Source organism: Sphingomonas sp. Ag1, from assembly GCF_000980895.1.
Taxonomy (GTDB): Bacteria; Pseudomonadota; Alphaproteobacteria; order Sphingomonadales; family Sphingomonadaceae; genus Sphingomonas; species Sphingomonas panaciterrae.
In genome coordinates this window covers 1-56,642 of sequence record NZ_LAZX01000094.1, presented here as the reverse complement: position 1 = coordinate 56,642, position 56,642 = coordinate 1, and the positions used below count along the sequence as shown (strand labels likewise).

Below are 56,642 nucleotides of genomic sequence, written 5' to 3'. Positions count from 1 at the left end.
GAAGCAGGGGCCGTGGGAATATGCCGCGCGGTCAGGCGACATGCAGGCCGCGGTCATCCTGGCGATCACCGACGCAGACGAGATCGTTCTGGTCGAGCAGTACCGCGTCCCCCTCGGCCGCCGCTGTCTTGAGCTTCCCGCCGGCCTGGTGGGTGACACCGATGCGGGCGAGGATGTGGCGGATGCCGCCGTGCGCGAGCTGGAGGAAGAAACCGGCTACCGCGCCGGTGCGATCGACATCATCGGTGAGTTCAACTCATCGCCCGGCATGGTCAGCGAGGGCTTCACGCTGGTGCGCGCGGGCAACCTTAGCAAGGTGGGTGATGGCGGCGGCGACGAGCATGAGCAGATCACCGTCCATCTCGTGCCGCTGGCCGAGGTGAAATTCTTCGTCGACGCCAAGCGCGCAGAAGGCGTCGCGATGGACGTGAAATTGCTCCTGCTGCTGGGCGATCAGCTTCTGCGCTGACGCAGCGGTCGCTGGCGGGGCGAAGCATCTCCCCCCTTCCCCGCCCTGCGGCGTCAGTCTATCTCACCGCGCATGCGCAAACACATCCTGATCGTGCTTGGCCTGATCGTCCTGGTGGCGGTGGGCATTTTCGCCTGGCTGAGCTGGCCCGACAAGGCGCGGCTCGATGTGCAGGAGGTGACCGGGCAGCGTCCAAACATCACCGCGCCGCGCAGTCAGATCATCCCGACCGTCAAGGTTGCCGATGCGATCGGCTGGCCGGCGGGTGCGAAGCCGACGCCGGCGGCGGGCCTTAAGGTCGAGCGTTTCGCCGACAATCTCGATCACCCCCGCTGGATGTATCGCCTGCCCAATGGCGACATCCTGGTGGCAGAGACCAACTCTCCGCCGCGCGGGCGCAGCTTCGTCGATCGTGTCATGCGGTACCTGATGGGGCGTGCGGGCGCGGGCGTACCGTCGGCCAACCGCATCACGTTGCTGCGGGATGAGAATGGCGACGGCCGCGTTGATTTCCGGTCGGAATTCATGACCGGCCTGAAATCGCCCTTCGGCATGACGCTGTTCGACGGGCATCTGTACATCGCCAACACCGATGCGCTGGTGCGCGTGCCCTATGAGGAAGGCGCCACCAAGATCACCGCCACACCGGAGGTCGTGGTGAAGCTGCCGGGCGGGGAAAACCATTGGGCGCGCAACGTCATCCCGGCGGAGGACGGCCGCACGTTGTACGTGTCGGTGGGGTCGGCCTCCAACGTCGCCGAAAAGGGCCTCGATCTGGAGCGTCGTCGCGCGGTGATCCTGCAGGTGTGGCCGAAGGAAAAGACCTCGCGCATCTATGCCGCAGGCTTGCGCAACGCCAATGGCATGGCGATCAATCCGCAGTCGAACCAGCTGTGGACCGTGGTCAACGAGCGCGACATGCTCGGCTCCGACATCGTCCCCGATTACCTGACCGCCGTCGAACTCGGCGACCATTTCGGGTGGCCGTGGTATTATTGGGGCGGCTATCCGGACAAGCGCGTGGAGCCGGGCAACCCGCAGCTTCAGCAATATTCGAAGCGCCCCGACTATGCGCTGGGGCCGCACGTCGCGGCGCTGGGCCTCACCTTCGCAGGTGACGTGAAGCTGGGTCAGCGGTTCAACTATGGCGCGTTCATTGGCGAACATGGTTCGTGGAACCGCGTGCCGCCGTCTGGCTACAAGGTCGTCTTCGTGCCCTTTACCGACAAGGGCTGGCCGGTGCCCGGCTCCAAGCCCGTCGACGTGCTGACGGGCTTCCTCGACGCGGACGGCAAGGCGATGGGCCGCCCGGTGGGGGTCATCGGCGATCGCACCGGCGCCATGCTGGTCGCGGACGATGTCGGCAACGTCATCTGGCGGGTTACGCCGGCGGACGCACCGGCGGCGCGCTGAGGCTTCGGTGACGCGATGGAGGGCCGCTGATCGCGGCCTCCATCCGGCGAGCAAATCGCCTGTTGTAACAATGCTGCGCAAGACAGGAGCGGTGACGCGAGCTAACGGGGCGCCATGATCCGTCGACTCGTTCCTGCCTTCGCTGCTTTCACCGCCCTCGCCGGTTGCGCCTATCCCGAGACCCCGCCGGCCCTCCCCTCCGCAACCGCGCCGGCTGGCGTGACAAGCGCGGCCATCGAAATGCAGCGGGCACCCGTCACGATCCTCATCTCGATCGACGGTTTTCATCCCGATTATCTGAAGCGTGGTCTGACGCCGAACCTGTCGCGTCTCGCGGCGGGGGGCGTGACAGGGCCGATGCGCCCCTCTTTTCCCTCCAAGACCTTTCCCAATCACTGGACCATCGTCACCGGCGTACGTCCCGACCGGCATGGCATCGCCGCCAACATGATGGAGGATCCCAGTCGCCCGGGTGAGGTCTTCACCATGGCGAGCGACGATCCCTTCTGGTGGAACGCCGTGCCGCCGATCTGGGTGACCGCGGAAGAGGCCGGCATTCCGACCGCCTCGATGTTCTGGCCCGGCTCGAACGTCGCTTGGGGCGGCGCGCGCGCGACAGCCTGGCCGAACGATATTACCGGCGGCACCCGGCCCTATGACTGGCAAGCCTTCAGCCAGCAGCTTCCCGGCGACAATCGCGTGCGCCAGGTGATCGACTGGATGCGGCGTCCGGCCGCCAGCCGCCCGCGCTTCGTCACCACCTACTTCGACGTGGTCGATACGGAAGGACATCGCGACGGGCCGAACTCACCAGGCGTGAACACCGCGCTTGCCGAGGTGGATCGCCAGATCGGCGCCTTGGTGGAGGGCCTTGCCGAGCTGGGGCAGCCGGCCAACCTCATCATCGTATCCGACCACGGCATGTCGCAGACGTCGAGCGAGCGGGTCGTGGCGCTCGACCGCATCGTTCCCGCCACCGACGCGCGCGTTGTCGAAAGCGGCCCCTATGCGACCTTCGCGCCGCTGCCCGGCCGCGATGCCGCCGTCGCGGCGGCGTTGCTCAAGCCGCACGCCCATATGGAATGCTGGCGCAAGGAGGCGATTCCGGCCCGGTTCCATTATGGCCAGAACGTCCGCGTTCCTGCGTTCCTGTGCCTCGCCGAGGACGGCTGGGAGCTTCAGAAGACGGCACCGACCATGACGTACACGCGCGGCAACCACGGCTTTGACCCTTATGCGCCCAGCATGCAGGCGCTGTTCATCGCCAACGGCCCCGCGTTCGCCCCGGGGAAGAAGGTCGGCGCCTTTGACAATGTCGCCGTTGCCCCCCTGCTTCGTACATTGCTCGGCCTGCCCGCCGACCCTACGCTGGACAGCACGGATGCGGTGTTCCGCCCGGTGCTACGGCGCAGATAGGAGAGGCAATGCAATATTTCGAAGACATCGAGGTCGGTGCGCGGGCAAGTTTCGGCAATTACAAGGTAACGCGCGAGGAGGTCGTCGACTTCGCATCGCGCTACGACCCGCAGCCCTTTCACCTGTCCGACGACGCCGCCGCCCAGACGCATTTCGGGCGGCTGTCCGCCAGCGGGTGGCACACCTGCGCGATGGTGATGTCGATGATCGTGGAGAACGGGAAGCGCCACCCGTCTGCCGGGCTGGGTTCGCCGGGGATCGACGAGCTTCGCTGGGTCAAGCCGGTCTATCCCGGGGATACGCTTCGCTGCGAGACCGAGGTGATCGAAAAGCGCCAGTCGCAGTCGCGGCCCGAGATGGGCATTTTCAAAAGCCGGATGAGCGTATTCAACCAGGACGACGTCGTGGTCATGACCATGGTGTCGAACGGCCTGATTGCCACGCGACCGGCGACCTAGCTGACCATCACCAATGCCTGCCGCGCGCGCCGTTCAGCGCGCGGGCGGGATCACTGTGGGCGGGTGACGGGCCGGTCGGCGCCGCGCCCTGGCCCACCCCGGTTGCCGAAGCCACCCGGCCGGGGGCCTTGCGGACGACCGGCACCGGGCTGGCGACCGGGGTTCTGCGGACGATTATATCCCGGAGTGTTCCAGGGATTTGGCCGCTGACCCGGGGCGGCGCCGGGCGGGCGCGGCCGCCCCGGACGCACGGCATCGGGATTGCCCGGGCGACCCGCACCCCAGTTCGGCCGCCCGGGGCGGTCGGGACGATTGAAGCCACCCCAATCGGGTCGACGATTGGGCTGGTTCCAGCCAGGCCTGCTCTGCCAATAGCGTCGCTGCGCATTGTTCCAGCGCCGCGGGCGACGGTACTGATCGTACACATAGACGCCGGTGCCGGGATAATAGAAATTGTCGTACCAGCCGAAGGTGCCGCCCAGCCCGACGCCATAGGGTGCACCGCCGTAATAATAGGGGTCCCCGTAATAGGGATCGCCATAATAGCCCGAGCCGTAGCCGAGGCCGACGCCACTATAGCCATAGCCGTCGGTACAGGCACTCGAGGCGAAACCAAGGGCCGAGATGATGGCGATCAGCCCTGCACGCTGCCACTTCATGGCATCCTCCTACAACGGCGGAGAAGCGGCTGATACGCGCCGCCAATTCATCGACAACGACAAGCGGTCGGCGAAGTTCCTAATGGCCCTCGAAGGCGACCAGGGCATGCACATCAACCCCGTCCTTCCGTAGCGCGTCGGCGCCGCCCAGCTCGGGCAGGTCAACGAGGAATTGTGCCTGGACGACCCGGGCCCCCGCCTTGCGCAACAAGCGAACGGCCGCGCGTGCCGTCCCGCCGGTGGCGATCAGATCGTCGACCAGCAGCACGCGTGCGTCGGGGGCACAGGCGTCGGCGTGCATCGCGATCCGATCCTGCCCGTATTCCAGGGCATAATCCTCCGCGATCGTGGCACCCGGCAGCTTGCCGTCCTTGCGGATCAGGAGCACGCCCGCATTCAATCGATCGGCGAGCGCACCGGCGAACAGAAAGCCCCGCGCCTCGACCCCGGCGACCAGATCAACCGGACCGGGAGCTGCCGCTGCCATCCGCCCGACGCAGCTCGAAAAGCCGCAACGATCCAGCAGCAGCGTGGTCACGTCACGAAACTGGATACCCGGCTTCGGGAAGTCCGGGATGGTCCGGATCAGCGCCTTCAGATCGGCATTATCGGCGTTTGCCGCTGCGACATGGCGGCTGGCCGCGCTGATCTCAGGGCTCTCGTTCGTGCTCATGCGGCGGGTCATGCGCTCGCACCGAAGCGACCGCAAGCCGCACAACAAAAAAGCCCCGGCCGCGAATGGCGACCGGGGCTTTCTCGCTATCGATCCCGGCCGGCGTGCCCGGGATCGTTCTGGTTCAGCTCAGTGCTTAACCCCGCGCCAGACGTTCTGGTACGCACCCCAGGTCAGGAACACGAAGATCGCGAGGAAGATGATCGCGGCAAATCCTGCGGCGTGACGCGATTCCAGGTTCGGCTCCGCGGTCCAGGCGAGGAATGCCGACACGTCCTTCGACATCTGCTCCTTGGTCGCCGGCGTGCCGTCCTCGTAGGTCACCTGCCCGTCGGCCGTGATGGGCGGCGGCATCGCGATGTTCAGGTTCGCGAAGTACGGGTTGTAGTGAAGGCCCTGCGGCGTCTTCGCGTCCGGGAACTTACGCAGCAACTCTGCCGGCTGGTTCTGATAGCCGTCCAGCAGCGACGCAACGTAATTGGCGCCATCATGACGAGCCTTGGTGATCAGGGACAGATCAGGCGGCAGCGCATTGTTGTTGGCCGCACGCGCCGCGACCTCGTTCGGGTACGGGCTCGGGATACGGTCAGACGGGATGTTCTTCCGCGTCATCGCTTCGCCCGTGTCCGGGTTCACGCTCGGCTGCTCGATCGGCCACGCCTGGGCAAGCGCCTTCACCTGGCCCTCGCTGTAGCCGAGCTGCTCGAAGTCGCGGAACGAGACATACTTCAGGCTGTGGCAGGCGGCGCAAACCTCCTGGTAGACCTTGAGGCCACGCTGCAGCTGCTGCTTGTCGAACTTGCCGAACAGGCCAGCGGAGGAGAGCCCCGCATCCTTGGGATGGAGGTGGAACTCATGTTCGGCGGTCTCCGGTGCCGGATCACTGATCGCGGTGGAAACCGTCCCGAACAGCGCGATACCGAGCACGAAGACGAATCCCGCGCCGATCAGGAGTGCGATGGTACGAACCATTTTCTTTCAATTCCCCCGTATCGGCTCAGTGTGCCAGCGCGGTCTGTGCAGGCGAGGTTCCGCCATGCTTGGCAAGCACCGCCTCGGTGATCGAATTCGGCAGCGGGCGCGGACGCTCCGAGCGCGAGACGATCGGCAGGATGATCAGGAAGTGCGCGAAGTAATAAGCCGTCGCGATCTGACCGATGATGACGTTGCGAGCATTCGCTTCCGCGCCACCGATATAGCCCAGGACCAGCACGTCGATTGCGAGCACGGCCAGGAACCAGCGGTACGTCGGACGATAGTTGGCCGAACGAACCGGCGAGCTGTCGAGCCACGGCAGGAAGAACAGCAGCAGGATCGAGCCGAACATCGCCAGCACGCCCCACAGCTTGCCCGTCAGGATGAAGTCCGCGGTGAAGCTCTTCAGGATCGCGTAGAACGGCAGGAAGTACCATTCCGGAACGATGTGCGCCGGCGTCGAGAGCGGGTTCGCCTCGATGTAATTGTCCGGGTGACCCAGCATGTTCGGCGAGAAGAAGATCAGCGCCGCGAAGACCAGGAAGAACACGGCAACGCCGACGCCGTCCTTGGCCGTGTAATACGGGTGGAACGGAACGGTGTCCTGCTCACCCTTCACGTCGACGCCGGTCGGGTTGTTCGAACCCGGGATGTGCAGCGCCCAGATGTGCAGGATGATGACGCCCGCGATGACGAACGGCAGCAGATAGTGCAGCGAGAAGAACCGGTTCAGCGCAGCATTATCCGGCGCATAGCCGCCCAGCAGCAGCACGCGGATCGGCTCACCGACCAAGGGAATGGCCGAGAAGAAGCCGGTGATCACCTGCGCGCCCCAGAAGCTCATCTGGCCCCACGGCAGCACGTAGCCCATGAAGGCGGTCGCCATCATGAGAAGGAAGATCACGACACCCAGCAGCCACACCATTTCACGCGGCGCCTTGTACGACCCGTAATACAGGCCGCGGGCGATGTGGATGTAGACCACGGCGAGGAACATCGAGGCGCCGTTGGCATGCGCATAGCGCAGGAACCAGCCGCCGTTGACGTCGCGCATGATGCTTTCGACCGAGCCGAAGGCGACCAGGCTGTTAGGCGCATAATGCATCGCCAACACGATGCCCGTCACGATCTGGCACACCAGCGCCAAGCCGGCGAGCACGCCGAAGTTCCAGAAATAGTTGAGATTGCGCGGCACCGGATAACCGGCGCCAACAGCGTTGTAGACGAGGCGCGGCAGCGGCAGCTTCTCGTCCATCCACCGCATCAGCGGCTGCTTTGGCTCATAATGCTTGGCCCAGGGAAAGCTCATCTGTGTGCTACCTCAACCGACCGTCACGACGGTGTCGGACGTGAATTCATATTCGGGAACGACGAGGTTCGTCGGTGCGGGACCGGAGCGGATGCGGCCGGCAGTGTCATAGGCAGAGCCGTGACACGGGCAGAAGTAGCCGCCGAACGGCCCCTTGTTCTCGCCCTCGCCCGCACCCAGCGGCACGCAGCCCAGGTGGGTGCACACGCCCAGGGTGATCAGCCAGTTCTTCTTGCCCGACTTGGTGCGTTCCTCCAGCGTCTGCGGATCGCGCAGATCGCTCACCGGAACGGCATCGGCCTCGGCAATTTCCTTCGGCGTCAGATTGCGCACGAACAGCGGCTGCTTGCGGAACGTCGACTTGATCGACTGACCCGGCTCGATCTTGCTGATGTCGATCTCAGTCGTCGACAAAGCCAGCACGTCGCCCGACGGGTTCATCTGGTTGATCAGCGGCAGGACGATAACGCCCGCGCCGACGCCAGCCCATGCAACAGCCGCGATATTGATGAAATCTCTACGACGGGGATCGTGCCCGTCTTCCGCTTCAGGCGTTGGGTAATCGCCCGGAGTAATTGTGTTGTCAGCCGTCGCCATTCACCAACCCTTGTCCAACCGGCCCCGGCGGGGAACGCGCATTTGGAAAGAGCCTCCCCGACGCCCGCCTTTTTTCCCCATCGCCCCGCGGGGTCGGCGGGTTGATAGCTTCGCACCCTGCGCCTGCCAATGGTGATTTTGCGATCATTCACCGGCGCTTCATCATGGCGGCACGGCTCACCATTGCTAAAGCATTGCCATGCGACTTGCGCTTTACGAACCGGACATCGCCGGCAACGTGGGAACGATCCTGCGCACCGCCGCCTGCTTTGGCGTTCCCGTCGACCTCATCGAACCAATGGGTTTTCCCTGGAGTGACAAGGCGTTACGCCGCTCCGGCATGGACTATCTTCCGGCAGGACAGGTCACGCGGCATGTCGATTGGGCGACGTTCAACAAGGAGCGTGATGGCCGGCTGGTGCTTGCCAGCACGCGCGGCGCGACCGACCTGTGGGACGCCCGTTTTGAACAGTCGGATATCCTGCTTTTCGGCAGCGAAAGCGCTGGCGTGCCCGACGACGTGCATGCTTGTGCCGATCTGGCCGTGCGGATTCCTCTGCTTTCGGGCATGCGATCGCTCAATGTCGCAGTCAGCGCGGGAATCATCCTTGCCGAGGCCCTGCGCCAGCTCAGGCATGCTGAGGCGCCTGCCCGGTAGGACATTCTGGCACCTCGACACCCGATCCACCCTGTCTCTAAAGGCGCGATCATGCTGACGCTCGATCCAGAACAGACCGCCGCTCGCCAATGGTTCGAGCATCTCCGCGACCAGATCTGCGCCGCATTCGAGGCGATCGAGCGCGAGGCAGGATCGGAGGCCAGCTTCACCTACACGCCCTGGGATCGTCACGACCCGTCGGGCGAGCCGGGCGGCGGCGGCGTTCGCGGGGTGATGAAGGGCCGCGTGTTCGAAAAGGTCGGCGTGAACGTGTCCACCGTCGGCGGGACGTTCGAGAGCGAGTTCGGCAAGACGATCCATGGTGCGGGCGATGATCCGCGGTTCTTCGCGACCGGCATCAGCCTGGTGGCGCACATGGCGAACCCGCATGTGCCGGCGGTTCACATGAACACCCGCTTCCTCGTCACCACCAAGCGGTGGTTCGGCGGCGGCGCGGATCTCAACCCGCCGCTGCCAATCAGCGAGGACACCGAGGACTTCCACGCGGCGCTGAAGACGGCGTGCGACGCGCACGATCCGGATCATTACCCGCGGTTCAAGAAATGGGCGGACGATTATTTCTACATCCCGCACCGGAAGGTTCATCGCGGTGTCGGCGGCATCTTCTACGACCATCTGGAAGGCGCGTTCGCCGACAATTTCGCATTCACGCAGGATGTCGGCAGTGCCTTTCTCGACATTTACCCGAAAATCGTGCGGCGGCGCATGAACATGCCCTTCACCGATGCGGAGATGGCAGCGCGCAACGAATGGCGCGGTCGCTATGCCGAGTTCAACCTCGTCTATGACCGCGGGACGCTGTTCGGCCTCAAGACGGGCGGCAACATCGACGCGATTCTGATGAGCCTGCCACCGGTCGCCACATGGGGCTGACGCCCGTTCCTGATGACCAACTGGCCACCGTCGTCACGACGCTGGAGATGACGACGCGGCCGCCGCTACGGCCGCTGCCCTCGTCTCCCCTGCGACTCTTTCGCTGGCGGCAACCGGGCGCCGACGCCTACCGAATCCTGTTCCGCCGGGTTGGCGCACCCTGGCTGTGGTTTTCGCGGCTGGTGATGGACGACGCCACGCTGCTGCCCATCATCCGGGACCCGCGGATCGAACTCTATCCGGTGATGGATTCGATGGGGATCGAGATCGGTTTCGTCGAACTCGACTTTCGTCAGCCGTCGGTTGGCGAGATTTCCTATTTCGGATTGGTCCCGGAACTGACCGGCCGCGGCCACGGCCGCTGGCTGATGGCGGAGGCGCTGCTGCGCGCCTGGCGGCCGGGGATCGAACGCCTCACGGTCAATACCTGCACGCTCGATCACCCGTCAGCGCTCAATTTCTACCGCGCGCAGGGCTTTGTCCCGATCCGCCGAACGGTGGAAACGTTTGCCGATCCGCGGGTCGCCGGGCTGCTCCCCGCCGACGTCGCGCCTCACATCCCGCTGCTGACCCCGCGGCGATAGACCACCGTTCCCACCATCAGGATCGCAATATTGTAGATCGTCGTCGCGGCGGTCAGCAATATCGCCACCATGGCGATCAGGAACGGGTTCTCATGCTCCGGCTGACGCAGCCAGGTGTCGAGCGGGAACAGCGGCCGAACGATGATCCACTGCGCCAGAAACAGCGACACGACCGCGCCCAGGATCGCCCAGGCAGGCTTGGCAGTGAGACGCCAGCTACGACTGATGGCGCGCGCTGCGCTGAGCTCAGACGCCGCAGCCAGCGCCGGCAGCGCCGCAATCAAGCGCGCCTGAAAATAGAGCCCCGGAAAGACGAACAGCCACAATCCCAGCCCGACGGGAATGGCGATGAGCAGGTTGAGCAGCACGAATCGCCACAGGCGTCGGACGGCGGCGCCAAGGCTGCCGATCACTGTCAGCCGATCCGGCGACAACAGCAACAATGCGATTGTCGCCAGGCCGATCATCCCGATCAGGTCCGCCAGCACGTAGAAAAAGGCGTTGCTGTTGCCCCAGGCGGATACGGCGTTGATCCACTGCTCCATGGCAGCTTCATCGCCGCGCTCGGTCGGCAGTGCCGGCAGCGGGTCGCACAGCAGCTGGACCGCCAGCGCCGGCAGGAAGATGAGCGGCCCGGCAATGCGCAGGATGAGGTCCGCATCGCGGCGGAACACCCGCCAGGCGTTGGCCAGCAGGTTCATGAAAGTAGGGGTCACGCAGCGTCCTTAACATCACGCGCGGCAAGGTAGAACTGGCCGGAAAAAACCGACTGGATGATCCCGAAAAGCGCCGTAAGGGCCGCCGTCGTGATCGCCACCGCCAGCGCCACCAGGCCAGGGTGATCCGGCCCCACGATCAATCGCGTGATCAGCCCGGCCACGTTGGTGGCGGCCACCACCGCGACGAGGCAGACGATCCCGAACAGGATCAGCACGCCGATCAGCTTCCATGTGCTCCCGCGCGTCAGCTCGAAACTGCGGCGGATCGCGCCCAGGCCGCGGCGTTCGTTCACGATTACCGCCAGCAGCGGCACGAAGCGCGCGGTCACCCAGAACATCAGGGCGAAGAACAGGATGAAGTACAGCCCGGCGGCGGCCGCCACCCCGAGGTTCAGATTGGCCTGCGCCTGCCCAAGCTGCGCCCGAGTCACGTCCAGCCCCGCCGCCACCATCAGCAGAACGCCGGGCATCACGATCAGCAACGCCGCCAGCGTCAGGAGAAGGACGATCCCGATTGCCGGCCCAAGGCGCTGGATGCCCAGCGCGGCCGCGCGCGGACGATCGACGTTAGGATCGGTGGCAACCGCCGTGATCGCCAGCGTGCCAACGGTCGCGAGCAGCGACACCATCAACGACAGGATCGCGGTTCCGCTACCCGGCTGGCCGGGGGTCTCGGCCATGGCATCGACGCTCGCCTGCACGACGGTGGGCGCGAACAGGAACACCAATGCAAGTGACAACAGAATACCGAGCCGTCCGGCGATGACCGCCTTTGTGCGGTCCCACACCGTTCCCATGCTGATCATCAATCGACTCTGCTGCTGTTGCGACGGGTGGACGCTACTCGATCGGACGAATGGTTGCCAATCGCCCTGCCCGGTCGCATCTGCTCCAGTGCGATGGACATCAACGATCTCGAATGGCGGGTGACGCCGGGGCTGACCGACTATTCTGCGGCACTGAAGGAGATGGAAGCGCGGGCGGCCGCTGTCGCTGCGGGCGAGGCGCGCGAGCTTGTCTGGCTGCTCGAACATCCCCCCGTCTATACGGCCGGGACCAGCGCGTCCGCCGACGAGTTGCTCGACGCGCGCTTTCCCGTCGTCGATGCCGGCCGCGGCGGCCGCTACACCTATCATGGGCCTGGACAGCGGATCGGCTATCTCGTCCTGAACCTGGCGGAGCGTGGGCGCGACGTGCGCTGTTTCGTCCACGCACTGGAAGGATGGATCATCGCCGCTTTGGCGGAGATGGACATTCCCGCATTTCGCGCCGAGGGCCGGATCGGGATCTGGACCCAGGACGCGCAGGGCCGGGAAGCGAAGATCGGCGCGATCGGCGTGCGCGTGCGCCGCTGGGTGACGATGCACGGCTTCTCCGTGAACCTTTCGCCCGATCTGTCGCACTTCACGGGGATTGTGCCCTGCGGCATCGCCGACTATCCCGTGACCAGCGCCGCGGCGTTGGGGGCCAGCCATGATATTGAAACCTTTGATGCTGCGCTGGCGTTGACGAGCCGCGCTTTCCTCGAAAGTCTAACTTGTTCGCGTAAAATCGAGACTTGAGGGGGCGGCGTTCTCTGACTAATATCCAGTCTGATTTGGGTATTAAGGATCCGTCCGCCGTCCAAATCCTTTATCTAGGGAGCTATCCATGCGTGCTATCTCGAAGATCCTGACCGGTTCGGCCATCGCGGCTGCAGCGCTCGCCGTGTCGGCTTGCGGTTCCAAGACCGAAACCAACGTCGACAACACCACCATCACTGATCTGAACGCCACCGAGGGCATGGACACCATGACCGACAACATGACGGCGGTTGACGGCGCGATGAACGACGGCATGCTGGCGAACGACACGATGCTGTCGAACGACATGATGATGATGAACGGCACGAACGCGATGTAATCATCGCGTCTCTGACGTGATTTAATGGGCCGCCTGGGCAACCGGGCGGCCTTTCTGATTCGGGCGTCACAAATTCGACCGGCCGTGCATGATCTGTGTTGGAGGTTCGGTCCAAAAGGCGTAAGAATCCCGCGCGTTGCGAGTAGCGGGGAGTGGTATCAATGGTTGGGTTGCGGGTCTTCGGTGCGAGCGTGGTCATGGCTGCGCTGGTCGCGTCGGCGCCGGCGTCGGCGCAGTTTTTCATGAAGTCCAAGGACCTTTCCGGTCAGGCTGTCCGGGGGGATGAGCCGGGCATTGCGCAGGCACTGCCGGGCGCGACCGAGAAGGAGGTCCGCGCGGCCCTCGCCTGGACGCTGCGTGCCGGCATGAATGTCGCCGCGCTTCAGTGCCAGTTCGAACCGACGTTGCTGACGGTCGAGAATTACAACGCAATCCTGCTCGACCATCGGGCCGAGCTGAAGGATTCGTACGATACGGTTTACGACTACTTCAAGCGCACGCACAAGACGCCAAAGGCTGCGCAAACGGCGTTCGACCAGTTCGGCACCAAGACGTATTCGAGCTTCAACGCGATCGCGGCGCAGTACAACTTCTGCCAGACCGCCGGTTCGATCGGCCGTGCGCTGATCTATGCGCCGCGCGGCAGCTTCGCTGCGGTCGCGCAGGAGCGGATGCGCGAGATGCGCAATAGCCTGTCGCCTTGGGGTGAGCAGCAGTTCCCCCGCTCCTTCTATGCGGAATCACGCGTCCCGCGGCTCGACAAGGTCTGCTGGTCAAAGAAGGGCGAGTGGCAGACGAAGAAGTGCGGCTCGCTCGATTTCCCGCCGCCGGTGGCCGCAGTGAGCCTCGCGCAGCGGTAAGCCTCAGGCTTTGCCAGGATCTGGACGGCGCCGCAGCGATGCGGCGCCGTTTTCATTCGGCAGCTCCGATTGACGATCACACCGGTACGAAGGCGTTCTGGCTGCGGTCCTTGCGCACCTTGGCACCGTCGAACACGGTTCCGTTCATCGCGATCCAGACGCCTGGCGGCGCCACCTGCGCGGTGGCGAATGCCATGCCGAGATTGAAGGCCGCGTCGCTCTCCGCAAAGCGCGCCGGCGACAATGCGCCGACCAGTACGACCGTTTTCCCTTCCAGCCCGCTCAGCGCCTGCGCCGTCTCGGTCATCGTGTCGGTGCCATGCGTGATGACGATCCGGTCCTCCGGCGCGTGTGTGACGGCGTCGCGAATGGCGGCGCGATCCTCATCGGTCAGTTCCAGGCTGTCCTTGCGCATCAGGCCGACAATGCGGTGGGGCAGCGTCACGCGCGCGGTGTGGAGCAGCCGGTCCACCACCGTGTCGCCGATCTGATAGGTGCTCAGCGCATCGAAATAGAGCTTGTCGATGGTTCCGCCGGTGGTGAGGATCAGCACTTGAGTCACGGGCAACACTCCGCCGTTCTGTTAACGAGCAGCGCCATGACCCAAGTTGCCGGCGATCGAAAGGCCCCGCGTCCCGGCGACCGATATCACGCGGCGACGCGCGCCCGCGCTGGCGCCGGGTTGGAAAACTCCATGCTGTCGTCCACCGATCCGAACCGCAAGGCCATGACATCAAGGGCGTAATTCTGATTCAGCCGCCACGGCTTGCGGTTGCCCTGCTTGGGCAGTTGGTCTGCCACCCGCTGGATGTAGCCCGACGAAAAATCGACGAAGGGCTCGACGCCCACCGGCTCGGCGCCGATGCGCGGAGTGGCCTGCCGCATCCCCCGCTTCTTCATCGTGTTGAGGACGCGGCACAGGTACATGGCGACCAGATCCGCCTTCAACGTCCAGGATGCATTGGTGTAGCCGAACGTGAAGGCGAGGTTGGGAATGTCGGAGAACATCATCCCCTTGTACTGCAGCGCCGCGGACAGATCCTTGGTCTCCCCGTCAACGACCGGCGCGATGCCGCTGAGCAGCTTCACCTCCAGCCCTGTCGCCGTCACGATGACGTCCGCCGGCAGCGTGCGACCGGACTGCAATTTGATCCCGTCCTGCGTGAACCGTTCGATCGTGTCGGTCACGACCTCCGCCTTGCCCGCCTTGATCGTGTCGAACAGGTCGGCGTCAGGCACCAGGCACAACCGCTGGTCCCAGGGATTGTAGCGCGGCGTGAAATGGGTTGCGACGTCGTAATCAGGCCCGAGATGCTCGCGCACCTGATCGAGCAGCTTCTGCTTCACCTTTTCCGGCTTCTTGCGGGTCATGCGGTAGAAGACCATGCCGAACAGCACGTTCTTCCACCGCGTGATGCCGTAGGCGGCATGTTGCGGTAGCTTCGCGCGCAGCCAATTGGCCATGGAATCCTGCGCCGGCCGCGACACGACATAGGTCGGCGATCGCTGCAACATCGTCACGCTGGCCGCACGTTTCGCCATCTCCGGCACTAGCGTTACCGCCGTCGCACCGCTGCCGACCACGACCACGCGCTTGCCGCTGTAGTCCAGGTCTTCGGGCCAGAATTGCGGGTGGACGATCGTCCCCGCGAAGTCTTCCTGCCCGGCAAACTGCGGCGCGTGCCCACGCTCATAATCATAATAGCCGGAGCACATGTGCAGGAAGTTGGCGGTGAAGCTTACCGGTCCCTCCGGCGTTTCCGCGGTCACCGTCCAGCAGGCATCGGGGGTGGACCAGGACATGCCGGTCACGCGATGATTGAACCGGATGCGGCGATCGATGCCGCCTTCCCGTGCCGTATCCTCGATATATTCGCGGATCGACGGGCCGTCGGCGATCGCCTTCGCCTTGGTCCACGGCCGGAAGTTGTAGCCCAGCGTGTGCATGTCGCTGTCGGAGCGGATGCCTGGATACCGGAACAGGTCCCACGTCCCGCCCATCGCCGCGCGCGCCTCAAGGATCAGATAGGATCGGTTCGGGCAACGCCGCTGCAGGTGATGCGCGGCGCCTACGCCGGACAGCCCGGCCCCCACGATGATGACGTCGACGTGTTCGGTCATGGCCGATCCTCTCCTTGTGCGCGAGCGTACCGCAACACGCCGGGCGGGGAAAGGACCAGACTTACTCGCGTGTCAGTAAGTGGCGGCCACCGGATTGCTGATGATCCGTGGGCCGCCGCTTCCCTCAATAATCCTTGGAGTAGCGCAGCTGCGCATTCGATCCGCCGAACGATCCCGCCTGGGTCAGCAGGCTGAGCGAACGGCTGAGCGCAATGGTCAACTGCGTGGCGGTGAAGCCGCGGGCATCCGTGACGATCTCGATATAGATATCGTCGGTCAGATACTTTCCGGCGGCAAGCGCCGTGCCGCGCCCAGCCGCATCGTCCGCGCCGAGGATGCGCAGGCGATCGAAGCCCGTGGCCGACCGAAGCTTGCCCAGCGGGTTCAGCCCGCCTCCCGACCCGCGCAGCGAGTTGAGTGCGGATGCGAGTTGCAGCGCCTCGATCGCCGACAGATTCTCCGGGTTGGTGCCGAACAGCAACCGGCTCAGCACCTCGTCCTGCGGCAGCGAGGGCGTGGAGGAGAAGGTGATCTGCGGCCGCTGGCCCGTGCCGGCGATGTTGATGGCGAAGGTAACGCCGTCGTTCACCGTGGTCGCGCGTATATCGATATCCGGGTCGGTCATCGCCCCGCCGCGGAAGCGGACCCGGCCCTGTTCCAGGTCGAAGCGCTTGCCGGCGAAGGAATAGGTGCCGCGCACCAGATCCAGCCCGCCGGTGATCAGCGGCGCCGCGGACGTGCCGCCCACCTTGATGTCGGCCTCCCACTCGCTCTCCAGCCCCATGCCGGAGACGAACAGCTGGTTGTCGGCGCGAATGCGGATATCGAGGCGGAACAGCCCCATGGACTGCGGTTCCGCCGCCGCCGGCCGATCGGTGATCCGCGCCGGACGAATGTCGCTCTTGCGGCGAACGCCCGTCAGCTCGGGCACTTCCGCCGACCCCTGGCGGATGATCTGGTAGCGCGCCTCGGGGATGGTGAGATCCGCCTTGATCAGCCCGCCGCCACGCCCGTTGGTCACCGACAGAGTGCCGGTGGCGGTCGCACCCAGCGAATCCGACCGGGCGAGCCGTGCGTCGTTCAGCTGGGCATCGATCTGCATCGGATACCCCTGATCCGCCGCCAGGCTGACATAACCCTGCGCGCGCACGGTTCCGTCGCCCGCCCGCCCCGTCAGGCTGTCGAGCTGCAGCCGGTCGTTATTGAACCGCGCGCGGATCGCCATGTTCGACAGGCGCGTACCGTAGGTTTCATTGTCATAGGTCAGATTGTCGGCGCGGATCAGGCCGTTCAGCTGCGGCGCCGAAACACGGCCGCCGAAGTCCGCGGCGACGACGATCGGCCCGGTCAGCTGCTGGTGCGCGAGGCCGCTTAGGCTGAATAGCACGCCCGACGGGCCATTGTAGCGGATGCCGCCGCTCAGCGGGGCGGCCATCAGGCGCGATGCCCAAGATCCGCCGGTGCCGAGCGGTCGCAGGAACGCCTGCAACCGGCCGACCGTCGTCGAACCGCGATTGATCAGCGCACGCGCCTCGGCACCGCTTCCCGACAGCCGGCCGGCAAAGACGACGTCCACCGGTTCCGACACCGTGGCTAGGCTGGACCGCTGGAAGCCGGTGATCGTCATCCGGGCGTCCGCCTGCGGGAAGGCTTCGGCGCTCGCCTGGACGAAGTCCAGGCTGCCCGTCGCCTTGCCGCCAAGGCCGAGGTTCGGGACCAGCGCATTGGCGATCGACAGGTCGAGGCTGTCGAGACGCATCTGCGCACTGAGCCCGTCACCATAGGAGCCAGCAATGCGCAAACGACCTTGGTCAAAGATGATCTGGGTCGGCGCCAGCCGGTACACGCCCGCATTGTTGGTGATGCGCGCCGGATTGCCGGTGCGGAAGTTGATGTTGTTGGCCTGTCCCTGCAACGCCACCAGATAATTGTCGGGCGACAGACGGGCGTTAGCGGCCAGTCGGAACGGCACGCTGTTCGAGCCGGTGAACAGGGCCTGTGCCGTCCCATTGCCGCCGGCGTAATTCACCTTCACGCGGCCGCTCTCGATCACCGTTGGGCCATAGCGCAGGTCCGCAACCTGGGCGTCCGCGATCACTTGGGGCTGATCGTAGAGGACGACATTGGCCTTCACGATCGCGCGGCCGATGACGAAGTCGACGTCGCCGGGGAAGCGGGCCGCATTGGCGCGCGCGTCGATCGCAGCCGTCTGATAGCGTCCCTGCCCGCCCAACTGGACGGTGCCTCGCGTGCCCGAGCCGGCAAACTGCACGCGGCCGGCGAACGGCCCCGCCGCGGTCTGCACCACGCGTCCGGCGAAATTGACCCCGGCAAAGATGACCCGGCGGATGTCGATCGCCAGCTGCGATCCCGGCGTGACCAAGACGTCGGCATTGAACGGACCATAGGTGGTCCCGCCCGTCGCGGTCACGGCATAGGCGCCGTTGCGGCCGACGATACGCGCGTTGAGGTCGGCAAGGCCGATCCCGACGCCGGGGCGCGGCGCGCGCAGGTTCACCACCGGCGCGGCGGCGCTTCCGCTGACCCGCGCGAACAGCGGGCCATATTGGTTGGAATAGGCGTCGGCCGACACCGCGACCGCACCGGTATTCAGGTCATAACGCCCCTCGCCCCGCGTCACGCGGAACAGCGGCGCCGTCAACTTCATGTTGCGGAAGGTGACGATTCCGTCGGTATCATAGCCGAAGTTCGTGAAGGCGACGGCGTTGCCGCCGAGGAAGCTGCGCGCGCCGTCGTTGAAGATCTGGCGCGTTTGCACGCCCACGCGACCGACGATCCCGAACCCGCCATTGGGCTTTGTCACCAATTCGGCATCGGTCGTCAGGTTGAGGATGCCGACACTCTCGACCCGGAAATTGTTGACCCGGCCCTTGAGCGCGCCCGTGTACCGGCCGGTTTCCATATTGGCGGCGATGATCGCGGTCGCATCGATCGTGTCGGAGCGGATGCGCAGATTGTCGGAGAGGATCTGCGGCATGTCGATCGCGATATCGCCATCTAGCCGGACGTTGGTCGTGAGGCCGCCCAGCGCAGGGTTCAGCCCGGAAATGCGCCGCGCACGACCATGGACGGGCACCAGGATGCGATCCGCATCCACCCGTGCAAGCCCCTCGGCATACAGGTTCTCGACCGTGGTTTCGGCAAAGCCCAGCGTGGTCGCACGCAGCTTATAGTCCACCGTTGGCGTCGCGAAGGCGCCGTTCAGCACTACTCGTGCCAGCACGTCCCGACCACGCAGATTGGGGGCGATGGCGCCCGGCGTCAGCAGCTTGGCATCGACCGCGAAATTGCCGAAGCGGCTGTTCGCCAGGTCGACGATGCCGCCGCCGTCCACCGCCAGCGCGCTGGAGCGCAGCTTGAACCGGGTATCCGCACGCCGCTCGGCGAGCGTCGAATCGATTGCTACGTCGAGCTGCGGCGCGGTCAGTCGCTCGACCGGCCCTTCAAGATACAGCCCCGGCCGGGTCGTGCCGCGCACCTCGATATGCCCGTCGCGGGCCGACAGGTTGAGATCCGCCAGACGCCCGCCGCCGAGCGTCGCGTTCAACTTGCCCTGCCACGACTTCCAGCTGCCGCGACCGTCGATCGTGGCGGTAAGCGGCGCCTTGGTACCGGCCAGGCCGGAAACCAGGCCGCCAGCGGGCGCGAACAGGCGCGCGTCTATCGTTAGCTTGTTGTCGTCGGGAACCGCATCCAGCCGTAGGCGAAGCGTATCGCCACCGGCCACACCCGGTCCCCGCAGCGCCCCGGCATCCACCGTCAGCTGGGCACGCCGATCGGCGATATGCGCCGACCCGTCGATCCGCGCGATGTGCCGCCGACCGGCCACCGGCGGCTCCATGACGAAGCGGGCCACGCGCAGCCGATCGATATCGATGTCGAGATCGGGCAGCAGCGGCGCGTTCGGGTCGCTCGGCTGCGGGATCAGTTCGGGACTGCGCGCCATCGTGATGAGCTCGCTCTGCAGGCTCTTCACGTTGACGTGATTGTTGAGGAACGCGAACGGCCGCCAGTCCACGTCAAGGCGCGGCGACACGATGAACACGCCCTTGGGATCGCTCACCCGAACGTCGGTGAGCACCATCCGCCCGTACAGCGACCCGTCGATCCGGCCGACCTTGATGTTGAGGCCGCCAGCCGTCGTGTAATTGCCCAGCTGGTTGGCGACGAAGCGCCGCCCGGGATCGGTGTTGATGCCGAAGACGATCGCCAGCAGCAGCAGAACCAGCGCCGCCAGCGCGATGCCGATCCATTTGACGACGCGCTGCCAGAGCGGACGACGCTCGATGATCACCTCGGTGGTGGGCGCTGTGTTGTCCTCGACCATCAGAATGCCTGCCCGATCGAGACGTACAGCGCGACCTTGGGATCGCCCGGCCGCGGATTGAGCGGGGTGGCGACGTCGACGCGCAAGGGTCCGAAATTGGTGTAGAAACGCCCGCCGATGCCCGCGCCGAACCGCAGGTCAGACGCATTGGGGAACGTGCTTTCATAGGCATTGCCGGCGTCGATGAACGGCACGATGCCGAAATTGCCGAACCGGTAGCGCGCCTCCAGCGAGAATTCGTTGATGCTTCGTCCCCCCACCGGGCGCAGATCGGCGAGGTTGATCTCGCCGTCCTCGTTTGGCTTCAGCGACGATACCGGCTCGAGCGGCCCGAGACGCTGATAGCCGTAGCCGCGGACCGATCCGCCGCCGCCACCATAATAGCGCCGCGACGGCGCCAGATCATCGCGCGAGATGCCGAAGATCGATCCCGCCCGCGCGCGGCCCGCGATCACCAGGCTGTCGGTGACCGGGTAATAAGCTGTCGCCTCCAGCATGGTGCGCGCATAGGGCCGCACCTGCCCATGCACCGATGCCTCCGGGCTGACGTTCAGCTTGAGGCGGAAGCCGCGGGTGGGGTTGAGCAGGTCGTTCGACCGATCCCACACGGTCTGCATCGGGATCGCCGCGATGCCATAAGTGCGGCGCACGCGCTCGTTCAGGTCGAAGTCAAAGACACTCTCGTTGGTCGCGATCAGCTCGCCGCCGAACGCGTAGGTGAATTGCTTCTGCCACAATGGCGTCGATTCATATGCCCAGCGCGCGAAGAGCGAACCGGTGTAGGAATCGAATGCATCATAATTGGAATGGCTGGCGGTGATGCCGGTGAAGAAGCTGCGATCGCGGCGCCCGGCATTCTGCCGCCGGAACGTGGCCGCCGCGCCCTGTTGCTGTGTGCCCGCCACTGCGGCGAGGATCAAGGCGCCCTCCGGCGGGAACAGGTTGCGATGTGTCCAGCCGCCTTCCAGTTTGACGCCCTCACCCGTGCCGTAACCAGCACTGCCCGCCAGGCTGCGCCACGGCCCCTTGGTCTGGCGGACCATCATGTCGATCTGCTCGGTCCCCTCCGGGCCCGGCCGTCCGGTTCGCACCGGTTCGACGCTGATCGTGTCGAACAGGCCGGTCGCGATCAGCGCCTCGCGCAGATCGTCGCGCAGCCGCTGGTCGTACAATTCGCCCTGCTTGAACCGCGGGAAGATGCTGAGATGGTCGAGGTCGAAGACGTTATCGCCCTCGGTCTGCACCACGCCGAAGGACGATCGCGGCCCGGTATCCACCGGCAGCGTGTAATCGCCCGTCATCGTCTCGTCGTCGAGCAGGATGTCGCGCTCTCCTACCTCCACGAACGGATAGCCCCGCTGCGGCAGCACGAGCGAGACATTTGCCTCTGCCCCCTGCACGCGCGCGGCCTCGATCGGGTCGCCGGTCTTCAGGGGCAGTTGCTCGCGCACCAGATTGGGCGGCGCCGTCGGGTTCGCGACCACGGTGATGGTGCCGAGCTTGAATATCGGTCCCGGCGTCGCGGTCAGGACCACGCGAAGACGGCCCGGTTCGTTGGGGATCGTCTCCAGCACCATCGACGCGGTGCCATCATAATAGCCGAGCGACTTCATCAGCCGGACGGCAAGCTGTTCGTCCTCGCGCCCGCGCGCATTCACCTGCGTCGCATTGGCCGCCTTGCCGCCGCCTTCGCGCAATGCAGACAGCGAATTGAACTCATCCTCCAATCCGATGTCATTCAACCCGCGGACCACCGTCTCATACCGGATCTCGGGTGCATCGCTGTCCGTGGCGTCCTCGGCGGTCTGCAGCGGCACGGTGTCGGTCGCGCTGAGCGGCGGCAACGGCTGGTTCAGCGCCGGGTCCTCGGGTGCGGGCGGCGGGATGGTGGCGCTTCCATCGATCGGCGCGGCAGACGATCCGTCGGGCAACGGCTGCACGGTCTGCGGCGGCATCGGCTCAAGCGGCGCATTGATATCGCCGGAGAGCGACGGGAGCGCGGCGTCGAATGCGGCATCGGGCACGATGGGCTCGTTCCCTTGCGCATTCTGCGGCGCCGTCGCTGATTTGGGTGCGTCAGGTCCAGTTGCAGGGGCGGTCCCCGGCTTTGCCATCTGTCCGCTCGCTGCCGCTGAAGATGCAGCAACCAGCGCAACCGCGAGCCACCGATGACAACCCGAATTGAACCGCACAAACGCCCCTTCTCAACCTCGGGACGTCCGATTTTTCGAATCCCCCCGCATGGCCCAACGCTTTGTTGAACGATAAGTTTCCGCACCGTAACCGGTGCGACAAGTTGCGACATGTTCAGGGTGGCAACCCCGCTTGAAAGCGATTACGCGACAGGCTTAACGATGCCACTGGGCTGCCGCACCGGAGCGGCCGCTTTCTGCGGAGATCATGGTCAATGTATCGAGCGAAAGTTCGTGCACTCGCGTGTGCCCGGTCGGCTAATGATCTGACGAGCAAGCAGGATTGATGCGGTTGATAGAGGTGCGAACGCTCGCGTTGGTCAGCGCGGTGGCTCTGGCGGCGTGCAGCAGCGGCGGCGACACCGGCAATCAGGGCGCCGGAACCCAGGGCAAGGCCGCGGGCAAGGGTGACGGCGGGCAACCGCCGCAGGTTGGCTATGTCGTGGTCCAGCAGACCCGTGTCCCGCTGATGACCGAACTGCCTGGCCGGACCTTCGCCTACCGAAGCTCCGAGGTGCGCCCTCAGGTTAGCGGCGTCATCCAGAAGCGGTTGTTCAAGGAGGGCTCCCTGGTGCGGCAGGGGCAGCCGCTCTACCAGATCGATCCGAGCCTGTACCGCGCGGCCGTGAACGAGGCATCGGCCGCGGTGCAAAGCGCGCAGGCGACGGCGGCCGCCGCACGTGTGCGTGCCGAACGCTTCCGTCCGCTGGCGGAGATCGAGGCAGTCAGCAAGCAGGATTATACCGACGCGGTCGCAACCCAGCGTCAGGCGGAGGCGAGCATCGCGCAGAACCGCGCCCAGCTGGAAACGGCGCGCGTCAACCTGCGCTTTACCACCGTTCCCGCCCCGATCACCGGCCGGATCGGCCGGTCGCTGTTCACCGTCGGTGCGCTGGTGACCACCAGCCAGGCGGACCCGCTGGCGACGATCCAGCAGCTCGACCCGATCTATGTCGATATCCAGCAATCCGCGGCCGACCTGTTGCGGCTGCGCCGGCAACTCGCCAGCGGCGGCGCATTGCCGGCCAGCGCCGCCGTCCGCCTGAAGCTGGAAGACGGCAGCGATTATGGTCGCACCGGCTTTGTCGAATTCTCCGAAGTGGTGGTCGATCAGCAGACCGGCACCGTGACGATGCGCGCCCGCTTCCCCAATCCGGACGGGCTGCTGCTGCCGGGCATGTTCGTGCGTGCCGTGTTCGCTCAAGCGATCGAGGCCAACGCGTTTCTCGTGCCGCAGCAAGCCGTCGCGCGCGATCCGCAGGGCAATGCGACCGTGTGGGTCGTTGATGCCAACAACAAGGCCGTGCAGCGCACGGTGCAGACCGTCCGCGCCGATGGCGCGAACTGGATCGTGACCGGCGGGCTCAACCCCGGCGATCGCGTCATCACGCAGGGCACCGCCCGCCTGAGTCCCAACAGCACGGTACGTCCTGTCCCCGCCTCGGCGCCGCAGCAGCCCAAGCCCCCCACGCCCGAACAGCTAAAGCAACAGCAGAAGGCGAAGGGCGGCTGAGATGTCGCGCATCTTCATTGACCGTCCGATCTTTGCCTGGGTTCTTGCCATCATCGTCATGATGGCGGGTGCCGGTGCGATCATGGGCCTTCCCATCGCGCAATATCCCGACGTGGCGCCGCCGCAGGTGTCGATCCGCGCCACCTATCCCGGCGCGAATGCGGAGACGATCGAGAACTCGGTCACGCAGATCCTGGAGCAGCAGCTGACGGGAATCGACGGCCTGCTCTACTTCGCCTCGTCGTCCAGCTCGCGCGGCTCGGTGTCGATCACCGCGACGTTCGAAAAGGGCACCGATCCCGATATCGCGCAGGTCCAGGTCCAAAACTCGATTCAGCAGGCGCTGACCCGCCTGCCGGCGCAGGTGCAGCAGCAGGGCGTCACCGTGCGAAAGTCCAACCCGGACTTCCTGATGATCGCCGGCGTCTATGACGAGAGCGACCGGATGACCAACCGGGACGTCTCCGACCTGATGACCTCGACGCTGCAGGACCCGCTGGGCCGTGTGCAGGGCGTCGGCGACACCAATGTCTTCGGCTCGCAATATGCGATGCGCATCTGGCTCGATCCGGCGAAGCTCGCGAGCTTCCAGCTGATGCCGGGCGACGTGGTGAGCGCGATCCAGACGCAGAATACCGAAGTTGCGGCGGGCGAGATCGGCGGACAGCCGATGCCGTCCGACCAGATGCTGAATGCGACCGTCACCGCGCAATCGCGTCTCCAGACGCCGCAGCAATTCCGCGACATCATTCTCAAGACGCTGCCATCGGGCGCCACCGTGCGCGTCGGCGATGTCGCGCGGGTGGAGCTCGGCTCCGAAAACTACAATGCCAGCAGCCGGATCAACGGCCATCCGGGCGCCGGCATCGCCATCCTGCTCGCGCCGGGCGCCGACGCGCTGACCACCGCGGAACTGGTGAAGGCGGAAATCGCACGCATCGCCAAAACCTATCCGCCCAACATCAAGGTCGCCTACGCCAACGATTCGACGGACTTCATCAAGCTGTCGATCGACGAGGTGGTGAAGACGCTGATCGAGGCGATCATCCTCGTCGTCATCGTCATGTTCGTCTTCCTGCAGAGCTGGCGCGCGACGCTGATCCCGACGATTGCGGTGCCGGTCGTGTTGCTTGGCACCTTCGCGGTCTTCTATCTGGCGGGCTTCTCGATCAACACGTTGACCCTGTTCGGGCTGGTGCTGGCGATCGGTCTGCTCGTCGACGATGCGATCGTGGTCGTGGAGAATGTCGAGCGCCTGCTCGAGGAAAACCCCGACATGACGCCGCGTGAGGCGACGATCGAGTCGATGAACGAGATCACCGTCGCGCTAATCGCGATCGCGCTGGTGCTGTCGGCGGTGTTCCTGCCGATGGCGTTCTTCGGCGGGTCGACCGGCGTGATCTACCGCCAGTTCTCGCTGACCATCATCTCGGCAATGGTGCTGTCGGTCGCCGTGGCGATCGTCCTGTCGCCCGCGCTCACTGCAACGCTGCTGAAGCAGCGCCACAAGAAGGATGAGGACCGCCGCGAAGGTCGCTTCGCGCGCCATTTCGGCTGGGTCAGCGACCGGCTCGACCGCGCGAGCCACTGGTTCAACACCAGTTTCGAGCGCGCGACCGAGCGATATGTCGCTGCCACCCGCCGCGTCATCGATCGCAAGTGGCTGTTCGTCGGCATCTACCTGGTGATCGTCGCACTGCTCGCCGTGCTGTTCCTTCGCCTTCCCACCGGCTTCTTGCCGACCGAGGATCAGGGCGGCACGCAGGTGCAGTTCCGCCTGCCCGCCGGCGCGACCCGCGCCCGCACCGAGGAAGTGCAGAAGGCAGTCGAGCATTATTTCCAGGAGTATGAGAAGAACAACGTCCGCACGATGCTGACCGTCGCCGGCGGCGGCGGTGGCGGCGCTTCCGGGCAGAATACCGGTCAGGGCTTCATCTCGCTCACGGACTGGGCGGACCGCAAGGGCAAGGAAAACTCGGCAGACGCGATCGTCGCGCGCGCCGCAGCCGCCTTCCGCGCGTTCCGCGATGCGCAGGTGTTCGCGCTGGTCCCCCCCGCGATCCGTGGCCTTGGCCAGTCCGAGGGCTTCACCATGGAGCTTCAGAATACCGGTAGCCTCAGCACCAAGGAATTTGCCGCCGCGCGCGACAAGCTGCTCGCGATGGCCAATGCCGATCCGAAGCTGTCGGGCGTGCGCCTGTCCGAACTGCCGGACATCGGCACGCTGCGCGTGAACACCGATCCGCAGCGCATCGCAGCGCTCGGCCTGTCGCAGACCGACGTCAACACGACGCTGTCGACCGCTTGGGGCGGCCGCTACGTCAACGACTTCGTCGATCGTGGCCGCGTGAAGCGCGTGTTCGTGCAGGGCGATGCGCCCTATCGCGACAATCCCGATTCGCTGAACCAATGGTTCGTGCGCGGCGCGAACGGGCAGATGGCGCCCTTCTCCAGCTTCGCCTCGACCAGCTGGTCACAGGCGCCAACGACCGTGTCACGCTTCAACGGCATCCAGTCGTTCGAATTCCAGGGTTCGGCGGCGCAGGGTGGCAGCTCGGGTGACGCAATGGCGCGGATCGAGGAGCTCGCGCGGCAGATCCCCGGGACCAGCGTGGCCTGGGCCGGCATCTCCTATCAGGAACGCCTGTCGGCGGGCCAGGCCCCGCTGCTCTACGGCCTGTCGATCATCGTGGTGTTCCTGTGCCTCGCCGCTTTGTACGAAAGCTGGTCGATCCCGCTGGCGGTGCTGCTCGTCATCCCGGTCGGGTTGATCGGCGCGGTCGCGTTCGTCACCCTGCGCGGCCTCACCAATGACGTGTACCTCCAGATCGGCCTGCTCACGACCATGGGGCTCGCGGCGAAGAACGCCATCCTGATGATCGAATTTGCCGAGCAGGAAGAGAAAAAGGGCGCGCGCGTCATCGACGCGGCGCTGACCGCGGCGCGCATCCGCCTTCGCCCGATCCTGATGACCAGCCTCGCCTTCATCTTCGGCGTGCTGCCGCTTGCCATCTCCACCGGCGCTGGCGCGAACAGCCGCATCGCCATCGGCACGGCGGTGATCGGCGGCATGTTCACCGCGACGGTGCTGGCGATCTTCTACATCCCGTTGTTCTTCGTGCTGGTGCGTCGCGGCTTCCGTGACGGCATGGCGAAGCTGCGCGGCGAGGAACCCGGCCACCGCCCGCCTGAAGACAATAATGTGCCCCCCAAGGGCACACCGCAGCTGGAGCAATCGTGATGCGCCTCCTCCTGCCGCTTCTGCTCGGCACCGCGCTCGCCGGATGCAGCATGGCGCCCAAATATGTGCGACCCGACCTTCCGGTCCCGGCGTCGTGGCCGACGGGCGACGCCTATCTGCAGCAGAGCGAGGCCGCGCTGCCCAGCGTCACCTATCGTGACATCTTCCGCGACCCACGGGTGCAGCGCCTCATCGACCAGGCGCTCGCGAACAATCGCGATCTTCGCGCCAGCGTCGCCAATATCGAGGCAGCGCGTGCGCAATACCGCATCCAACGTGCGGAGCTGTTCCCGCAGGTGGACACCGGCGCCACCATCACCCGGCGCGAGATCGGCCGGCAGGCGGCGGGCGGCAATTTCGCCGTCGGCGGCACCACTTATCAGGCAACATTGGGAACGAGCGCGTTCGAACTGGATCTGTTCGGCCGTGTCCGCTCGCTCAGCGACGCCGCGCTCGCGCGTTATTTCGGTCAGGAGGCCGCCGCGCGTGCCGTCCGCCTGACGCTGACCGGCGATGTTGCCAGCGCCTGGCTTACCTATGCGGCGGACCAGAGCCTGCTGAAGATCGCGCAGGACACCGCCGCAGCCGCACGGCGATCGGTGGAGCTCACCCGCGCGCGCGTGTCGGGCGGCATCGCACCGCGCACCGACCTGCGCCAGGCGGAGCAGATCCTCGCCACGGCGGAGGCCAATATCGCCAGCCAGCGCACCGCGCTGGCGCAGGATATCAATGCGCTGCAACTGCTCGTCGGCGCGCCGATCGATCCGGCGCTTCTGCCCGCCTCGATCGAGGAAGCCGCCGGCACAGTGGCAGAGCTGCCCGCGGGCCTCGACAGCCAGGTCCTGCTGCGCCGGCCCGACGTGGTGCAGGCCGAATATGATCTGCGCGCCGCCAACGCCGAAATTGGCGCTGCGCGCGCCGCGCTGTTCCCGCGCATCTCGCTGACCGGGCTGTTCAGCTTTGCCAGCACGGCGCTCTCCTCCCTGATCAGCAGTGACGCGTTGACCAAGACCGCGACCGGCAACATCGCCTATCCGATCTTCGCCGGTGGCGCGGCGCGCGCAGGGGTGGATCAGACCCGCGCGCAGCAGCAGGCCGCGCTTGCCCGCTACGAAGGGACGATCCAGACCGCGTTCCGCGAGGTTGCCGATGCGCTCGCCCGCCGCGGCACTATCAGTGATGAACTCGCCGCGACCGAGCGGTTCGCCGCCGCCGCGCAAGACACCTACCAGCTGTCGAACGCGCGCTATCGCGGTGGGGTGGAGCCGTTCCTGACCACGCTGGACGCGCAACGCTCGCTCTATGCGGCGCAGCAGCAGCTGGTGCAGACCCGCCTGATCCGCGCGACGAATTTGGTGACGCTCTACCGCACGTTGGGCGGTGATTCGCAGCTCGCGGTCAACGCGGTGGGCGCCGTCCCTGCCCCGGCCCTGGTGGGCTCATCCGCGCCGAATCCGCAGTGACCGGCACGTAATCCTCACCATATAGTCACGATTAAGCGGCTGCGCGGCAGAACCTTGTCCGGTTCTGTCCGTTGTTCGCGGACCCTGAGGAGACGCAGACGATGGCCAATGATGCGGCGGACACGGTGGTGGCGCCGCCCTCCCCGCTGTTGGCGCTTACCGAACTGCCCCGCGCGCTGCTGGAGTTCGGCATGCTGCCCTGGGCCGCCCCGGCGCTCGCCAGCGTCCCGCATGGCGACGGTCATCCCGTCCTCGTCATCCCCGGCTTCAACGCCTCGGACAAGTCGACGCGAATCCTGCGCTTCTACCTTCGCCGGCTCGGCTATGACGTTCACGGCTGGGACCTTGGGCGCAACCGGGGCCCGCGTTCGATCGGATCGGAGGGCGAGAAGCTGATCGCCCGGCTCGAGGCGATCCACGCTGCCGAGGGGCGCAGCGTCAGCGTCGTCGGCTGGAGCCTGGGCGGGATCATGGCCCGCGTGATCGCCCACCGTCGCCCGGCCATGGTGCGGCAGGTCATCACCCTCGGCGCGCCGTTCTCTGGCACGCCGCGATCGACGCGGGTGTGGCGGATCTACGAATATCTGTCGGGGCACAAGATCGATGACCCGGTGGCTCTTGGCTATATGGGCGAGGCCGCGCAGCAGCTGACCGTCCCGTCCACCGCGATCTGGAGCCGCGACGACGGCATCGTGCCCTGGGCCAATTGCGTCGAGCCGCATTGTGCCACCACTGACAATATCGAGATCTTCGGCAGCCACTTCGGCATGCCGGTCAATCCCGCCGTCCTCTATGCGGTGGCCGACCGGCTCGCCCAGCCGGAGGACGATTGGAAGCCGTTCGATCGGCGCGGCCTGCTACGCGCCATGGCGTACCCGACAGTGGGCCACGCCTGATCCCGCGCGTCTTACGGGATCGGGTGTCCGCGCCAGATCACCCGCGCGGACAATCGAACTCCCTGGCGATCAGTCCGCCGTGCGAGCGGTCTGTCCTGACTGGGTCGGGCCATAGAGCGCCGCATTGAATAGGAACTTGAACGACGGATAGGGCTGGCCGCGCTGCGTCACTTCATTGGCGAGCAGGTAAACCCGGCCCTGCCCCAGCGTCCCGTCGATCACGGTGGCCGTGCCGTTCAGTGCCTTCTGCCCCCAGGCCCAGCCAGACCGCAGCGGATCTTCGCTGGCGAACCACGCCACCCGCCGCACGCCCGCCTGCCCCGGCACCGCGGCATAGGTCGGATTGTTGTTGTAGAAGATGTCGAGCGTCTCGGGGAGGCCGTACGCCAGCGGGTCGCTGGGATCGACCTTTGCCTGCAACACTGAACCCGGCACATAGAATTTGGTGCTCGGCAGTGGCACGCGCTTGCCCGATGCATCGACACTGGTCAGCGCATTGTAGACAGGCAGCCCCATCTCGGCCCCGAGACGTGTTGCGCCGCCGACTGCGATCACGGTACCGCCCGCCTTGGCGAAGGCAGCGATCTGCGGCACCGTCTTCTCGCTGGTGATATGACCCAGGGTAGCGCGCCATTCGGCCGGCAGGTCGGCGGCATCCGGCTGCTTCTGTGGCGGCCGCCCCTCGCGTCCCAGCACGTCCGACTGGAACACCAGCACGTCATATTTTGCGTTCAGTCCGCCCTTGTCGAGCTCCTGCGGATAGACCCGCGTGTAGGGGAATTCGTACTTCTCGAAGATCCAGCGGTTCCAGCCCGACGCCATCGAGCCGCCATAATGGTCCACCAGCCCGATCCGCACCGGCTTCAGCTTCACCGCGTCGCCCGCAGGCTTGGCGGTAACGGCATGCGCATCGATCCCCAGCGTCCTGACCGCACCATCGACAATGCCGCTCGCAGCGCCGCCCGCCGGGATCCACAAGGCGCCGGGCGCCAGCTGCTCGCCGCCCACGGTCACACCCTGGCTCAGCCAGTACACCGGCACTCCGGCCTTCAGCAGCCGATTGGTCAGGATGAAGCTGTTGTTGGTCGCATGGCTGACGACATAACCCGCCCCACCGTCGCCGATCACGCGCCCGGCCGGCGGAGTCTGGATCACATCGGTGACTTGCGGGAAATGCTGCGGCGCGCCGTCGAGCAGGCGATCGAACGTGACGTTCATCTGATACGCCAGCGTGTAGCCGGTGATGTCATACGGCCGGATCGGCGGCCCGCCCGGATAGGCGAAGTCCTGCGGATGGTCCTGCGGCTCAAACATGTCGAGCACGTGCGGGCGAAACGCCTGGTCGGACCGCACAATGTACGAGCCGGCGGCATACCGTTTGCCGCCATAGCTGAACGGCTTGTCCGCCCGTTCCACCTCGACCCCGGTCTTGATCAGCGAGTTGAGGAAATCCACCGTGGTGGGCAGATCCGCCTGCTTGTCGACCGGCAGCACGAACGCGCGCGGCGCGCGATATTGTGGATCGCGCAGGATCGTCTGGTACAGCGTGGAGGGCACGATATCGCGCGTGTTATACCCGGCCAGATCGTCTAGCGCGCTACCGCCGCTCTCCTTCTTCAGCCGCTCCGCCGCCGCCTTGACCGCGTCGATCCGCTTGGGTGTGACAACCCAGCTATCCTCGCTACCCTTCTGGATCTGGTTTCGACCCATGACGTAGCGGTTGAACAGCACCGTCTCGCGGTTGCGCGAGGCATAGTCGAGGATCGCCCGCGACATTTCCTTCACGTAATCGATCGACTGCTGGAAGTGCCATTTCTGCGGCGCGATCGTCATCACGCCATCGGATGTGGCGAGCTGCTTCGCCGGCACGAGCGGGATTTCCATCGGCGTCGGGCTGCCGATGATCTCGGTCAGGATGCCGATTTGATTGTGGAAATAGCCGACCGTGCGGACGCCGCCGTTGAACCAGGTCGAATAGGGCGCGCCCGATCGCGAGACTGACCCGCCCTTCCCCTGCGCCACCAGCCGCGCATGCATCGCCGTACCCACGGCATCCGTCTGGTTGATGACCAGCGGCTCGTTGTTGAAATTGTACGGATCGCGGAAGGGCGGGATGAACACCACCGTGCCAACCGGCCCGGTCTGATGCTGGTTATAGAGGATCTGGGGGAACCACTCGCGATAGGCCGCGCGGTTCATGTTGGTAGTCTCGGGCTGGTGCGAGGCGTAGCTGTCGCGATTGTTATCGTGCCCGACGTACTTCTGGTAAAGCACGGGGATCGTGTTCGTGCTGCGTTTCGCCTTGTCCGCGGGGCGCATGTACCAGTCGGCAACGAGGTCCAGCCCGTCCGGGTTGGCGAACACATAGAGCCCGATCGTGTCGTTCAGGATGCGCATCGTCTCGGGGTCAGTCCGCGTCAGCATTTCGTGGATCAGCTGAACGTGGCTTTGCGCGTTGACGACTTCGGTCGCATGCAGCCCGGCGTCGATCCACACGACGGCCTTGCCCTGGTCGGCCAGCGCTTTCGCCTGATCGTCGGTCAGCCCCTTGGCCAGCGCGAGCTGCTGCGCAATGCCGCGATAACGATCAAGGTTGCGGATGTTCTCTGGCGACGAGATGATCGCCATATATTGTTCGCGACCCTCGGCGGTCTTGCCGATGCTCACCAGCTTCATCCGGTCACTTTCCTGTGACACCTTCTGAAGCCACTCGCTGATCTGCTTGTAATTGGCGAGGAAATAGTCGGAGCCCGGCTTTGCCTTGAGCACCGCGACCGGGTCGGTCACGGTCCGCGACTGGGCGGTCGCCGCGCCGCTGGCGAAAACGATCGACAGCCCTGTGGCTGCCAGCATCAATGCACGCATCGTGATCTGCTCCCCCTGTTTACCTCGCCCCCGCAAGCATCAGCAATGTGGCGAGGCTCACCGCCATGCTGTCCACGTCCTTTGGCTTGTCGACCACCATCGCCTCTTCCAGCGAATGCGCCCGCATCGTCTGGAAGCCGGATCCCAGCGTCACCGCCGGGATGCCAAGGCTCATCGGAATGTTGGAATCGGTCGATCCCGCGCCATAGCTGGGCGTGAAGCCCGCTGCCCTGGTGACGGCGGTCGCGATCTGGACGATGTCGGTCGACGACGCCGTGGTGCCGACCGGCCGGTCACCGACCTGCTTCGCCTCATAGGTGATCTTGCCCTTGGCGGTGGACCGCGCGGCGTTCTCCGCCGCTACTGCGCCCGGCAACATGGCGAGGAAGTTCTTCTCCACCGTGTCCAGTTCGGCCTTGCCGACCGACCGCATGTCCACCGTCATCGCGGTCGAAAACGGGATCGAATTGACCGAGGTGCCACCTTCCAGCAGGCCGACATTGTACACGGTGCGCGGTTCCGCCGGCACCTTCATCTTGCCGAACTCGACCATCGCATTGGCCATGGCATAGGCGGGGTTCACCAGGCCGAAATCGCCCATCGAATGGCCGCCCGGCCCCGAGAATGTCACCTTGTAGCGCTTCGATCCGACCCCCGCATTGGTGATGCGCCCCGCGCGCCCCGGCTCCAGCGAGATGAAGTAGCCGATCCGATCCTTCAGCGGCCCCTTGGTGAACAGATAGCGCGTGCCGCGCAGATCGCCCGGCCCTTCCTCGCCGACATTGCCCATGAAGACGATGTCCGACTTGGTGGTGAACTTCGCCTCGTTCATCGCGCGGATGAACGCCAGCAGCACCGGCAGGCTCGACGTGTCATCGCCGATGCCCGGCGCGTAGAGCATGTTGCCTTCACGCCGCACCTTCACGTTGGTGCCTTCGGGGAACACCGTATCAAGGTGCGCGGTGATGACGATCAGCGGCCCGCCGCCGGTGCCCTTGCGGGTGCCGTACACATTGCCTTCCGCGTCGGTGGTCAGGTCGGTCAGCCCTTCGGCGCGCAGCATCTCCAGGAATGCGGCGGCGCGCTTGGCTTCCTTGAAGGGCGGCGCTTCAATCTCGGTCAGCGTGATGACATCCGCCACGACGCGATCGTGATCGGCGGCAAGCTTGGCCTTGGCGGCGGCGAACTTGGGGCTGGACAGGAACTGCTTGGCTGCTGCGTCCCGGTTCTGCGCGACTGCCGCTGCCGGCGCCATCGCGCTCGCCAGCAATGCCAAGGTCAACAGCGTCTTCATTCATGCCCCCTCGTTGCGATGTACCGCCGGCGATCGCGGCGACCACCATGTCGCCGGTACCGCCAAGTCGGCACCATGTGCGTCGCGCCGCTCTTGCAGTCACGATCGCCTGTTCACCGCATGCTACTCACGAAAGTGGCGGGGACGAGTGCCAATTGCGTCAGGGAACTGATTGATTGTTCAACGTCGCATAACCGCAGGCTAAGCGCCTCGCCCCCACTCACCCCGCGCATATGCGACCGTGCGCTCGGCAAGAACGTCGGTGGCGTCGATCAGCGGCACGGGAAGCTCGCCGTCGGCGATCACCAGCGGCACTTCGGTACAGCCGGCGATGATAATCTCTGCGCCCTGATCCAGCAGGTGGTGCGCCGTTGCGCGTACCCCAGCCGTGCCCACATCAAGCTCGCCCCGCTTGATTTGCCAGATCGCGTCCATGAACGCTGCCCGTGCCGCATCGTCGGGTGTGACAGCGGTGAGCCCGGCCGCATCCAGCGCGCGTTCGTACAGCTTCGCTTCCGCCGCGCCAGCGACGGCAAGGACGCCGATCCGCCGCGCCTCGGGATGGCGGCGACGGACGGCGGCCACTGCCTCGTCGATCAGGTGAACGAAGGGCAGCGGCGTGGCGGCGCGCACCGCATCGGCAAAGGCGTGCGCGGCGTTGCATGGCATCGCCAGCACGCCCGCCCCCGCCGCCGCCAACCCGCGCGCCATCGCGGCGAGCGCCGGGGCCGGCGACGGACCGGTGCCCGCGATCGCGGCATTGCGATCGGGCAGCGCGGGATTGCTGTCGGCAATCACCCGCACATTGTCCTGCTCCCGCGCTGCGCCGCGTTGCGAGTGGCGCAGGACCTTCGCCATGAAATCGATCGTCGCGGCGGGGCCCATGCCCCCCAGCACGCCGATCGCCAGCGGGTGGTCGGTCATCAGAAGGCAGCGTCGCCGGTAAACAGCGGCTGGTATGCATAGAGCGCCGGCGAGCCACCGGTGTGGACAAAGAGCACGCGCTCATCCGCGTGGATCTCGCCGGAACGGACCATGCCGATCAGCCCCGCCGCCGCCTTCCCGGTATAAACCGGATCCAGCAGCACCCCTTCGAGCGAGGCGAACAGGCGTACCGCCTCGACCATCTCCTCGGTCGGCAGCGAATAGCCGGGCCCGACCCATTCGTCGCGGCATTCGATCTCGTCCGGCGTGATCTCGGGAACGACCCCGGCCAGCGCGGCAACCTCCCGCGCCAGGCGAAGCACATTCGCCTCCTGCTCCGCGCGGGGACGCCGCACGTTGACGCCCGTCACCGGGATGCCCGCGCTGTTGCCGATCAGGCCGGCGACGATCCCCGCATGGGTACCGGCGCTGCCGCTCGCCACGACGATCCGGTCAAACGCGACGCCATCGGCAAACGACTGCTGAAGGATTTCCTCGGCGCAGGCGACATAGCCGAGCGCGCCCAGCGGGTTGGAGCCGCCACCGGGGATGATGTAGCCGCGCCGCCCCTCGGCCGCGAGGTCGCCGGCGATCTTCTCCATCGCGGCCTGAAGATCATCGCCCAGCGCGACCACCGTCACGGCCTCGACGCCGAGCAGGTCGAACAGTAAATTGTTGCCCGACGCGGTCTTGTCATAGCTGTCCGGCACACGCTGCTCGAGCACGAGGCGGCATTTCAGCCCCTCGCGAACCGCGGCGGCCAGCGTCAGGCGGCAATGGTTGCTCTGCACTGCGCCGACCGTGATCAGCGTATCCGCGCCCTGCGCCAGCGCATCCGCAACCAGGAATTCGAGCTTGCGGGTCTTGTTGCCCCCACCGGTCAGGCCGAGCAGGTCGTCACGCTTGATGAAGAGCTCCGGCCCGCCGAGCGCCTTGGTCAGATGCGGCATGGGCTCGATCGGGGTTGCGCCGGGCGTGTAGCGCCGGCGCGCGAAACGCGCGAGATTCATGATGGTCGGCTCCGATCCTGCTGGTCGGGGCGTTCAACGCCCGGACGACCCTTTGGTGTTCCACGATCGTCCAGCGCCGTCTTCGGCCGTCATGGGGACTGGATCGATCTCCTGCACCGCAGTTCACACAGCAGGCCGTTGTTCGACAAGCTTTCAGTGTTGGCGGGCACCCATAGCATTTCGGCAATCATCCCGCTCGGCGCTCGGCCCCTGCGCCTCGATCATCCCCGCCATGAGGTCGGTGAAGCTGCGCGCGACCCGCGACAGCGGATGCGCGGAGAGATGCTGGACCGACAGGCCAAAGGTCACGGCCGGTTCGACGGGGCGGAAATGCAGGTCGTCACCGACAAAGGCCTGAGCGGTGAACTGGTCGACGATCGCAACCCCCGATCCACTCCGCGCCAGCGCCGCCGCGATATAGACGGACTTCACCTGGATCGCGGGTGTGCTCTTCAGCGTGCCGGCCATGACAGGTGCAATCAGGTCGCCGATCGACACGCTCGGCGCGAGCCCGATCAGTTCCTGGCTGCGCAGAAGATCGATCGGTATCGCACTTAAATCACGGTCAAACATGCCCTCGACGAACAGCGCGCCGACGCACCCCTGCCCGAGCGAGAAGGCAGCGATCTCGGGGTCACCTACCGCATGGTGACCAATCACGAAGTCGCACTCGCGCGACATCAGCGCCGCGCGGAATTCGTCATGGTGGATCGCCGACACCTCAAAGGTCACACGCGGCCACTTCTGCCGAAAGACCGAGATCGCGCGCGGCAGCTTCGCCAGCGCCAGCGAGGGAAGCACACCGATCCGGATATGCCCCTCCGACGGCGAGCGCAGGTTGCGCGCCGCCCGCTGGAAGGTGTCGATCCGGCTGTGCAGATCGTCCACCTCGCGAAACAGGATATGCGCTTCCTCGGTCGGGGTCAGCCGGCCGCGCACCAGGGTGAACAACCGGAAGCCGAGCCGGCTTTCGGCATGCTTCACGATCTTGCTGACCGATGGCTGGGATACATTCAGCAGACGCGACGCACCGCTGATCGATCCCACGGAATAGACGGCGTGAAACACCTCGATGTGGCGCAGGTTCATGACGCTCCCCGGTTGATCTTGCTCTCGTCCCTGCTGCGGCGTTTTATGGTTATGAAGGAACGTTATCAGATCGAGCAGCGTTTTCGCCAGACCTCTGGCGACCTGGAACATAACTTTTTGTTCTAACCTGCTTATGCCTTTTGCATGTGTCCGACCACAATCGGCACGTCCCATGGCATCAATGAAACAGCGGCACCCCGCGACCCGGGCAATCGCCGCAGCTTCCGCCCCGTTGCGCCCGGCGGCGTTTGGCGCTTAGCGTCACGGCATGGCTACACGCGTGCTACGATGGTTGCTGAAGGCGGCGTTCTGGTTCGTCGCCCTGTCGGTGTTGCTGGTCGTCGCGCTCCGCTTCGTGCCGCCGCCGTTCACCTTCACGATGCTCGGCGATCTCCTGGCCGGCCGCTCCGTCACCAAGCAATGGATGCCGCTCGATCGGATCGATCCCGACATGGCGCGGGCCGCGATCGCCGGGGAGGACGCCAAATTCTGCAGCCATCACGGCTTCGACCTGGAGGCGATTGCCGGCGCCGCCTATCGCAACGCGCAAGGAGGCCGGATTCGCGGGGGCTCCACAATCAGCCAGCAGACGGCGAAGAACGTCTTCCTCTTCCAGGGCGGCGGCTACATCCGCAAGGCGTTCGAGGCATGGTTCACCCTCCTGATCGAGGCGGTCTGGGGCAAGCGGCGGATCATGGAGGTCTATCTCAACGTCGCGGAAACCGGCATCGGCACCTATGGCGCCGAGGCGGGCGCGCAGCGCTATTTCAATCACTCGGCGAGCAAGCTGACGCCGACCGAGGCGGCCCGCATCGCCGCGGTACTGCCCTTGCCGAAGAAGCGCGAGGCTGTCGCGCCCAGCGGCTTTGTCCGCCGCCACGGCAATACGATCGCTCGCTACGTCGGCGTGGTCCGCCGGCAGGGGCTGGACGCCTGTATCCGGCCGCCCAACCCCTGATCGACGAAATTACTTGGTAGCGCCCTCGATCGCGGCACCAGCCTTGTCGGCCGTGTCGCCGACGCTCTTGGCGGCCGAGCTGATCGCCCGGGTTTCCATATTGTCGTTCTTCGACTGATTGAACAGGAAGAAGGCGGCAACCACGACCGCCAGCAGCACGGCAAGCCCGATCAGCATGCCGCCACCGCCCCCACGCCGCTCGATGATCGTCGTATTCGGCGTGGAGGTCTCGGTCACACGTTCGTCGGTCATGTGTTTCTCCATCATTACTGATGAAGCGCAACGTTGACCGATCAATTGTTGTTCCAGCGCTGCAATGAAGCGCGCCGCGGCTACATCATCAGAACGGCAGCTTGAAGCCCGGCGGCAGCGGCAGGCCGCTCGTCATCTTCGCCATTTCCTGTGACGACACGGCATCTGCCTTGGTGCGCGCATCGTTGAACGCTGCGGCGACCAGATCTTCCAGCATCTGCTTCTCGCTCGGCACGATCAGCGAATCGTCGATCGATACTGACAGGATGCGACCCTTGGCACTCGCCTTGATCTTCACCAGGCCGCCCCCGGAAACACCCTCGACCTCGATCTTGTCGAGCGTGTTCTGCGCCTCGTCCATCTGCTTCTGGACATTCTCTGCCGCGCTCTGCGCTGCGGCGAGAAGCTCGTTGATATCCTTCACGCGCTGTTCCTCTTGTTAGGCCAATCGATAAGTTCGGCGTCCGGAAACGCCTCCATTGCCGCCTGCACGATGGGCGAGGCGAGCACCGCCTGGCGTTCCGCCTCCGCGACGGCGTCCTGCGCCTCCTTCAGCGTTGGCTCACCCGGCGCATCAAGCAGGCTGAGCTTCCACGCGACACCTGTGATTGTCCGCAGCGCCGCCGCCGTTTCCGACAATGTATCGGCGGCGATCGGCCGAGTGCCGCTCAGCACAATCTCCGGCGGCTGGTAGCTGACGATCCGCGCCCCATGTGCCAGCCGCACGGCCAGCAGATGATGGCCATGCACCTCCATCTGCTCGACAAGGGCGGCAAAGGTCTCGGGCATCGCGGGCGCGGCCGGTTCCTCTACCACCGCGACCGGCGCCGGCGCGGGTGCGGGTGCGGCCGCGCTGGCAGACTGCGGCGAGGTGGCGGCAGGGCCCTCCCCCTTGGTGATCGCGCGGGCAAGCTCGCCCGGGTCGGGCAAGGACCGGGCATGGATCACCCGCAGCAGCGTCATTTCCGCCGCCTCGATCGGCAACGCGGCGCGCGCCACCTCGTCATGCCCCTTCAGCAGCAATTGCCAAAGGCGGTGGAGCAGCGGGAAGGATAACGCCTCCGCCCATTCGCGATAGGCCGCGCGCTCCTCGGCGGGCTGTGCCGGGTCCTCGGCCGTCCCGACCTTGGTCAGCGTGATGCCGTGCACCGCCTCCAGCAGGGCACGCAGCACGCCGGTGGGATCGACGCCGTAATCATATTGCCGCCGCAGCGCGGCCAGCGCCCCCGGCGCATCGCCGGCGAGCAGCAGCGCCAACAGGTCGCGCACCGCGCCGCGGTCGGACAGCCCCAGCATCTCGCGCACCGCGGCGGCGGATACGCCGCTGCCCTCGGTATCGGCATGGGCGATCGCCTGGTCCAGGATCGACAGGCCGTCGCGCGCCGATCCCTCCGCCGCCCGCGCGATCAGCGCCAGCGCCTCGGGCTCGGCCGACACGCCTTCCTGCGTGCTCACCGCGGCGAAATGCTCAGCCAGCTTCTCCGCCGGGATGCGGCGCAGGTCGAACCTTTGGCATCGCGACAGGACAGTGACCGGCACCTTGTTCACCTCGGTCGTGGCGAACAGGAATTTCACATGCCCCGGCGGCTCCTCCAGCGTCTTGAGCAACCCGTTGAAGGCCGCCTTGGACAGCATGTGGACTTCGTCGATGATGTAGATCTTGTAGCGCGCCGACACCGCGGCATAGCGCGACGCCTCGATGATCTCGCGGATGTCGTCGATGCCGGTATGGCTCGCCGCGTCCATCTCGATCACGTCGATATGCCGGCCTTCCGCGATCGCGCGGCACGGCTCGCACACGCCGCAGGGATCGATCGTTGGCCCGCCGGTGCCATCGGGGCCGATGCAGTTCAGCGCCTTGGCGATCAGCCGCGCGGTCGACGTCTTGCCGACACCACGCACCCCGGTGAGCAGAAAGGCATGGGCGATGCGGTCACGCCGGATCGCGTTCTCCAGCGTCCGCACCATCGCTTCCTGGCCGATCAGCGCCTGAAACGTCTGCGGGCGATATTTACGCGCCAGCACGCGATACGCTTCCCCACCACGCGTTGGCTGCGCGGGTTCGTCCAGGCCGAGAAGAGAGTCGCTCATCGGCGCCTATCTAGTCTCGCCGGCCGCGCTTGTCGAAGGGGCTGTTTGCCAATTGGCGAGGGGGAGCGCTGCGTCGCGCTGCGCACTGCGGTGGGAGCCGGAACGACCCGCAGCGAAATCGTTGTGGCTGCTTCCGTCAGGATCTGACCAGGTTGGCGACGACTACGTCCGCCCGACTCCCGGGGCGCCATATGGCCGAGCAATGCGCGGTGTTCAAGTGCGCGCGATACGCGCCGTCAGGCCGTCCATCGCATCGTCCAGCACGATCTGGCACGACAGCCGGCTGGTGCGCGTCGCACCGGGCGCCAGATCGAGCATATCCTCCTCTTCCTCGCTCGCTGGCGGCAAGCGGTCGAAGTCGGCCGCGTCGATGATGACATGGCAGGTCGCGCACGCCATCTGCCCCTCGCACGTCCCCTCCAGCGGCATGCCGATCCGCTGACCCACGTCGAGCAGCCGCTCCCCGGCCGCCGCATCGGTGTCGATCGCCCGGCCATCCTCGTCGATGAAACGGATCTTCATGCCATTATCAGCTGCGCGTCGGCAGCCGCGACGATCGCATCCAGCCCGGCGCGAAGGTCCGCCTCGGTGGTGTAGCGGCCAAAGCCCAGCCGGATGGACGACCGCGCATCGGCATCGAGCAGCCCGATCGCCTTCAGCACATGGCTGGTCCGCCCCGAACCGCTGGCGCACGCCGATCCGGCCGAAAAGGCGACGTCACGGCAATCGCTCATCAACCGCGCCACATCCAGGCCACGGCGACGGACGTTGAGATTGCCGCAATAGCGGTGCTCCGCCGATCCGTTGATCGTCCAGCCGCTCAGCCGCTCGGTGGCGAGTGCCCACAGCCGTTCGACATGCGTGGCATCCGCCTCGTACCGCTCGCCCATCAGCCGCGCTGCCACGCCAAATCCGACGCACAGCGCCGGGCTCAGCGTGCCGGAGCGGCCACCCTCCTGGTCGCCGCCATGCAGCAGCGGCTCGATCGACACGCCGTCGCGCACCCACAGGGCGCCGATCCCCTTTGGCCCGTGGATCTTGTGCGCGGAAATCGCCACCAGGTCGCATTCCTCGGGGATGGCGATGCGGCCATATCCCTGCACCGCGTCGCACAGCACCAACGTGCCATGCCGCTTAGCTGCGCGTACCAGTTCCGGCAGCGGCTGGATCACGCCGATCTCATTGTTGACCAGCATCGCCGCCAGCACGCCCGCGCCCTGCCCGAGCACGCGATGCGCCACCCACAGGTCGATGCGCCCATCGGGGCGCACCGGCAAAACCGTCAGCTCGCGCCCGCGCGCCTGTTCGGCGCGGGCCGTGTCCAGCACCGCGGCATGTTCGCTGGCGATGGTGATCAGCGAACCCGACGTTCCCTTCAGCGCCCAGTTCAGCGCCTCTGTCGCCCCGCTGGTGAAGATCACGCGCCCGCCCGGCGGCAGCAATTGCGCCACCTGTTCGCGCGCCACCTCGACCGCCGCTCGCGCCGCGCGACCCATCCGGCTCGGCGAATGGGGATTGGCGAAATGATCGCGCAGCCACGGCACCATCGCCTCGAACGCTTCGGGGGCGAGCGGCGTCGTCGCCTGATAATCGAGGTAGATCACGCCGCCAGCACCCGCGCGCCGCGCGCCATGTCACGCCAGGCCGAAATGAACCGCTGGACGGCCGATCTGTCCGTGGTGCGGCCAAAGCTTACCCGAATGACCTCGCGGCAGGCCTCTTCCGACCATCCCATGGCGCGCAGCACATGGCTCGGCTTCAGGCTGCCGCTCGCGCACGCGCTGCCGGCCGACACCGAAATGCCTGCCATGTCGAGACGGATCAGCTGCGCGTTGGCGCTCATGCCGGCCAGCCGGTAACTGCCGATCGCCGGGTGACGGGGCGCGTTTTCCGCCACCACTTCACCGCCCGAACGCATGATGGCGTCGTCAAGAATAGCTCGCAACTCCCTGTGATCTGGCTCATTCTCGCCGAGCGCTGCGGCATAGCCCAGCACCCCGGGCACATTCTCCGTTCCCGCGCGATAGCCCCGTTCCTGCCCGCCGGTGGGCTGGAGCGTCGCCAGATCGCGAACCAGAAGCGCCCCCACCCCCGGCGGCCCGCCCCGCTTGTGCGCGGACACTGCGATGAAATCCGCATGGGCCGCCAGCGCATCCGACGCCGGCATCTGCGCCGCATCGACCAGCAACAGCCCGCCAGCGGCGTGAACGATCTCCGCAATCTCGGGGATCGGCTGGATCACGCCCGTCTCGCTATTGCACCACTGGATGCAGATGATCGGCCGCCCCCCCGCGCCGTCGCTGCTCCAGCAGGCGTGCTCCCGCAGCGCCGCCACATCGACAAGCCCGTGCGCCGTCACCGGCAGCACATGGGCCTGCTCGCCCGCCGCGCGCATCACTGCGTCATGCTCCACCGCGGAAATGATGCGCGGCCCGGCAACCGCCCGGCCGAGCGCGATGGCCAGCGATTCACTCGCCCCGCTCGTCAACAGCACCTCATGCTGCCAGCCATAGGCGGTGCCTATCGAACGCCGCGCTTCCTCAAGCGCGGCACGCGCCGCGCGTCCCTCGGCATGGGGCGACGACGGGTTGGCCCATAGCGCCACGCCCCGCGCCATCGCCTCACGCGCGGCAGGGGTGATAGCGGTGGTTGCAGCATGGTCCAGATAGAGGCGCTCGGGCAAAACTCGTTCCATATTCCGATGCATCCCCTATATAGTGCGGCGTTCATGGCGCCACACCCGGCGCCCTCCACAGACAAGAGTAACGATGCCTGAAGTGATCTTTCCTGGCCCCGAGGGCCGCCTCGAGGGACGTTTTGCACCCGCCCCGAAGCCGCGCGCACCGGTGGCGATGATTCTGCATCCGCACCCTACCGCCGGCGGCACGATGAACAACCACATCGTTCAGGCGCTCTACAAGACCTTTCAGCGTCGCGGTTTCGCTACCCTGCGCTTCAACTTCCGCGGCGTCGGCAAGAGCCAGGGCACGTTCGACAATGGCGTCGGCGAGCTTTCCGACGCTGCCAGCGCGCTGGATTGGGTGCAGAGCTTCCACCCCGAGGCGCAGACGACCTGGATCGCGGGCTTCAGCTTCGGTGCCTGGATCGGCATGCAGCTGCTGATGCGCCGTCCGGAAATCCGCGGCTTCATCTCGATCGCCCCGCCGGCCAATCTCTACGACTTCACCTTCCTCGCCCCGTGCCCCTCGTCGGGCATCATCATCCAGGGCGCCGAGGATGAAGTGGCGACCCCGCCGGCCACGCAGAAGCTGGTCGACAAGCTGCGCACCCAGAAGCACATCACCATCCATCACGATGTGATCCCGGGCGCCAACCATTTCTTCGAGCATGAGATGGACGACCTGATGAAGTCGGTCGATGGCTATCTCGACATGCGGCTCGATCCCAACTGCCCGATCAAGTAATCGGTGTGGCAGCGAGCGGCACGGCGCCGCTCGCTGCACCCATCGCGCAATGACGCGTCATAGCGTCCAGATCGCGACGTTGCCGAACAGCACCAGCGCCATGATGATCAGCAGCCAGCCGCGCTTCGGATCGCGGCGGGACCGAATCATCCAGCCTCCGCCCAGAACACAGGCGAAAGCCGCGAGCATCGCGATCGCGGGGGCTGCATTGGCAATGGCGTCCATGATGTCCTTCTGACTGTGATGTAATTGCCGGCGCGCGCGCTGGCCGTGTCTGCATATTGATCAGGCGCCGCCTACAGCGTGTCGCGCGTTAGCCGCCGGCGAGCACCCGCGCATAAGCGGCCGTATCCACATTACCCCCTGACAGGATCACCAATGTGCCCGGCTCGGCCGCGACCTTCCCGGCAAGCAGGGCAGCCAGGGCAACCGCGCCGCCCGGCTCCACCACCAGCCGCAGCTTCTCCGCTGCCCAGCGCTGTGCGGCCGCAACCTCTTCCTCGCTCACCGCCACGCCCTGCGCATCGCGACGCGCCAACACGTCAAAGGTCAGCGACGCCACCTGTTTGGTCATCAACGCATCGCACGCCGTCGCCGGCGGCGAATCCTCGACTGGCAGTATCCAGCTCGCCTCCAGGCTGCGGCGCATGTCGTCCCACCCCTCGGGCTCCGCCACGGTAATGGCCGCCTCGGGAAGCGCCAGCGCCAGGCCGGCGGCCAGGCCACCGCCACCGCATGGCACCAGGACGCGCGTGGGTGCGCCCAGCCCGGCCGCCTCCATCTGGGCCGCGGCCTCGATCCCGGCGCTGCCCTGCCCCTCGATGATCCACGGATCATCGAAGCTGGGGACGAGCGTGGCGCCGCGCGCCTCGGCCAGCGATGCGGCTATCTGCTCACGCGACTCGGTGTGGCGGTCATAGCGGACAACCTCGGCACCCAGCGCCAGCGTGCCCTCGACCTTCGCGCGTGGCGCGTCAGACGGCATGACGACGCTAGCCGGCATACCCAGGCGCCGCGCCGCCCAGGCGATTCCCTGCGCATGGTTGCCGCTCGAAAATGCCACCACGCCGCGCGCCCGCGCCGCATGGTCCATCGCGGTCAGCCTGTGCCACGCGCCGCGGATCTTGAACGCACCGATCGGCTGCAGCGATTCTGCCTTGAACGCGACCGGGATCCCCTTGATCTCGCTCACGAATAAGGGGGTCGAGGGCAGGATCGCAGCGATCTTCGCCGCAGCGTCGCGGACGCCTGCACGGGTGGGCTGTCGCAAAATGGTCACGGGCCACCCTTTGCCGGGAAACACTACCCCGGAAAAGGTCTTTACATATGGGGTCTCTAAACCTAACTCGCGCCTCCGCTGCCCCATGGGACTTCCACCGCAAGGCAGTGATTTCGTCAACTGAAGACCGGGGGGCCCGCCTCCCTGGCATTGGAGGTCCCTTGAATTGCACCAGGATCATCGCGCGCTGGGGCTAGCGCCCCTCTCGACCGTTGCCTGCAACTCCGTTTCGGGCGCCATCGACATCGCACAGGGCAAGCCGGTCGAGCCGGTCACGCTCGTGCGTCCGCACGCCGCGGCACGCGCCGCCCGGTTCTTCGTAGAGAAGTTCCCGGGTCGCTCGATGTATGCCGTGAAGGCGAATCCGTCGCCCGAGCTCATCCAGATCCTCTGGGAGAACGGCATCACGCATTTCGACGTCGCCTCGATCGGCGAAGTGCGCATGGTTGCCCGCACGGTGCCGGAGGCCACCTTGTGCTTCATGCACCCGGTGAAGGCCGAGGAGGCCATTGCCGAGGCGTACTTCAAGCACGGTGTCCGCACGTTCAGCCTCGATTCGCTCGAAGAGCTCGACAAGATCATGCGCGCGACGCGCAATGCGGCCGACCTGACGCTCTGCGTCCGGCTACGCGTGTCGTCCGAGCATTCGAAGCTCAGCCTCGCGTCGAAGTTCGGCGTGGCGCCGCAGGATGCCAAGCCGCTGCTGTTCGCCGCGCGCCAGGCGGCCGACGCGCTCGGCATCTGCTTCCACGTCGGCAGCCAGGCGATGACGCCGGAGGCTTATTCGGATGCGATGGAGCGGGTGCGCGGCGCAATCGTCGATGCGGCGGTGACGGTCGACGTGATCGACGTTGGTGGTGGGTTCCCGTCGTCCTACCCGGGCATGGAGCCGCCGCCGCTCGAGCTCTATTTCGAGACGATCCACCGCGCGTTTGAGAGCCTGCCGATCAGCTATTCGGCGGAGCTGTGGGCGGAGCCGGGTCGTGCCTTGTGCGCCGAGTACAGCAGCGTCGTCGTGCGCGTCGAAAAGCGCCGCGGCAGCGAGCTGTACATCAACGACGGCGCCTATGGCGCGCTGTTCGATGCCGCACACATCGACTGGCGCTTCCCGGTGACGCTGCTGCGCGAGCCGCAGTCCACCGTGCGCGATCATCCCTTCTCCTTCTACGGCCCGACCTGCGACGATCTCGATCACATGGCCGGTCCGTTCCTGCTGCCGGCGGATGTCGAAGCAGGCGATTACATCGAGATCGGGATGCTCGGCGCCTATGGCTCGGCGATGCGCACGGCCTTCAACGGCTTCGGATCGGACGAGACGGTGATCGTCGAGGACGAGCCGATGGTGTCGCTCTACGCCGAGGTGGAACGCGAAGCTGCGTCCAACGTCGTAAAGCTGTAACCGACCGATTACATTGAGATAGACGGCGGCGCTCGCAGGGGCGCCGTCGTTCTTACGGGTTAACGCGTCCCCTTCCGAACGACGTGTGCCATCATGCGAGAAGCACCCATGACTGACACCCTCACGAAGACCGCGGCGGCAAACGCGCCGATCAACGACACCCGCAAGGCGGAACTGCTGTCGAAGCAGGTGAAGCATATCGACATCAAGTCGTTCGACGCGCGCCCGATCGTCGACGCGATGAGCGACATGAGCTTCACTAGCCGCGATCTGGGCCGCGCGACGAAGATCTACAACGAGATGCTGGCGGACAAGGACTGCACCGTCTGCCTGGTGATCGCGGGATCGACCAGCGCAGGCGGCTGCATGGACCTTTATGCCGATCTGGTGCGCAACAACATGGTCGACGTGATCGTCGCCACCGGCGCCACCATCGTCGACATGGATTTCTTCGAAGGTCTTGGCCACAAGCACTATCAGGCGCTTGAAATCCCTGATGATGATACGCTGCGCTCGCTCTACATCGACCGCATCTACGACACGTATATCGACGAGGAGCAGCTGCAGGACTGCGACTTCACGATCAACAAGATCGCGAACGAGCTGGAGCCCAAGGCCTATTCCTCGCGCGCCTTCATCCGCGAGATGGGCAAGTATCTCGTCGAGCACGGCAAGAAGGAGAACAGCCTCGTCAAGCTCGCCTATGAGCATGACGTGCCGATCTTCTGCCCGGCGTTTGTCGACTCGTCGGCCGGCTTCGGCCTCGTCAAGCACCAGGTCGACCGCGCCAAGGAAGGCAAGCCGTACATGATGATCGACGCGGTCGCGGACTTCCGTGAGCTGACCGAGATCAAGATCAAGGCGGGCACCACGGGCCTGCTCATGATCGGCGGCGGCGTCCCGAAGAACTTCATCCAGGACACCGTCGTCTGCGCCGAGATCCTCGGCCACGAGGATGTCGAGGTGCACAAGTACGCCGTGCAGATCACCGTCGCCGACGTGCGCGACGGCGCCTGCTCCTCCTCGACGCTGCAGGAAGCAGCTTCGTGGGGCAAGGTGAACACCGGCATCGAGCAGATGGTGTTCGCGGAAGCCGGCTCGGTGATGCCGCTGCTGGCGTCCGACGCCTATCACCGCGGTCACTGGAAGGATCGCGCAAAGCGCGCCTGGGCGAAGCTGTTCGCCTGATCGGCTTGACGTGACGAAGGGCCCGCGCCCCGCCCTGCCTCATCAGAGGCAGCGGCGTGGTGCGGGCCTTTTGCTTGTTAACCCTTCCAGACGTCGCATCGGCGCATTGTCCAGGCCGGCGTGACGCTGACAAGTCGCGCACCGGGCCTGCTCGCCGGCTGCGCGGGCATGCACCTCAATCTGGCTGGCGAAGCATCGACCAGAAGCGTGGCCCGCCCCCCGGCACGTGCCAGTCATCGACAATATCGAAGCCGAGGGCGCGATAGAAACCGAGGTTCCGCTCGGTCGCCGTCTCGAGATAGGCGGGCAGGCGCCCGGCCGCGCGGGACAGCCCCGTCCGCACCACGGCAGCGCCCAGACCCTTGCCCTGCGCAGCGGGATCACAGCCGGCAATGTGAAGGTACCAGAAGTCACCCGCCGGCATGTGCGCCTCGACCGCGTGCGAAACCTTCAGGGCGCGTGGAATGTTCGCCCCCAGCGCACGCCATAGCGGCCACGCCTGCCGCAGCATGGCGACCGCGCCGGTCGTGGCCTTGCCCGGGCCGCGCCACAGCGTCGCGGCCTCGCCCCCTGCCGTGACGACCCGCACCCCCGCCGCATCCGCATCGAACAGGATCGCGAACAATCGCGGCAGCCGACGCGCGCGCTCCGCCGGATCGGGAAAGATCCAGCTCATCGCCGGATCATCCGCGAACGCGCGCGCCAGCATCGCGGCAACCCGCGCCCGGTCAGCCCGGCCCGCATTGCGCATGCCGGTCACCCTCGATCTTCCAACAGAACCGCAAAAGCGGGGGTCCAGATCATTGCCATCCCCTCCCCTCCTTTTCACCACTCCGATCGACGCGCAGCCACCGACAACGAAAAAGGGCGCCGATCGCTCGGCGCCCTTCGTCATTCAGCGGTGCGTCACGAGGCTTACGCCGCGTCGCTGCCGGCCTTCTTCTTTTCGGCATAGACGCGGATCGGTTCCTTGCGGCCGTCGACCACATCCTTGTCGATCATCACCTCGTCCACCGATTCCATGCCCGGCAGGTCGAACATCGTGTCGAGCAGGATGCCCTCCAGGATCGATCGCAGGCCGCGCGCGCCGGTCTTTCGCTCGATCGCCTTCTTTGCGACCGTGACGAGTGCGTCGTCGGTGAAGCCCAGCTTCACTTCCTCCATCTCGAACAGCTTCTGATACTGCTTGACCAGCGCGTTCTTCGGCTCGCTCAGGATCTTCACGAGCGCCGTCACGTCCAGGTCCTCGAGCGTCGCGATCACAGGCAGACGGCCGACGAACTCGGGGATCAGGCCGAACTTCAGCAGATCCTCCGGCTCGGTCTGGCGCAGCACTTCACCCGTGCGCTTTTCCTCCGGCGCCGCGACATAGGCGCCAAAGCCGATCGACTTGCCCTGCAGGCGGTCGCCGATGATCTTCTCGAGGCCCGAGAAGGCACCGCCACAGATGAACAGGATGTTCGTCGTGTCCACCTGCAGGAACTCCTGCTGCGGATGCTTACGCCCGCCCTGCGGCGGCACGGAGGCAGTGGTGCCCTCCATCAGCTTCAGCAGCGCCTGCTGCACGCCCTCGCCCGACACGTCGCGCGTGATCGACGGGTTCTCGGCCTTGCGGCTGATCTTGTCGATCTCGTCGATATAGACGATGCCGCGCTGCGCCCGCTCGACGTTGTAGTCGGATGCCTGAAGCAGCTTGAGGATGATGTTCTCGACATCCTCACCGACATAGCCCGCCTCGGTCAGCGTCGTCGCATCGGCCATGGTGAACGGCACGTCGAGGATGCGCGCCAGCGTCTGCGCCAGCAGCGTCTTGCCGCAGCCGGTGGGGCCGACGAGCAGGATGTTCGACTTGGCAAGTTCGACATCCGCACCCTTGGCGCCGTGGTTCAGCCGCTTGTAGTGGTTGTGCACCGCTACCGACAGCACGCGCTTGGCCTGCTTCTGCCCGATCACATAATCGTCGAGGACGTCGCAGATTTCCTGCGGGGTCGGCACGCCGCCGTCCTTCTTGGACACAAGCGCCGACTTAGTTTCCTCGCGGATGATGTCGTTGCACAGCTCCACGCACTCGTCGCAGATGAATACGGTCGGTCCTGCGATGAGCTTGCGAACCTCGTGCTGCGACTTGCCGCAGAAGGAGCAATAGAGCGTGCTCTTCGAGTCACCGCCGCTGAGCTTGGTCATTCAATCACATCCTTTGCCGGCCGGGCATGGTAACCCGGCCAGTCATGATCCGGCAATGCCGGAAAGAGGGCCAACGCCGATCAGGCGGCGGCAGCCGTATCTTCGGCCGGGGCAGGCCGCTTGTCGAACACCTCGTCGATCAGGCCGAATTCCTTGGCCTCATCCGAGCTCATGAACTTGTCACGGTCCATCGCGCGCTCGATCACCTCGATCGGCTGGCCGGTGTACTTGGCGTACAACTCGTTCATCCGGTGCCGGATGCGCAGGATTTCGCGCGCCTGGATCTCGATGTCGCTGGCCATGCCCTGCGCACCGCCCGACGGCTGGTGGATCATGATGCGCGCATTGGTCAGCGCGACCCGCATCCCCGGCTCGCCCGCCGACAGCAGGAAACTGCCCATCGACGCGGCCTGACCGATGCACACCGTGCCGACGCGCGGCCGGATGTACTGCATCGTGTCGTGGATCGCCATGCCCGCCGTGACGACGCCGCCCGGCGAGTTGATGTACATGAAGATGTCCTTCTTCGGATTCTCCGACTCAAGGAACAGCAGCTGCGCCGTGATCAGGCTTGCCATGCCATCTTCAACGCCGCCGGTAACGAACACGATGCGCTCGCGCAGCAGGCGGCTGAAGATATCAAAGGACCGCTCGCCACGGTTCGACTGTTCGATGACGATCGGCACGAGACCTGCCTGCGTCTGCTGCATGCCGACGCCGGCGCGCGCAAGGGCGCCTGCAAAGTCGCCGGTCTCGAACGGGTTGTGCATGGAAGGCTCTCTCTTGTTCTTTCAGGATGACCTATGTCGCGCGCGGCAGCGGCGACTTCAAGACCTGCCGCTCAGTCCTGGCGGCCGCGAAACGTATAGGTCAGGGACAGGCCACCGGACCATTGATTGCGTGAGCCGTAGCGCCGCACGATTGGCGACCGGCTCGCATCGTCGACGAGCCGCTCGTATTTGCCATAAACGTAGATGCCCCATTGCGGCGTCAACTGCTTGAGGAAACCGGCGTTCCCGCCCACTGCCTGGATCCCGCCCCCGGGGCGGAACGCCGTCAACCCGGACGTGGCGACGGATTCCACCGGGACGCCGAAATAGGCACGCTGGTACTTGCCGTTGGAATAGGTGACCCGCGGCCCGATCGCGAACAGCCAGTCGTCGCGGTCGCGCGCGACATAATCGACGCTGGCGACACCGATCAGCCCCTTGTGCCCACCAATCCCTTGGCGCAGCTCGAGGCGGGCGCGCAGCGGCTCGGCGATGGTATATTGCGCGAACAGGCCCGGCTCCACGGTAAAGCCCACGCCACGCACGCCCGGCACGTCGCGCGTCCGGCGGGACCCCTCGAAACTCAGCGTCGGGCCGACGGAAAACCTTTCAGTATCGAAGACGGAGATGCTGGCGCTCTCGTCCGCCGCCTCGAAGATGAACGGCGTGTCTCCACGCGCCCGGCTGATATCCAGGAACGGCCGCAGCACCACGCCCTTGTAGCCGGGATATCGGGGGACAAGCTGGGGCCCCGCCGCGATCCTGGTCCGCCGTGGCTCGTCCTGCGCGGCAACGCCTGTCGCCCCTGTCGTGCCAAGGACGAAAAGGGCCGCTGAACGGCCGAGGAGCGACATCGCCATGCAGTGAGACTAGATCAGTCTGTCGGCCCTGACCAGCGTTCCCGGCGCAGGATACGCAAGATACGCCAATCGCCGTACCTCGCGGCGGCCACGGACCACCGTATCCAGGATCAGCCCGGCAAATCCGGCGAGCGCCGCCAGGATCGTCAGTCCGGTCACGAGGATCGCCGTCGGGAAGCGCGGCACCAGCCCGGTCTGTGCATAGGTAACCGCCAGCGGGACGGCCAGGATGATCGCGAGCAGCAACAGTGCGGCCCCGACGTAGCCGAAGAACCACAAGGGGCGCTCGATCCGATACAGGGTCGCGATCGTGCCCAGGATGCGCCAGCCATCGCGATAGGTGCTCAGCTTCGACACCGAGCCTTCCGGGCGCGCAAAATAAGGCGTTTCCACCTCGCCGACGGGCATCTTCAGCTCCAGCGCGTGCACCGAAATCTCGGTCTCGATCTCGAACCCGACCGACAGCACCGGGAAGCTCTTGACGAAGCGGCGCGAGAACACCCGATATCCGCTAAGGATATCGGTGAAGCTGCGCCCGAACAGGCGAGTCAGCATCCCGGTCAGCATCGCATTGCCGAACCGATGTCCGCGTCGATACGCCTCGGTCGCTTCACCGATGCGGCTGCCGACCACCATGTCGAGCTGCTCGTCGAGCATCCGCTCGATCAGCAACGGCGCGGAGGCCGCATCATAGGTCGCGTCGCCATCCGCCATCACGTAGATGTCGGCATCGACGTCGGCGAACATGCGGCGCACCACGGCGCCCTTCCCCTGCACGCGCTCGGTCCGCACGATCGCGCCCGCCGCCCGCGCGACCGCCGCGGTTCGGTCGTGCGAGTTGTTGTCATAGACGTAGATCGCCGCGCCCGGCAGCGCAGCGCGAAAGCCAGCGATCGTCTGCGCAATCGCTGCTTCCTCATTGTAGCAAGGAAGCAGGACGGCAATCCTCAGCTCCGTCTCGCGCACCATAGCTCCATTCACGCCGCCCAGATCTCCGATCGCGATGTTCTGTAACAAAAAAGAGCGTCCCCCTGAAAAATCAGGGAGACGCCCTTCACTATCCGAAACGAATTAAGATCAGCCTTCGGTCTTGGGCGCCTTCTTGGCAGCGGCCTTCTTCGGCTTGGCCGGTGCTTCCGCTTCGCTCTCGGCATCAGCGGCAGCCGCCTTCTTCTTCGGCGCTGCCTTCTTGGCCGGCGCTGCGGCCTCGTCGGTCGCCTCGTCCTCGGCCGGTGCTGCCGCGGCCTTCTTCTTCGGCGCCGCCTTCTTGGCCGGCTTCACCTCGTCGCCCTCGTCACCCTCGGCAGCGGCCTCGTCAGCCTTCTTCTTGGCCGCGGCCTTCTTCTGCTTGGGCTTGTGGTTGTCGTGATCGTGGTGATGCGTGCCGGTCGCGAAACCGTCCTCGCTCTCGATCGCGGCTTCCAGTTCCTCGCGCGTGGTCTCGCGCTCGGTCACCTCAGCCTTGTCGAACAGGAAGTCGACGACCTTGTCCTCGTACAGCGGCGCACGCAGCTGGGCAGCAGCCATCGGCTCCTGCTGAATGTACTGGATGAAGCGCTGCTGGTCCTCGCCGCGATACTGCTGCGCAGCCTGCGCGATCAGGCGGTTCATTTCCTGCTGCGTGACTTCGACGCCGTTGGCCTGGCCGATCTCGCTCAGCAGCAGGCCGAGACGGACGCGGCGCTCGGCGATCTTGCGATAATCGTCGCGCTCCTTCTCCATCTCTTCCATGGCCGCCTTCGGATCCGGCTCATGGGTCGCCTCATGCTCGAGCTGCGCCCAGATCTGCTGGAACTCGGCCTCGACCATCGACGGCGGCACTTCGAAATCGTGGCCGGCGGCGAGCTGGTCGAGCAGCTTGCGCTTCATGTGGGTGCGGGTCAGGTTGCCCAGCTCGCTCTCGATCTGGCCGCGGACCAGGCCGCGCAGCTGCTCCAGGCTCTCGAGGCCCAGGTTCTTGGCGAGGTCCTCGTCGACGGTCGCTTCGCCAGCGACCTTCACCGACTTCACGGTCAGGTCGAAGGTGGCGTCCTGTCCGGCCAGTTCCTTTGCCTGGTAATCCTCCGGGAAGGTCACCTTGATCTGGCGCTCCTCGCCGGCCTTCACGCCGACGGTCGCATCCTCGAAGCCCGGGATCAGGCGGCCCGAGCCGAGCTCGATCGCCATGTCGGTGCCGGTGCCACCTTCGAAGGCGACGCCGTCCATGGTCTTGCCGACGAAATCGACGGTGACGAGGTCACCCATCTTCGCGGCATAGCCTTCCTCGGCGTCTTCCCACTTCTTGGTCTGGTCGGCGAACTTCTGCAGCTGCTCGTCGATCACGGCGTCGTCGGCCGGAACGGTCAGCTTCTCGAGCTTCAGCCCCTCGATCGCCGGCGCCGGCACCTGTGGCAGCACTTCCAACTCGACGGTCAGCTCGGCGTCCTTGCCTGGCTCATAGCCGTCGGCCAGCTGGACGGAGGGCTGGATCGCCGGACGCAGCTGCTTCTCAGCCAGCAGCGTCTGGATGCCTTCCTGGATCGACGTGTTGAGCGCGTCCTGCAGCAGCGCCGGGCCATGCATCTTGCGCACGATGTTCGCCGGAACCTTGCCGGGGCGGAAACCGGGCATGCGGACCTGCGGTGCGACTCGTGCCAGCTCCGCATCAACGCGCGCCTCGATGTCCTTGGCCGCGATGGTCAGCGTGTAGGCGCGCTTCAGGCCCTCGTTCAACGTCTCGACAGTCTGCATCTTCGTGCCTTCAACTGAAATTTCGTGGATGGTGCCTGTCCGCGGGCACGCCGCGGATAAACTGGTGCGGGCGAAGGGACTCGAACCCCCACATCTTGCGATACTGGAACCTAAATCCAGCGCGTCTACCAGTTCCGCCACGCCCGCATTTAGGCACCGCCGGTCGCGGGCCTCTATACCGGGTGGAGCCGATCGGCAAGCGGCGCGAGCAACCACGCAGCGCGATCGCGCGTTGAAAGCGTGAAGAGGACCCAGAACATGGCCACCACGCCCCCGCCCGAAACACCCGTTCAGCCCACCCAGCCGGCTCAGCCCGCGGCCCCGCCGCCGGAAGTGACGCCGCCCGCGCCCGACATCGATCTGCCGGCACCGGGCGCCCCTGCGAACGATCCTGCCCCCGCCAACCCGAGTATCTGACGTGACCGACAATCGCAGCAACGACCCGCTGATCGACAGCCTGCCCGAAGATGAACCGGAAGCCGCGCCGGACAGCCCGCCTGCCGCGCAGGACGATCTTGCCCGCACCGACATCGAGGGGCAAACCGCGATCCGCAACGAAGCGGTCGATGAAGGCGCCATTGCGGAGCCGCACGACGCTCCCGCCCGCTTCAGCGAAACCGACAGCCCCGATGACAGCCGGCACGATCCCCGCGTGAACTAGCGCGGGCAGCCGGCGCGCGGACAGCCGCTTGGACCAGAGCCGCAGCTACTGGTCGAAGTCGCTCTTGCTGGCGTCCGTGCCATGAAGCTGCGCCCACAGCTTCTGCGTCCCCGCTTCCTGCGCGCGATTCACATATTGAGAGGCGACCAGCCATCCCTTGATCGGCCGCAGCGGCAGCACCGTGCCCAGCGCCATGATCGGAACCGACGTGAACAGATGGACCCAGCCGGGTGGATCGAAGGCGACCTGCAACCACACGATGAATGCCGTCAGCGGCAGGGCCACGATGCACAGAGAGAAGAACGCCGGCCCGTCATCAGGCGCAGCAAAGCGGTAATCGAGGCCACAGTTCTCGCATCGATCCGTGATCTTTAGCCATGACTGGAACATGTGACCTTTGCCGCAACGCGGACAAAGACCTTTCCACCCGCTCTTCAGGATCCAGCGGAATTTGTCTCCGTCGGACTGGGCTTCGCTTTCGATAGCTTGCTTCTCCATCATGCTCAGCAGGTAGGGATGCCGCCATCAAGCCGGGATTGGACATAATGTCCACCTCGCCCGCACCTTTCCTGAACCTCGCTGAAGAAACCGGCGCTGGCCCCGGCGTCATTCACGGCCGGGCACGCTGCTTTGCTGAATCGTCGCATCTGGCGTCTGGCTGACCCTCGGCGCTTCGTTGCCGCGATCTGCCGAGAACAGCCGCAGGGCATCCGGCAGCCGCCGCGGGACCTTGCCCGCCCGGCTCGCCTCGATCGCCTTGATCGATTGGAGAAGATCGCGCTGTTCGAACGGTTTGTAGAGGCAGCCGACACCGACCAGCTCCGCCTCCGGCGGGCAGTCGCCGGTGACGAACAGCGAGGGAATGCCGCATTCGCCCGCGGCTCGCGCAACATCAATGCCGCTGCCGTCCGCCAACCGAACGTCGACCAGCACGAGATGGATGTCGTGTCCGGCCTGCAGTGTGGCCACCGCATCGGAAACACGATCCACGGTGGCGACGATCTCGAAATCCTGCTCGCTCAACAGATGCTCGGTGTCGAAGGCGACAAGTGGCTCGTCCTCGACGAGGAGGAGACGGATGATCGACCGTTTGCGCTTCCTGAAGATCATACGACCGATCCGCGCCTGTCCCTCTTTCCCATGGCAGGAATAACGCGCCGGGTGACGGCTGGTCGCAAATATTTTCGCGCTGCGACATGAACCGCGGTAATAGCGCTCCATGCCGACAGAAAAGCGTGACGGGCCGTTGACCGGACCCGGCAAGAGCCATGACCAGAAATCGACGACCCGAGCGCCGGAGCCCGCCCGCATCGCCAAGCTGCTGGCGCGCGCCGGCGTCGCGTCGCGTCGTGAGATCGAACGGATGATCGCGGAGGGCCGCGTCGCGCTGGACGGTGTCACGCTCGACACGCCGGCGACCCTGCTTGCCTCGCTCGACGGGGTGACGGTGGATGGCAACCCTGTTGCCGCGCCGGAGGCGGCCCGCCTATTCCTGTTCCACAAGCCGGCAGGGCTTCTCACGACCGAGCGCGATCCCGCCGGGCGCCCGACGATCTACGATCGCTTGCCGAAGGGGCTGCCGCGCCTGATGCCGGTCGGCCGTCTGGATCTCAACACCGAAGGGCTGCTGCTGATGACCACCGATGGTGGGCTGAAGCGGCTCCTGGAACTTCCCGCCACCGGCGTCGAGCGCGCCTATCGCGCCCGCGCTTATGGTCAGATCAGCCAGCCGCAACTGGAGGAGCTGATCCACGGCATCGAGATCGAGGGCGTCCGTTACGGCCCGATCGACGCCAATATCGAACGCCGCACCGGCGCGAACCTCTGGATCGAACTGGTGCTGAAGGAAGGCAAGAATCGCGAGGTCCGGCGTGTGCTGGAGCATCTGGGACTGCAGGTCAGCCGCCTGATCCGCACCCGCTACGGCCCGTTCGTCCTCGGTGATCTTGCCCCCGGCCAGATCGGCGAGGTTCGCCGTCACGACGTCGAGAGCTTCAGCGCGGAGCCGACGCGCCGCGAACTGCCGCAACCCGCGCGCCGCCGCGCGGTCGAGCCGGTGTTGCCCCCGGCTGACGCCATCCCCGCGCCGGAGCGGCCCGCCGACAAGAAACCAGCGCAGCGGACGCGGCCCGGCGCTGCGAAGAAGGAACCACGCCGCCGCGCCGACGGCTCTGTCGCCAGTCGCGCCGGCACGGCGCGCAACGAGCGCGCACGCACCTTCCGCGCCGAACAGGCTCCTGCGGAACGGCCGGCGCGTGGCGCGAGCGCGGATACCGACCGCGCTGCCGGTCGCTCGGCCGATC

General features: G+C 65.9%; 53 protein-coding genes, 1 tRNA gene and 1 other RNA gene (1 of these 55 running past the window's edge). 21 read left to right on the top strand and 34 right to left on the bottom strand.

The features are described from left to right. The 4 genes from XM50_RS13115 to XM50_RS13100 all read left to right on the top strand — a co-directional run. Positions 1–469: the 3' portion of an NUDIX hydrolase gene (locus tag XM50_RS13115; protein ID WP_046410130.1), read on the top strand. 53 nt of this gene lie to the left of the window's left edge; the window shows 469 of its 522 coding nt (coding positions 54–522); its start codon lies beyond the left edge, outside the window; it ends in the stop codon at positions 467–469. A 72-nt stretch (positions 470–541) separates the two neighbouring features. Beyond that, positions 542–1,882 carry a PQQ-dependent sugar dehydrogenase gene (locus tag XM50_RS13110; protein WP_046410128.1) on the top strand — a complete coding sequence of 447 codons (1,341 nt, stop codon included), beginning with the start codon at positions 542–544 and terminating at the stop codon, positions 1,880–1,882. Positions 1,883–1,996: 114 nt separating this feature from the next. Beyond that, a complete protein-coding gene (locus XM50_RS13105; protein ID WP_046410127.1) occupies positions 1,997–3,298 on the top strand; it encodes an alkaline phosphatase family protein in 1,302 nt (433 codons plus the stop codon). An 8-nt stretch (positions 3,299–3,306) separates the two neighbouring features. Next, a complete protein-coding gene (locus tag XM50_RS13100) occupies positions 3,307–3,756 on the top strand; it encodes a MaoC family dehydratase (RefSeq protein ID WP_046410125.1) in 450 nt (149 codons plus the stop codon). Between the two features lie 50 nt (positions 3,757–3,806). Here XM50_RS13100 and XM50_RS13095 read toward each other — a convergent pair whose 3' ends face one another. The 5 genes from XM50_RS13095 to petA all read right to left on the bottom strand — a co-directional run bounded on the left by XM50_RS13095 (position 3,807) and on the right by petA (position 7,969). Then, complete coding sequence (locus XM50_RS13095; RefSeq protein WP_046410123.1) at positions 3,807–4,415, bottom strand: hypothetical protein; 609 nt, start codon at positions 4,413–4,415, stop codon at positions 3,807–3,809. Positions 4,416–4,494: 79 nt separating this feature from the next. Then, positions 4,495–5,088 (bottom strand): adenine phosphoribosyltransferase, encoded by a 594-nt coding sequence (locus tag XM50_RS13090; RefSeq protein WP_082103223.1) that lies wholly within the window; start codon positions 5,086–5,088, stop codon positions 4,495–4,497. Between the two features lie 129 nt (positions 5,089–5,217). Then, positions 5,218–6,060, bottom strand: a complete 843-nt coding sequence (locus tag XM50_RS13085; RefSeq protein ID WP_046410122.1) for a cytochrome c1 — start codon at positions 6,058–6,060, stop codon at positions 5,218–5,220. 25 nt (positions 6,061–6,085) lie between these two features. Next, positions 6,086–7,372: a cytochrome b gene (locus XM50_RS13080; protein WP_046410121.1), complete on the bottom strand. Its 1,287-nt coding sequence runs from the start codon at positions 7,370–7,372 to the stop codon at positions 6,086–6,088. 12 nt (positions 7,373–7,384) lie between these two features. Continuing rightward, on the bottom strand, positions 7,385–7,969 hold the full coding sequence (petA, locus tag XM50_RS13075) for a ubiquinol-cytochrome c reductase iron-sulfur subunit (RefSeq protein ID WP_046410119.1): 585 nt from the start codon (positions 7,967–7,969) through the stop codon (positions 7,385–7,387). Positions 7,970–8,168: 199 nt separating this feature from the next. Here petA and XM50_RS13070 point away from each other — a divergent pair, with 199 nt between their 5' ends. Genes XM50_RS13070 through XM50_RS13060 form a run of 3 tightly spaced genes read left to right on the top strand, consistent with a single transcriptional unit; the run spans position 8,169 to position 10,105 of the window. Beyond that, on the top strand, positions 8,169–8,627 hold the full coding sequence (locus XM50_RS13070) for a tRNA (cytidine(34)-2'-O)-methyltransferase (RefSeq protein WP_046410118.1): 459 nt from the start codon (positions 8,169–8,171) through the stop codon (positions 8,625–8,627). A gap of 51 nt (positions 8,628–8,678) precedes the next feature. After that, positions 8,679–9,521: an oxygen-dependent coproporphyrinogen oxidase gene (gene hemF, locus XM50_RS13065; RefSeq protein ID WP_046410116.1), complete on the top strand. Its 843-nt coding sequence runs from the start codon at positions 8,679–8,681 to the stop codon at positions 9,519–9,521. After that, complete coding sequence (locus tag XM50_RS13060; protein WP_046410115.1) at positions 9,512–10,105, top strand: GNAT family N-acetyltransferase; 594 nt, start codon at positions 9,512–9,514, stop codon at positions 10,103–10,105. The genes hemF and XM50_RS13060 overlap by 10 nt, the downstream gene beginning before the upstream one ends. On the opposite strand, the gene XM50_RS13055 is transcribed toward XM50_RS13060, so the two are convergent. Then, positions 10,075–10,821 (bottom strand): hypothetical protein, encoded by a 747-nt coding sequence (locus XM50_RS13055; RefSeq protein WP_156167255.1) that lies wholly within the window; start codon positions 10,819–10,821, stop codon positions 10,075–10,077. The two genes, XM50_RS13060 and XM50_RS13055, sit on opposite strands and share 31 nt — an antisense overlap. Further along, on the bottom strand, positions 10,818–11,630 hold the full coding sequence (locus tag XM50_RS13050) for a glycerophosphoryl diester phosphodiesterase membrane domain-containing protein (RefSeq protein WP_046410111.1): 813 nt from the start codon (positions 11,628–11,630) through the stop codon (positions 10,818–10,820). The genes XM50_RS13055 and XM50_RS13050 overlap by 4 nt, the downstream gene beginning before the upstream one ends. Before the next feature lie 93 nt (positions 11,631–11,723). Between XM50_RS13050 and lipB the strand changes: the two genes are divergently transcribed. The 3 genes from lipB (at position 11,724) to XM50_RS13035 (ending at position 13,586) form a co-directional block, all read left to right on the top strand. Beyond that, positions 11,724–12,386, top strand: coding sequence for a lipoyl(octanoyl) transferase LipB (gene lipB, locus XM50_RS13045; RefSeq protein WP_082103057.1), 663 nt, complete (start codon positions 11,724–11,726; stop codon positions 12,384–12,386). A gap of 88 nt (positions 12,387–12,474) precedes the next feature. Further along, positions 12,475–12,726 (top strand): hypothetical protein, encoded by a 252-nt coding sequence (locus XM50_RS13040; RefSeq protein ID WP_046410108.1) that lies wholly within the window; start codon positions 12,475–12,477, stop codon positions 12,724–12,726. Positions 12,727–12,887: 161 nt separating this feature from the next. Then, positions 12,888–13,586: a hypothetical protein gene (locus XM50_RS13035; RefSeq protein ID WP_046410106.1), complete on the top strand. Its 699-nt coding sequence runs from the start codon at positions 12,888–12,890 to the stop codon at positions 13,584–13,586. Positions 13,587–13,662: 76 nt separating this feature from the next. On the opposite strand, the gene XM50_RS13030 is transcribed toward XM50_RS13035, so the two are convergent. The 4 genes from XM50_RS13030 to XM50_RS13015 all read right to left on the bottom strand — a co-directional run bounded on the left by XM50_RS13030 (position 13,663) and on the right by XM50_RS13015 (position 22,169). Next, a complete protein-coding gene (locus XM50_RS13030) occupies positions 13,663–14,154 on the bottom strand; it encodes an asparaginase domain-containing protein (RefSeq protein WP_046410105.1) in 492 nt (163 codons plus the stop codon). An 80-nt stretch (positions 14,155–14,234) separates the two neighbouring features. Further along, positions 14,235–15,707, bottom strand: a complete 1,473-nt coding sequence (locus XM50_RS13025) for a flavin-containing monooxygenase (protein WP_046410103.1) — start codon at positions 15,705–15,707, stop codon at positions 14,235–14,237. A gap of 124 nt (positions 15,708–15,831) precedes the next feature. After that, a complete protein-coding gene (locus XM50_RS13020; RefSeq protein ID WP_046410101.1) occupies positions 15,832–20,055 on the bottom strand; it encodes a translocation/assembly module TamB domain-containing protein in 4,224 nt (1,407 codons plus the stop codon). Further along, positions 20,055–22,169 (bottom strand): autotransporter assembly complex protein TamA, encoded by a 2,115-nt coding sequence (locus XM50_RS13015; RefSeq protein WP_082103056.1) that lies wholly within the window; start codon positions 22,167–22,169, stop codon positions 20,055–20,057. The genes XM50_RS13020 and XM50_RS13015 overlap by 1 nt, the downstream gene beginning before the upstream one ends. Before the next feature lie 364 nt (positions 22,170–22,533). Between XM50_RS13015 and XM50_RS13010 the strand changes: the two genes are divergently transcribed. The 4 genes from XM50_RS13010 to XM50_RS12995 all read left to right on the top strand — a co-directional run bounded on the left by XM50_RS13010 (position 22,534) and on the right by XM50_RS12995 (position 29,360). Then, positions 22,534–23,760 (top strand): efflux RND transporter periplasmic adaptor subunit, encoded by a 1,227-nt coding sequence (locus tag XM50_RS13010; protein WP_052742569.1) that lies wholly within the window; start codon positions 22,534–22,536, stop codon positions 23,758–23,760. Between the two features lies 1 nt (position 23,761). Further along, positions 23,762–27,001, top strand: a complete 3,240-nt coding sequence (locus XM50_RS13005) for a multidrug efflux RND transporter permease subunit (RefSeq protein WP_046410098.1) — start codon at positions 23,762–23,764, stop codon at positions 26,999–27,001. Then, a complete protein-coding gene (locus XM50_RS13000) occupies positions 27,001–28,464 on the top strand; it encodes an efflux transporter outer membrane subunit (protein WP_197075550.1) in 1,464 nt (487 codons plus the stop codon). Before XM50_RS13005 ends, XM50_RS13000 begins: the two co-directional genes overlap by 1 nt. A 101-nt stretch (positions 28,465–28,565) precedes the next feature. Further along, a complete protein-coding gene (locus XM50_RS12995) occupies positions 28,566–29,360 on the top strand; it encodes an esterase/lipase family protein (RefSeq protein ID WP_046411637.1) in 795 nt (264 codons plus the stop codon). A gap of 69 nt (positions 29,361–29,429) precedes the next feature. Here XM50_RS12995 and XM50_RS12990 read toward each other — a convergent pair whose 3' ends face one another. The 5 genes from XM50_RS12990 to XM50_RS12970 all read right to left on the bottom strand — a co-directional run bounded on the left by XM50_RS12990 (position 29,430) and on the right by XM50_RS12970 (position 36,542). Beyond that, positions 29,430–32,213: a M14 family metallopeptidase gene (locus XM50_RS12990; protein WP_231621972.1), complete on the bottom strand. Its 2,784-nt coding sequence runs from the start codon at positions 32,211–32,213 to the stop codon at positions 29,430–29,432. 31 nt (positions 32,214–32,244) lie between these two features. Next, positions 32,245–33,519: a M20/M25/M40 family metallo-hydrolase gene (locus tag XM50_RS12985; protein WP_082103055.1), complete on the bottom strand. Its 1,275-nt coding sequence runs from the start codon at positions 33,517–33,519 to the stop codon at positions 32,245–32,247. Between the two features lie 201 nt (positions 33,520–33,720). Further along, entirely contained in the window at positions 33,721–34,443 is a 723-nt protein-coding gene (locus XM50_RS12980) for an aspartate/glutamate racemase family protein (protein ID WP_046410093.1), read from the bottom strand. Continuing rightward, positions 34,443–35,453, bottom strand: a complete 1,011-nt coding sequence (locus XM50_RS12975; protein ID WP_046410092.1) for a D-cysteine desulfhydrase — start codon at positions 35,451–35,453, stop codon at positions 34,443–34,445. Before XM50_RS12975 ends, XM50_RS12980 begins: the two co-directional genes overlap by 1 nt. Positions 35,454–35,606: 153 nt before the next feature. Next, complete coding sequence (locus XM50_RS12970) at positions 35,607–36,542, bottom strand: LysR family transcriptional regulator (RefSeq protein WP_046410090.1); 936 nt, start codon at positions 36,540–36,542, stop codon at positions 35,607–35,609. Positions 36,543–36,810: 268 nt separating this feature from the next. Here XM50_RS12970 and mtgA point away from each other — a divergent pair, with 268 nt between their 5' ends. Further along, a complete protein-coding gene (gene mtgA, locus XM50_RS12965; RefSeq protein ID WP_046410088.1) occupies positions 36,811–37,500 on the top strand; it encodes a monofunctional biosynthetic peptidoglycan transglycosylase in 690 nt (229 codons plus the stop codon). A 9-nt stretch (positions 37,501–37,509) separates the two neighbouring features. Here mtgA and XM50_RS12960 read toward each other — a convergent pair whose 3' ends face one another. The 7 genes from XM50_RS12960 to XM50_RS12935 form a co-directional block, all read right to left on the bottom strand. Further along, positions 37,510–37,752 (bottom strand): hypothetical protein, encoded by a 243-nt coding sequence (locus XM50_RS12960; protein ID WP_046411634.1) that lies wholly within the window; start codon positions 37,750–37,752, stop codon positions 37,510–37,512. 88 nt (positions 37,753–37,840) lie between these two features. Further along, a complete protein-coding gene (locus tag XM50_RS12955) occupies positions 37,841–38,176 on the bottom strand; it encodes a YbaB/EbfC family nucleoid-associated protein (protein ID WP_046410087.1) in 336 nt (111 codons plus the stop codon). Next, positions 38,173–39,843 (bottom strand): DNA polymerase III subunit gamma/tau, encoded by a 1,671-nt coding sequence (locus XM50_RS12950; RefSeq protein ID WP_046410086.1) that lies wholly within the window; start codon positions 39,841–39,843, stop codon positions 38,173–38,175. The genes XM50_RS12955 and XM50_RS12950 overlap by 4 nt, the downstream gene beginning before the upstream one ends. Before the next feature lie 86 nt (positions 39,844–39,929). Next, an RNA gene (gene ffs, locus XM50_RS19745) (signal recognition particle sRNA small type) lies at positions 39,930–40,027 on the bottom strand. 29 nt (positions 40,028–40,056) lie between these two features. After that, on the bottom strand, positions 40,057–40,365 hold the full coding sequence (locus tag XM50_RS12945) for a 2Fe-2S iron-sulfur cluster-binding protein (protein ID WP_046410084.1): 309 nt from the start codon (positions 40,363–40,365) through the stop codon (positions 40,057–40,059). After that, positions 40,362–41,447 carry a cysteine desulfurase family protein gene (locus tag XM50_RS12940; RefSeq protein ID WP_046410083.1) on the bottom strand — a complete coding sequence of 362 codons (1,086 nt, stop codon included), beginning with the start codon at positions 41,445–41,447 and terminating at the stop codon, positions 40,362–40,364. The genes XM50_RS12945 and XM50_RS12940 overlap by 4 nt, the downstream gene beginning before the upstream one ends. Continuing rightward, complete coding sequence (locus tag XM50_RS12935; RefSeq protein ID WP_046410081.1) at positions 41,444–42,538, bottom strand: cysteine desulfurase family protein; 1,095 nt, start codon at positions 42,536–42,538, stop codon at positions 41,444–41,446. The genes XM50_RS12940 and XM50_RS12935 overlap by 4 nt, the downstream gene beginning before the upstream one ends. A gap of 73 nt (positions 42,539–42,611) precedes the next feature. Here XM50_RS12935 and XM50_RS12930 point away from each other — a divergent pair, with 73 nt between their 5' ends. Next, the gene (locus XM50_RS12930; protein WP_046410080.1) at positions 42,612–43,268 is read left to right on the top strand and encodes an alpha/beta hydrolase; all 657 of its coding nucleotides are present in this window, start codon (positions 42,612–42,614) and stop codon (positions 43,266–43,268) included. Between the two features lie 57 nt (positions 43,269–43,325). Here XM50_RS12930 and XM50_RS20140 read toward each other — a convergent pair whose 3' ends face one another. Continuing rightward, a complete protein-coding gene (locus tag XM50_RS20140; protein ID WP_046410078.1) occupies positions 43,326–43,493 on the bottom strand; it encodes a hypothetical protein in 168 nt (55 codons plus the stop codon). Positions 43,494–43,581: 88 nt separating this feature from the next. Then, positions 43,582–44,547: a threonine ammonia-lyase gene (locus tag XM50_RS12920; protein ID WP_046410077.1), complete on the bottom strand. Its 966-nt coding sequence runs from the start codon at positions 44,545–44,547 to the stop codon at positions 43,582–43,584. Positions 44,548–44,713: 166 nt separating this feature from the next. Between XM50_RS12920 and XM50_RS12915 the strand changes: the two genes are divergently transcribed. Both XM50_RS12915 and XM50_RS12910 read left to right on the top strand, forming a co-directional pair. Beyond that, a complete protein-coding gene (locus tag XM50_RS12915) occupies positions 44,714–45,946 on the top strand; it encodes a type III PLP-dependent enzyme (RefSeq protein WP_046410076.1) in 1,233 nt (410 codons plus the stop codon). Between the two features lie 108 nt (positions 45,947–46,054). Continuing rightward, on the top strand, positions 46,055–47,134 hold the full coding sequence (locus tag XM50_RS12910) for a 1,9-bis(guanidino)-5-aza-nonane synthase (protein WP_046410075.1): 1,080 nt from the start codon (positions 46,055–46,057) through the stop codon (positions 47,132–47,134). Positions 47,135–47,309: 175 nt separating this feature from the next. On the opposite strand, the gene XM50_RS12905 is transcribed toward XM50_RS12910, so the two are convergent. The 7 genes from XM50_RS12905 to XM50_RS12875 form a co-directional block, all read right to left on the bottom strand. Continuing rightward, positions 47,310–47,885 carry a GNAT family N-acetyltransferase gene (locus XM50_RS12905; RefSeq protein WP_046410074.1) on the bottom strand — a complete coding sequence of 192 codons (576 nt, stop codon included), beginning with the start codon at positions 47,883–47,885 and terminating at the stop codon, positions 47,310–47,312. Positions 47,886–48,049: 164 nt separating this feature from the next. Further along, a complete protein-coding gene (clpX, locus tag XM50_RS12900; RefSeq protein WP_046410073.1) occupies positions 48,050–49,318 on the bottom strand; it encodes an ATP-dependent Clp protease ATP-binding subunit ClpX in 1,269 nt (422 codons plus the stop codon). 80 nt (positions 49,319–49,398) lie between these two features. Continuing rightward, positions 49,399–50,088: an ATP-dependent Clp endopeptidase proteolytic subunit ClpP gene (clpP, locus tag XM50_RS12895; RefSeq protein ID WP_046410072.1), complete on the bottom strand. Its 690-nt coding sequence runs from the start codon at positions 50,086–50,088 to the stop codon at positions 49,399–49,401. A gap of 71 nt (positions 50,089–50,159) precedes the next feature. Next, a complete protein-coding gene (locus XM50_RS12890) occupies positions 50,160–50,948 on the bottom strand; it encodes a MipA/OmpV family protein (protein ID WP_046410071.1) in 789 nt (262 codons plus the stop codon). A gap of 9 nt (positions 50,949–50,957) precedes the next feature. After that, positions 50,958–51,914 carry a glycosyltransferase family 2 protein gene (locus XM50_RS12885; protein WP_432431013.1) on the bottom strand — a complete coding sequence of 319 codons (957 nt, stop codon included), beginning with the start codon at positions 51,912–51,914 and terminating at the stop codon, positions 50,958–50,960. A 111-nt stretch (positions 51,915–52,025) separates the two neighbouring features. Further along, complete coding sequence (gene tig, locus XM50_RS12880) at positions 52,026–53,678, bottom strand: trigger factor (protein ID WP_046410068.1); 1,653 nt, start codon at positions 53,676–53,678, stop codon at positions 52,026–52,028. 62 nt (positions 53,679–53,740) lie between these two features. Next, positions 53,741–53,825 (bottom strand) — tRNA-Leu (locus XM50_RS12875). A gap of 111 nt (positions 53,826–53,936) precedes the next feature. Between XM50_RS12875 and XM50_RS20550 the strand changes: the two genes are divergently transcribed. Then, entirely contained in the window at positions 53,937–54,095 is a 159-nt protein-coding gene (locus tag XM50_RS20550; protein ID WP_164518833.1) for a hypothetical protein, read from the top strand. A gap of 1 nt (position 54,096) precedes the next feature. After that, a complete protein-coding gene (locus XM50_RS12870) occupies positions 54,097–54,339 on the top strand; it encodes a hypothetical protein (protein ID WP_046410067.1) in 243 nt (80 codons plus the stop codon). Positions 54,340–54,384: 45 nt separating this feature from the next. Here the strand turns inward: XM50_RS12870 and XM50_RS12865 are convergent, their stop codons facing one another. Together XM50_RS12865 and XM50_RS12860 are read right to left on the bottom strand one after the other, a co-directional pair. After that, a complete protein-coding gene (locus XM50_RS12865) occupies positions 54,385–54,837 on the bottom strand; it encodes a DUF983 domain-containing protein (RefSeq protein ID WP_046411633.1) in 453 nt (150 codons plus the stop codon). Between the two features lie 108 nt (positions 54,838–54,945). Then, positions 54,946–55,602, bottom strand: a complete 657-nt coding sequence (locus XM50_RS12860; RefSeq protein WP_331386568.1) for a response regulator — start codon at positions 55,600–55,602, stop codon at positions 54,946–54,948. 100 nt (positions 55,603–55,702) lie between these two features. Between XM50_RS12860 and XM50_RS12855 the strand changes: the two genes are divergently transcribed. Beyond that, a partial coding sequence (locus tag XM50_RS12855; RefSeq protein ID WP_331386574.1) for a pseudouridine synthase occupies positions 55,703–56,642 on the top strand: 940 nt, incomplete at its 3' end.

Coding starts and splice junctions, on each gene's coding strand:
- XM50_RS13095 (WP_046410123.1), bottom strand. CDS start 4,415: ATGAAGTGGCAGCGTGCAGGGCTGATCGCCATCATCTCGGCCCTTGGT.
- XM50_RS13050 (WP_046410111.1), bottom strand. CDS start 11,630: ATGATCAGCATGGGAACGGTGTGGGACCGCACAAAGGCGGTCATCGCC.
- clpP (WP_046410072.1), bottom strand. CDS start 50,088: ATGCACAACCCGTTCGAGACCGGCGACTTTGCAGGCGCCCTTGCGCGC.
- XM50_RS12910 (WP_046410075.1), top strand. CDS start 46,055: ATGACTGACACCCTCACGAAGACCGCGGCGGCAAACGCGCCGATCAAC.
- XM50_RS12935 (WP_046410081.1), bottom strand. CDS start 42,538: ATGGAACGAGTTTTGCCCGAGCGCCTCTATCTGGACCATGCTGCAACC.
- XM50_RS13040 (WP_046410108.1), top strand. CDS start 12,475: ATGCGTGCTATCTCGAAGATCCTGACCGGTTCGGCCATCGCGGCTGCA.
- clpX (WP_046410073.1), bottom strand. CDS start 49,318: ATGACCAAGCTCAGCGGCGGTGACTCGAAGAGCACGCTCTATTGCTCC.
- XM50_RS13100 (WP_046410125.1), top strand. CDS start 3,307: ATGCAATATTTCGAAGACATCGAGGTCGGTGCGCGGGCAAGTTTCGGC.
- XM50_RS20140 (WP_046410078.1), bottom strand. CDS start 43,493: ATGGACGCCATTGCCAATGCAGCCCCCGCGATCGCGATGCTCGCGGCT.
- XM50_RS12995 (WP_046411637.1), top strand. CDS start 28,566: ATGGCCAATGATGCGGCGGACACGGTGGTGGCGCCGCCCTCCCCGCTG.
- XM50_RS12990 (WP_231621972.1), bottom strand. CDS start 32,213: ATGCTGGCAGCCACAGGGCTGTCGATCGTTTTCGCCAGCGGCGCGGCG.
- XM50_RS13000 (WP_197075550.1), top strand. CDS start 27,001: ATGCGCCTCCTCCTGCCGCTTCTGCTCGGCACCGCGCTCGCCGGATGC.
- hemF (WP_046410116.1), top strand. CDS start 8,679: ATGCTGACGCTCGATCCAGAACAGACCGCCGCTCGCCAATGGTTCGAG.
- XM50_RS12930 (WP_046410080.1), top strand. CDS start 42,612: ATGCCTGAAGTGATCTTTCCTGGCCCCGAGGGCCGCCTCGAGGGACGT.
- XM50_RS13105 (WP_046410127.1), top strand. CDS start 1,997: ATGATCCGTCGACTCGTTCCTGCCTTCGCTGCTTTCACCGCCCTCGCC.
- lipB (WP_082103057.1), top strand. CDS start 11,724: ATGGACATCAACGATCTCGAATGGCGGGTGACGCCGGGGCTGACCGAC.
- XM50_RS13110 (WP_046410128.1), top strand. CDS start 542: ATGCGCAAACACATCCTGATCGTGCTTGGCCTGATCGTCCTGGTGGCG.
- XM50_RS13085 (WP_046410122.1), bottom strand. CDS start 6,060: ATGGTTCGTACCATCGCACTCCTGATCGGCGCGGGATTCGTCTTCGTG.
- XM50_RS13010 (WP_052742569.1), top strand. CDS start 22,534: ATGCGGTTGATAGAGGTGCGAACGCTCGCGTTGGTCAGCGCGGTGGCT.
- XM50_RS12950 (WP_046410086.1), bottom strand. CDS start 39,843: ATGAGCGACTCTCTTCTCGGCCTGGACGAACCCGCGCAGCCAACGCGT.
- XM50_RS12970 (WP_046410090.1), bottom strand. CDS start 36,542: ATGAACCTGCGCCACATCGAGGTGTTTCACGCCGTCTATTCCGTGGGA.
- XM50_RS12980 (WP_046410093.1), bottom strand. CDS start 34,443: ATGACCGACCACCCGCTGGCGATCGGCGTGCTGGGGGGCATGGGCCCC.
- XM50_RS13020 (WP_046410101.1), bottom strand. CDS start 20,055: ATGGTCGAGGACAACACAGCGCCCACCACCGAGGTGATCATCGAGCGT.
- XM50_RS12960 (WP_046411634.1), bottom strand. CDS start 37,752: ATGACCGACGAACGTGTGACCGAGACCTCCACGCCGAATACGACGATC.
- XM50_RS12905 (WP_046410074.1), bottom strand. CDS start 47,885: ATGCGCAATGCGGGCCGGGCTGACCGGGCGCGGGTTGCCGCGATGCTG.
- XM50_RS12975 (WP_046410092.1), bottom strand. CDS start 35,453: ATGAATCTCGCGCGTTTCGCGCGCCGGCGCTACACGCCCGGCGCAACC.
- XM50_RS13025 (WP_046410103.1), bottom strand. CDS start 15,707: ATGACCGAACACGTCGACGTCATCATCGTGGGGGCCGGGCTGTCCGGC.
- tig (WP_046410068.1), bottom strand. CDS start 53,678: ATGCAGACTGTCGAGACGTTGAACGAGGGCCTGAAGCGCGCCTACACG.
- XM50_RS13015 (WP_082103056.1), bottom strand. CDS start 22,169: ATGGCAAAGCCGGGGACCGCCCCTGCAACTGGACCTGACGCACCCAAA.
- XM50_RS13060 (WP_046410115.1), top strand. CDS start 9,512: ATGGGGCTGACGCCCGTTCCTGATGACCAACTGGCCACCGTCGTCACG.
- XM50_RS12945 (WP_046410084.1), bottom strand. CDS start 40,365: ATGAAGATCCGTTTCATCGACGAGGATGGCCGGGCGATCGACACCGAT.
- XM50_RS13035 (WP_046410106.1), top strand. CDS start 12,888: ATGGTTGGGTTGCGGGTCTTCGGTGCGAGCGTGGTCATGGCTGCGCTG.
- petA (WP_046410119.1), bottom strand. CDS start 7,969: ATGGCGACGGCTGACAACACAATTACTCCGGGCGATTACCCAACGCCT.
- XM50_RS20550 (WP_164518833.1), top strand. CDS start 53,937: ATGGCCACCACGCCCCCGCCCGAAACACCCGTTCAGCCCACCCAGCCG.
- XM50_RS13070 (WP_046410118.1), top strand. CDS start 8,169: ATGCGACTTGCGCTTTACGAACCGGACATCGCCGGCAACGTGGGAACG.
- XM50_RS12890 (WP_046410071.1), bottom strand. CDS start 50,948: ATGGCGATGTCGCTCCTCGGCCGTTCAGCGGCCCTTTTCGTCCTTGGC.
- XM50_RS13090 (WP_082103223.1), bottom strand. CDS start 5,088: ATGAGCACGAACGAGAGCCCTGAGATCAGCGCGGCCAGCCGCCATGTC.
- mtgA (WP_046410088.1), top strand. CDS start 36,811: ATGGCTACACGCGTGCTACGATGGTTGCTGAAGGCGGCGTTCTGGTTC.
- XM50_RS12865 (WP_046411633.1), bottom strand. CDS start 54,837: ATGGAGAAGCAAGCTATCGAAAGCGAAGCCCAGTCCGACGGAGACAAA.
- XM50_RS13005 (WP_046410098.1), top strand. CDS start 23,762: ATGTCGCGCATCTTCATTGACCGTCCGATCTTTGCCTGGGTTCTTGCC.
- XM50_RS12985 (WP_082103055.1), bottom strand. CDS start 33,519: ATGAAGACGCTGTTGACCTTGGCATTGCTGGCGAGCGCGATGGCGCCG.
- XM50_RS13080 (WP_046410121.1), bottom strand. CDS start 7,372: ATGAGCTTTCCCTGGGCCAAGCATTATGAGCCAAAGCAGCCGCTGATG.